Origin of the sequence: Massilia sp. (assembly GCF_032106685.1) — a bacterium.
Lineage (GTDB): Bacteria > Pseudomonadota > Gammaproteobacteria > Burkholderiales > Burkholderiaceae_D > Telluria.
On the sequence record NZ_DAMCPG010000008.1, the window covers coordinates 65,917 to 123,587 of the forward strand.

A 57,671-nucleotide genomic window follows, 5' to 3' on the forward strand; every position below is an offset into this window, starting at 1 on the left:
ACGCGCGAATTCGGCGCACTGGCCGGCGGGCCGATCGGGTTCGCGACCGGGCTCGAATGGCGGCGCGAGGAAACCGAGCTGGAGCCGACCACCGGCACCGAGCGCGGCAACGTCATCGGCCTGGGCTACTCGGCCTACCGCGGCGCGCGCAACGTGTTCGGGATCTACGCCGAGGCGCTGGCGCCGGTGCTGCCCGAGCTCGAGCTGACCGCCGCATTGCGTTACGACGACTATACCGACGTGGGCGACAACTGGGCGCCGAAAGCCGGGATCAAATGGACGCCCTCGAAGCAGTTCGCCCTGCGCGGCACCTTCGCGCGCGGCTTCCGGGCCCCGAGCGCGGCCGAGAACGGCGTCGGCGGGCTGGCCGCCTTCTCCACCGCCGCCGACCCGCTGCGCTGCGGCCTGGGCGTCGATGCCGCCTGCAGCCCGGCGGCGATCGCCGTGATCACCTCGCCCAACCCCGACCTCCAGCCCGAGCGCTCGAAAAGCTACAACATCGGCCTGATCTGGGACCCGGTGCCGCGCGCCAGCGTCTCGATCGACTTCTGGAAGATCAAGCGCAAGAACGAGATCAACCAGGAGCTGACCGACGTCGCGATCGCAACCGGAAGCGTCGCACGCGATCCGTCCACCGCCGAGCCCGGCATTCCCGGCGACCCGGGCGCGATCACCGCGGTGCTGGCCAGCTACGTCAACTCGGCCCAGACCGACGTGCGCGGCATCGACCTCGACGCCCGATACACCTTGCGCCTGCCCAGCGGCTGGGGCAACCTGCTCTTCGACGGCAAGCTGACCTACATCGACGAATGGGTGCGCCGGGAGCAGGACGGCAGCGAGCGCGACTTCGCAGGCACCCACGGCAACTGCGACGTCACAAACTGCGTCGGCACCCCGGACTACCGGGCCAACCTGCGCGCGGGCTGGGACCGCGGCGACTGGCGCGTGTCGCTCAACGCCAACTACCGCGGACCGATCGACAACGTCCTGTTCAAAGACGATCCGGACGGCTGCGCCAGCCAGTACGCCGACGGCCGCCCGGCGCCGCGCGACTGCAAGCTGGCCTCGTTCACCACCTTCGACCTGGTGGTGCGCTGGAAGCCGCAGCCGGCCTGGGAAGTGTTCGGCACGATCGAGAACCTGTTCGACAAGATCGCCCCGCTCGACCCGCTGACCTACGGCGCCCAGGCCTATAACCCGCTCGACTACACGGGCGCAGTGGGACGCACCCTGTCGCTGGGCGCGCGCTACACGTTCTGAGCAGGCCGAACCTGGCGCCGCAGGAACGGGGACCACGACGTCCGGCCACGGCGTCCCGGCGCCCGCGGTGGGCGGCAGCACCGCGTGTGCCGCCCATCGTGGGCGCCGCAGGCCCGTGCATGGCAACGAGCTGTGGCGAGCAGACCACGCGCTACAGCTCGTTTGATTGAAATCACCCCTAGCCGGCAGACCGATGCAAGACTTGATCCCAGCAATTCCCGAACATTTGTTCATTCAAACAAACAATTGTTTTCCAGATAAGCAAGCGGTACAGCGGGGAACAAACCACCCATCCGGGAGCCGAACCATGCACGAAACGATCCTGACCCGCTCGCTGCGCCAACTGTTCGGCGCCGCCGGCCTGAGTTTATTCGCCAGCTTGAGCGCCACCGCGCAGGAGGCCCAGCGCCCCCTCGCATCCTCCGCACAGGAAACGCAGGCGGCGCAGCAAGCACCCGCGCCGCCGATCCAGCGCGTGGAAGTCACCGGTTCCTCGATCAGGCGGATCGCGACCGAAACCTCGCTGCCGATCACCACGATCCGCGCCGCCGATTTCGCCAAGCAGGGCCTGACCACGGTGCAGGAAGTGCTCAACACGATCCCGATGAACCAGACCTCGACGGTCGGCTCCTCGGCGGTCGGCTCGGGCACCGGCGGGCGCGCCGTGGCCGATTTGCGCGGCCTGGGGGGCGACAAGACCCTGGTGCTGCTCAACGGCCGGCGCCTGGCGAACCATCCGTATTTCGCCGACACGGTCGACCTGAACATCATCCCGGTGGCCGCGCTCGAACGGGTCGAGGTGCTGCGCGACGGCGCCTCCGCCGTCTACGGCAGCGACGCCATCGGCGGCGTGATCAACTTCATCACGAAGCGCTCGGTCCAGGGCGGCGAGCTGACCGTCGAAGGCTACGAGCCCTGGCGCAGGGGGAGCGGCAGCGAGCAGCGCATCAACCTGCTGGGCGGCTGGGGCGACCTCGCACGCGACGGGATCAGCATGTTCGGCGTGCTCGACTACCACCAGCAAAGCGCCCTGCGCGCCATCGACCGCGAGTTCTCGCGCACCGGCGTGCAGCCCGGGCGCGGCATGAACGAAGTGAGCCGCACCACCTTCCCGGCCAACTTCTTCTCCGACCTCGGGATCGCCGGCAATCCCTATTACGCGACCGGCTGCCGGCCGCCCGACACGGCGCCCGCGGTCGACGATCCGGTCTGCGAGTTCGACTATACCCAGTATGTCGACAACATCCCGAAGACGCGCCAGTACAGCGCGATGGGCAAGATCAATCGCCAGTTCACCCCCGACCACCTGGGCAGCCTGGAAGTCGTCTGGGGCCGCAGCACCAACGAATCGCGGGTGGCGCCGCCGCCGATGTCGAACATCGGCATCGTCATGACCGCCGCCAGCCCGTATTACCCCGGTAACGGCACGGTCCCCGCCTTCCCCGGCCTCACCGGAGCAAACCTCGACATCAGCTGGCGTCCGGCCGAGAGCGGCGGGCGCGACAACTACGACAGCAGCACCACCGTGCGCGTGCTGGCCAGCCTCGAGGGCACCATCGCGGGCTGGGACTACAATGCGGCGATCTCGCATGCGCAAGGGCGCGCGCGCAGCACCTTCCGCGGCGGCTACCTGGTCGACCAGCGCATCATCGACGGCGTGGGCGCCGGCATCCTGAACCCCTTCGGTCCGCAAAGCCCGGCCGGCGCCGACTTCCTGGCCAACTCGCTGCTGCTGGGCGAATACGTCCATGCCCGCATCCTCAGCTCCGCCATCGACGCGCGCGCCAGCCGCGAGCTGATGACCCTGCCCGGCGGCCCGCTCGGCTTCGCGATCGGCGCCGAGTTCCGGCACGACAATGCCAAGTATTTCGTCAACCGCGACCTGGCCGGCCAGGCCTCCAGCTCGGGCTATGCCGACGCCCAGGACGCCAGGGGATCGCGCAGCATCTCCGCCCTGTTCGCCGAGCTGAACGTCCCCGTGATCAAGAACCTCGAACTGAACCTCGCCAGCCGCTACGACCACTACACCGACGTCGGCAACAGCTTCACCCCGAAGGTCTCGCTGCGTTACGAGCCGAGCCGCGAGCTGCTGCTGCGCGCTTCCTACAACCGGGGCTTCCGCGCGCCGACCCTGTACGACCTGTACGGGCCGCAGTCGACCACCAACACCTCCGACACCCACGACGATCCGCTGCTGTGCCCGGGCGGCGTGCCGGTGCCGGGCGCGAACCCGAACATCGTCTGCGGCCAGCAGCAGAACATCCGCCAGGGCGGCAATCCCGACCTCAGCCCGGAACGCTCGCGCACCTGGAGCGCCGGCATCGTGTTCGAGCCCCTGCCCCGCCTGACGGTGTCGGCCGACTACTGGGACATCCGCCTGAAGGACCAGATCAACGCGCTGGCCGAGCAGACCATCTTCGGCAACTTCCCGAAATACCAGAACCTGTTCGTCTACGACCCGAGCGGCACGCGCCTGGACTACGTGCTCGACATCACCAGCAACCTGGGCCAGGTGAAGACGCGCGGCGTCGACCTGGCGCTGCTCTACCGGCTGCCGCGCAGCCCGATCGGCAACTTCAGCATCAGCCTCGACGGCACCTACGTCAACAAATACGATTACCAGAACGAACGCGGCGGCCCCTACACCGCGAATGCCGGACGCTATGCCGACGCCACGCCGGTGTTCCGCTGGCGCCACAACCTCCTGATGACCCTGGTACGCGGCGACTACACCTTCAACCTGTCGAATCGCTATTCGTCGCACTACGAGGACCAGAACACCTCGGTGGCGCCGGAGTTCTTCAACAACGTCGGCCATTACTCGACCTGGTCGATCTCGGCCACCTATACCGGCGACAAGCACTTCGAGCTGACGGCCGGGATCAAGAACCTGTTCGACGAGGAGCCGCCGTTCACCAACCAGGTCACCAACTTCCAGCTGGGCTACGATCCACGCTACACCGATCCGCTGGGGATCACGCCCTACATGCGGCTGACGTACAGGTTCTGAGCGTAGGGTGGGCGGATTCCCTGCCCACGCGGTGATAGTTAGCGGCAAATTCGTCCAGCGCGATATCGGAGCCGATAACGATCGACGCGTGGGCGGCGAAGCCGCCCACCCTACGGGTGCCCAGACCGTAGGTGCGGTCACCGCGTAGACAGGATAGATCGGCGTCCGACAATAAAAAATGCCCGGCACGAGCCGGGCATTTCTTCGTCAAGCGAGGAGCAGGACGATCAGCCCGTCCCGCCCACCGTCACGCCGTCGATGCGCAGCGTCGGCTGGCCGACGCCCACCGGCACGCTCTGGCCTTCCTTGCCGCAGACGCCCACGCCCGAGTCCAGGCTCATGTCGTTGCCGATCATCGAGATGCGGTTCATCACGTCCGGGCCGTTGCCGATCAGGGTCGCGCCCTTCACCGGGTAGGTGATCTTGCCGTCCTCGATCATGTAGGCTTCGCTGGCCGAGAACACGAACTTGCCGTTGGTGATGTCGACCTGGCCGCCGCCGAAGTTGGCCGCGTACAGGCCGTTCTTGACCGACGCCAGGATCTCGGCCGGATCCTTGTCGCCGGCCAGCATGTAGGTGTTGGTCATGCGCGGCATCGGCAGGTGGGCGAAGGACTCGCGGCGCGCGTTGCCGGTGACCGGCATCTTCATCAGGCGCGCGTTCATGGTGTCCTGGATGTAGCCCTTCAGGATGCCGTCCTCGATCAGCGTGGTGCACTGGGTCGGGTTGCCCTCGTCGTCCATGTTGAGCGAGCCGCGGCGGTCCTTCAGGGTGCCGTCGTCGACCACGGTCACGCCCTTGGCGGCGACGCGTTCGCCGATGCGGCCGGCGTAGGCCGAGGAGCCCTTGCGGTTGAAGTCGCCTTCCAGGCCATGGCCGACCGCCTCGTGCAGCAGGACGCCGGGCCAGCCCGGGCCCAGCACGATGGTCATCGGGCCGGCCGGCGCCGGACGCGCCTCCAGGTTGACCAGCGCCGCCTTGACCGCGTCGTCGGCGTAGCGCTCGAGGATGGCGTCGTCGAAATAGCCGTAGTCGAAGCGGCCGCCGCCGCCCGAGGAACCGATCTCGCGCCGGCCGTTCTGCTCGGCGATGACGGTGACCGACACGCGCACCAGCGGACGGATGTCGGCCGCCAGCACGCCATCGCTGCGCACCACCAGCACCACGTCGTATTCGCCGGCCAGGCCCGCCATCACCTGCACCACGCGCGGGTCCTTGGCGCGCGCCATCTTCTCGACGCGCTCGAGCAGGCGCACCTTGGCGGTGGCGTCGAGCGAGGCCAGCGGGTCGTTCGGCAGGTAGAGCGAGCGGCCGCCGGTCGGCTGGGCGCTGGTCGCCACCTTCACGCGGCCGGCCCCGGCGCGCGCGATGGTGCGCGTGGCCGCCGCCGCATCCAGCAGCGCGCTTTCGGAAATCTCGTCGGAATAAGCGAAGGCCGTCTTCTCGCCGGAAATGGCGCGCACGCCCACGCCCTGGTCGATCGAGAAGCTGCCGGTCTTGACGATGCCCTCTTCCAGGCTCCAGCCTTCGCTCTTGGTGAACTGGAAATACAGGTCGGCATAGTCGACCTTGTGGGTGAACATCGTTCCCAGTGTGCGCAGCAGCTTGCCTTCGTCCAGGCCGAAAGGCGTCAGCAGCACGTCGCGCGCGACGGCCAGGGAGGAAAGGTTCGGTTCGAATGGAGTCATTTTGCGTCTGTTTCTCGTATGGATTGGGGCATTGTGCCATATCCGCCCACATCGCATCGGCACCTAAACCACAGGGCACTACCCACGGCGGAAAGCGGCGCCGGCGGCGGTCGTACTGCCAGGAAAGCCTGTTACAGCTTGCGGTGGCGCAATGCCGGCAGGCTCTCGCGCACCCCGGCCAGGAAAGCCGGGTCGAGTTCGCCCGTGACCACGCCTTCTCCTTCGCGCAGCACCGCCTTGACCTCGCCCCAGGGGTCGACCAGCATGCTGTGGCCGAAGGTGCGGCGCCCGTTCTGGTGGGTGCCGCCCTGGGCCGAGGCCAGCACGTAGCACTGGTTCTCGATGGCGCGGGCGCGCAGCAGCACTTCCCAGTGCGCGCTGCCGGTGGTGTGGGTGAAGGCGGCCGGCACCACGATCAGCGCGCACTCGCCCATCGCCCGGTACAGCTCGGGGAAACGCAGGTCGTAGCAGACCGACAGGCCGACGCGCCCGAACGGCGCCTCGAAGCTGCCCACCGCCTGTCCCGGCACGATGGTGCGCGCCTCGTCGTAGGATTCGCTGCCCTTGGTAAAACCGAACAGGTGGATCTTGTCGTAGCGGCTCACGTTGCGCCCTTGCGGGTCGTACACCAGCGTGGTGTTCAGGACCTTGCCGGCGTCCGGCGACACGAGCGGCAGCGTGCCGCCGACCAGCCAGATGCCGTGCTCGCGCGCCAGCGCGGCCATGGCGTCCTGGATAGTCCCGCTGCCGGGCTGCTCGGCGTGCGCCACTTTATCGGCGTCGCTCATGCCCATGATCGGCCAGTACTCGGGCAGGGTCACGAGGGTGGCGCCGGCGGCGGCGGCTTCGCCGACCAGGCGGCGGGCGGTGGCAATGTTGTGCGCCACGTCGGGCGTGGACACCATCTGGACTGCGGCGACGCTGGTCATGTCATTCCTTTTTCGCTTTGGCTGCCGGCGGCGTGTCCGGCGGGTTGTCGAGCTTGGTGATGGTCGGCGACTTCCAGGGGCCCGTGATCTGCATCTGGTAGGTCAGCGCCTTCATCACCGGCGCGCGCAGGAACAGCTGCGCCAGATAGGAACCGATGCCGATCACCGGGTTGACCGCCAGGCCATACACCAGCGGCCCGGTGCCGAGGTTGAATTCCGGGATCACCACCACGTGCAGGTTGGTTGATTCGTTGGCGATGTCGGCCGTGCCGTCCATCAGCACCGTCGCCGCCACCCCGTGCATCTTGAGGTTGTCGGTCTTGACCACGCCGCGCGAGATCATCGCATTGGCCGTGATGCCGTCGAACGCCAGGCCCTCGGAGAACACGTCGTGGAAGTCGAGCTTCAGCAGGCGCGGCAGGGCCTGCAGGCTCAGCACGCCGAGCAGCTTGGCCGCGCCCGGGTCCTGCTTCAGGAACTGGCCGCCGCCCACGTTCAATTCGATCTGGCCCGACAGCGAAGGAATGTCGAGCGCGTACGGCAGCCCGCTCCAGGACAGGTCGCCCGACAGCTTGCCCTTGCCGCGGCGCAGGGTCTCGGGGAAGCCGAGGCGGTCGAGCAGGCGCCCGGCATCGAGGATGTCGAGGTTGAAGTTCATGCTGGTGTTGCTCTTGCCGTCTTTCGTGAGCCAGCGCCCGGTGGCGCGCAGCTGGCCGTCGGGATTCGACAGGCTCAGGCGGTCGATGCGCCACTCCTTGCCGGCCAGCGCCTGCACATTGCTGGCCTGCAGGTCGAGGCGGCCGAACTGCTTGTTGAACAGCTCGAAGCGCTCGGCCACGATGTCGAGCGCCGGAATGCTGGCCGCGCCGCGGTTCGATTCGAGCAGGTCCTTGACCTCGGCCGCCGACGACTCCGGGATGACGAGCGAGGCCAGGCGCGCCGTGACCTTGCCCACGCCCTGCCCCGGCTGCTCGCTCCAGCCGACGTGGCCGGAAGCCTGGCGCGACTGCAGGTTGGCCTGCCAGCTGCTGCCGCGGTGGGTCGCGCCGACCACGACGTCGACCATGCGCCGGTCGGCGACGAACAGCTCGCCGGCGCGCGCGGCGATCGTGGTGGGCACCACGTACTGCGAAAAATCCGGCCCGGCAGGGACTGCCGCCCCGCGGCTGGCCCTGCCGGGCTCCCCTTTGTCATCGTTCTCGTCGTCGCCGGCGATGGTGTGCGCCGCCGCCAGCCAGGCGTCGACGTTCAGCGACTTCATGTCGACGTTGATCATCATGCCGTCGTCCGGCTCGGGCGCCGGCAGGTTCACGCCGATGCCGCCGCGCTCGACCACCCAGTGCCCCTGCGGCTGGCGGCTGCGCACGTAGCGCGCGGCGACCGCATTGCCCAGGTTCAGGCGCAGCTCGTCGCGGCCGACGCCGTCCACCGTCGGGGCGCCGGTCAGCACGAAACGCAGCGGCAGCGCCGCGTCCTGGGCCTTGTTCAGCGGCGCCGGCAACTCCAGGCCGAGGCCGGCCAGGCTCGAGTCGAGCGTGACGGTCAGCGCGTGGTCGCGCACCGCCACCACGCCACCGTAGCGGGTGCTGCCGGACATGCGCGTGGCCAGGCGCGCCATCGCCGGGGCCGGCGCGCTGCGGCGCATGCCCTCGGCCGACAGCGTGCCGGCCAGGCGGATCGCGATCGCACCGTCGCGCTGTGTACCGCCCGACAGCGCCAGCGGCCCGCCGAGGAAGCTGGCGCCGACGCCGTTCAGGTTGACGCCATGCTCGGTGAATTCGATCCTGCCGAGCGCCGCCTGCAGCGGCGGCAGGTCGGGGAACAGCGACACGTCGTTGTTCTGCAGCTGCAGGGCGCCCTGGACCTTGGTCTGGGTCAGGTCCGCCAGCGGCATGCGCAGTTTCAGGCCGAGGCGCGCGTTGCCGCTGCCGCGCGTCTCGTCGGTGAAGTGGCCGATCCAGCCCGGCACCGGACTGGCCGACACGTAACGCAGGAATTCCTGCAGCGGCCCGGCGGCGGTGCCGTCGATGTCGAGCTGGGCCTCGTGCGAGCCGAGGTTCGGGATGACGGCGCGCACGTTCGACAGGGCCAGGCCCATGCTGCGCAGGGTCTCGCCGTGGATCTCCATGCGCGCGCGGTCGAACACGATGCTGCCATTGATGGCCTCGGCCAGCGGCCACTGCGGCTTGTTCTCAGGCGTGCGGTGGCCGGGCGCGTATTCGAGCACGGCGCCGTTCAGGCGTCCGGCGACGCGGAATTCGCCGCGCGCGCGCTGGCTTGCATTGTCGGCCCGGAACGGGAACTCGGCCAGGTCGCCGCGCAGGCGCAGCTGCACGTCGTCCAGGGTGCCGCCCTGCAGCGCCGCGGCCAGCCAGTCGCGCAGGTGTTCCGGGGTCACGTTCGGCAGGAAGCGCCCGACCTCGGCGATCCGGAAGCCGTCCAGGCTGCCGCGGACGTCGGCCACGCCCGGGCCGTGGCCCTCCGCCAGCGGCAGCAGGTGGCTGCCGGAGAGCTCGCCCTGCAGGCTGCCCTGCGCGAACGCGAGCCGGTCCACCTCGACCAGCAATTGTTCCCGCGGCTGGTAGCGCCAGCGCGCCTGCAGCGCCAGGCGGTCGAGCGGCATCGCGTCTTCGGCGAACCAGGCCGGCATGCGCAGCGCCAGCTTGTCCGAGTCGACGCTGACGCTGCCGCCGTCCTCGGTGGCGTCGATGCTGCCGGACAGGTTGTCGACGCCCGGCAGGGCCGGCCGCGCCGCTTGCGCGGCCACGCCCGGGGCGGCGGCGATGGCGGGACGCGCCGGCTGCGGCTGCAGGCTCAGGCCGGCGACGCGGCCCTTGATGCGGTAGCCGGCCAGTTGCGGCACCTTGCCGTCCCAGGACGCGGAAAAATCGAGCAGTTGCCCGCGCGGCGCGAAGTCGGCCAACAGCTGGCGCTGCAGCGGCGAGAGCGGCAGTTGCGCCGCCAGCTCGGCCAGCGCCGCCAAATCGACCTGGCGCGCCTCGACCGCGACCCGCTGCGGCTTGCCGCCCCGCGCCGGGGTGAAGGTTTCGCTGACGGTGGCCGGCGGCAGCGCGCGGCCGTCGCTGGTGACCACCCTGAAGTCGCTGACGCCGACCGTGTGGCCGTTGGCGCCGAAGGTCGGCTTGCCGTCCTCGACGCCGGGAGCGAGTTCCTCGCGCGCGGAGAAGCGTCCCGACACCCGCGCCAGCGCCAGCGGCGGCAGGTTCGGCTGCATGCGCGCATGGACGCCGGCCAGCGCCAGGTCGGCGGTGAAGCCGGCCAGGCGCGCATGGTCGAGCGTGATCCAGGCGCGCAGCGAGCCCTTGCCCTGGTTCAGTTCGAAAGGATAGTCGAGGTACTGCTTCCAGGCCGCCAGGTCGGCGTCGCGCAGGTCGGCGTAGAGTTCGCCGCGCCACTGCGAGATGTCGGAAGCGCGTCCGCCGAAGCGCGGATGGGTGAAGCGCGCGCGCACGTCCAGCGGCTGGGCCAGATTGGCCGGCGGCGTTGCCTTGAGCGCGAAGCGGTGCGTGGTCCAGCGGTTCTGCAGCACCAGCGAAACGTCGCGCAGCGCCAGCGGCGCCGCGCCGCGCAAGGCGTCGGTCCAGTCGATGCGTCCTTCGCGGATCAGGATCTGGCGCTGGCGAAACACCCAGTCGCCGCCGGCGCCGCCCTCCTCCTGCTTCGGGTCGATGCGCACGCCGGCCACCTGGAACACGCCGTCCGGCCCGCGCCGCACGTCCAGCTGGGGGCGGATCAGCTCCAGGGTCTCGAAGCGCGGCTCGGCCGCGAACACGCTCCACCAGGAAAAGGTTGCCGATACCGAGGGCAGCGCCAGCACCTGGCGTCCCTGCGCGTCCTTCAGGGTGACGTCGCCCAGGAACAGCGAAGGATGCAGGCCGCTCCAGGAGGCGTAGATGCGGGCAATGGCGACCTCGTTGCCGAGCGCGCGGCTGGCCAGGCGCTCGATGTCGCCCTTGTACATATCTATATTAGGAAGGATCGCGTAGCGCAGCGCCAGGAACAGCAGCCCGAGCCCGAAGTAGACCAGCAGGACCAGCTTGATGGTGAACCCGAGCACATGATGCGAAGCCAGGTTCAGATAGCGATAGGCGGCACGCACCCGCCGCCAGCGTTCGGCCAGCGGAACGTGCGCCTGGGGCGCTTCAGGCTCCGGGTTGTGCATCAAAGTGCTAATAAAAGGCTCGCCGTAAATTGTTTCTTTAATAAGAGAGCGCTTGCTACGATCGCGGCGTCTACCTTACCATCATGCTGACCCAGGCAGCACGGCGGGCAATTCTACCGCAAGCACGCCTTCCGGAACGCTTTTACTCTTGTGCAGGACGACCCGATGACACCTGTTTCCGCCGCCAACGCTTCGCGCTGGTATCAACGCTGGGTCGACGCAGTTCCCGGCCGCCACGAACGTGTCGCCGGGTTGACCCGATTATCGCTGGCCCGGCCGGATTTCGGCGCGTTATTGGAGACCGAGCTGGCCGCCGGCATCCCCTTGCCGCGCGCCATGCGGCGCCTGCGCAACCTGCTGCTGGCCGGCCTGATCCGGCGCGACCTCGAGGGCCTGGCCGATCTCGACGAAGTCGTCACCGCCATGACCGGCCTGGCCGATTTCGCGATCCGCACCCACCTGGACGACCTGATGGCCGAGATGGTCGCCGCCCACGGCGTGCCGGTCGGCGCCGAGTCCGGACGGCCCCAGGAAATGATGGTGCTGGCCATGGGCAAGCAGGGTGGCGGCGAGCTGAACGTCTCGTCCGACATCGACCTGATCTTCGTCTATCCCGAGGACGGCGAAACCGCGGCGGGGCCGCAGCAGCGCGGCCTGTCGAACCACGAATTCTTCGTGCGCCTGGGGCGGCGCCTGATCGGCGCGCTGTCCGAAGTCATCGAGGACGGCTTTACTTTCCGGGTCGACATGGCCCTGCGTCCGAACGGCAAGTCCGGACCGCTGGCGGCCAGCCTCAACATGGTCGAGGAATACCTGATCGTCCAGGGCCGCGAATGGGAGCGCTATGCCTGGGTCAAGGCGCGCGCCGTCACCGGCCTCGACGAAGACATCGCCGCCCTGGACGCCATCGTGCGTCCCTTCGTGTTCCGGCGCTACCTCGACTTCGGCGTGATCGATGCGATCCGCAACATGCACGCCCAGATCCGCGCCGAGGTCAACCGCCAGGAGCGCCTGCATCCGGACCGCAGCGACAACGTCAAGCTGGGGCGCGGCGGCATCCGCGAGATCGAATTCCTGGCCCAGGTGTTCCAGCTGATCCGCGGCGGGCGCGACCCGGCCCTGCGCGAACGCTCCACGCGCCAGACCCTGCGCCTGCTCGGCGAGCGCGAGCTGATGGCGCCCGCCACCGTGGAGCGCCTGCTGGGCGCCTACACTTTCCTGCGCAACCTGGAGCACCGCCTGCAATACCTGGACGACGCCCAGACCCATACCCTGCCTCCCAACCAGGCCGACCGCGAGATCATTGCCCGGATGATGGGCTTGCCGGACGTCCCCGCCCTGCTCGCCCGGCTCGAGGAACAGCGCGCCTTCGTGGCCGCCGAATTCGACGACATGTTCGCCGACAAGAGCGCCGCGCCAGACGAGGAGCGCGCCGAACTGGAAGCGATCGCGGCCGATCCGGAGAACCTGGCCGCCATCGAGGACCACCTGCGCTCGCTCGGCTACGAGGATCCGCTGGACGGCGCGCGCCGCCTGGTGGCGACCTGGCAGGCGCCGCGCCTGCAGAGCCTGCCCGATGCGAGCCGGGCGCGCCTGCTGGCCCTGGTCAACCTGGCCCTGCCCCAGGTCGCCGCGACCGTGAAGGAAGCCGGGGTCGGCAGCCACGGCGCCACGCTGGGCCGCCTGCTCGACTTCCTGGAAGCGGTGGCGCGCCGCTCGGCCTACCTGTCGCTCCTGACCGAGTACCCGCACACGCTCGAACGCGTGATCCGCATGATGCACGCCAGCGGCTGGGCCGCCACCTTCCTGACCCAGCACCCGATCCTGCTCGACGAGTTGCTCGACGACCGCGGCGGCATCGACGAGCCGGCGCAGCTGGCGGCCAGCCTCGACACGAGATTGCACGAGGCCGAGGGCGACACCGAGCGCCAGCTCGACATCCTGCGCGAGACCCACCACGCCCAGCAATTCCGCCTGCTGGCGCTGGACCTGGCCGGCGAACTGTCGGTCGAGCGCCTGGCCGACCACCTGTCGGCGCTGGCCGACGTGATGGTGGCGGCGACGGTGCGCTGGGCCTGGAAGACGGTGGCCACGCGCCACGTCGAGGAACCGCGCTTCGCCGTGATCGCCTACGGCAAGCTGGGCGGCAAGGAGCTGGGCTACGTGTCCGACCTCGACGTGATCTTCCTGTTCGACGACGAGGACGACATGGCGCCCTCGAACTACGCCAAGCTGGCCCAGCGCTTCATCACCTGGATGACGGCGCACACGCCGGCCGGCATCCTGTTCGACATCGACACCGCCCTGCGCCCGGACGGCGCCAGCGGCATGCTGGTGGGCTCGCTCGCCGCCTTCGAACGCTACCAGCGGCAGTCGGCCTGGGTCTGGGAGCACCAGGCGCTGACGCGCGCGCGCTTCTGCGCCGGCGACGCCGCCATCGGCGCGCGCTTCGAGGCGATCCGCGACACCGTGCTGCGCCAGGACCGCAGCTTGCGCGAAGCGGAGCTGAAGGAAGAAGTGCGCAAGATGCGCCGGCGCATGCACGAGGCCTACCCGAACCGCACGATGCTCTTCGACCTGAAGCAGGACGCGGGCGGCATGATCGACATCGAGTTCATCGTCCAGTACTTGGTGCTGCGCCATGCGGCGGCGTATCCGCAGCTCACGGCGAATCTCGGCAACATCGCGCTGCTGCGCATCGCCGGGGAACTGGGGTTGATCGACCCGGCGCTGGCGGCGGACGTGGGCGGCGCCTACCGCACGATGCGCAAGCTCCAGCACCAGCTGCGCCTGCAGGGACAAGAGGCGGCGCGCGTCGCGCCGGCCCAGGTCGCGCTTGCCAGCGCAAAAGTTATCGAGCTGTGGCAACAACTTCTGGTTTAAAAAAAATGCGGCGCTGCAACAAGCATCCGCATTCTCCACTTCCCCTACGTATGTACTAAAAAATAGCATTCATGCACCAGTTTGGAGCATGTATGTATCGTTGCAGTGCAACAAAAAACCCGATAAAACAACTACTTATCGATATTGATCGATTGTGTTGTTTTTGCCACGAAATTATTCCTTCAGTCATTGACACCCAAAGAACAAAAGTGTCTGATGTACAAGTCTTGCTAATCATCAAGCGGAGAAATTTAGAAATCTGGTTGTTGCCCACCAGGCACGTAAACCAGTACCCGGCTTGAGTTGCTTGATCCATGCAGTTGTAGCAGACGAAATACTGAAAATAATTTTTTGGAGAGTCCATGCATCAACGTAAACAAATCGCCGTCGCCGTTACTCTGGCTGTCAGCGCGATGTCCGCCTTTGCGCAAACCACCCCTACCACCACTGAGTCCCCCACCCTGCAGCGCGTGGAAGTGACTGGCTCGCGTATCCGCGCAGTCGACCTGGCAACGGCCCAGCCGGTCCAGGTGATGAGCCAGGAACAGATCCAGAAAAGCGGCCTGGTCACCGTCGGCGACATCCTGAACAACCTGTCGTCGGCCGGTAGCCCGGCATTCTCGAAGGGTGCGGTGCTGACCTCCAACCGCGAAATGGGCGGCCAGTTCCTCGACATGCGCAACCTGGGCGCCCAGCGCCTGCTGGTGCTGGTCGACGGCAAGCGCTGGAGCCAGTCGGTCGACGGCTTCACCGACATGTCGACCATCCCGTCGTCGATGATCGATCGCATCGACATCCTGAAGGATGGCGCCTCGGCGATCTACGGCTCGGACGCGATTGCCGGCGTGGTCAACATCATCCTGAAAAAGAACATGGAAGGCGGCGAGTTCAGCGGCTACGTCGGCCAGAACAAGGAAGGCGACGGCAAGACCCAGGACTGGAGCCTGTCGTACGGCGTCGCCAGCGACAAGGGTTCGTTGATGTTCGGCCTGTCGCACAGCAAGCAAGGCGAAGTCTGGGCAAAAGACCGCGCCATCACCGCCTACACCTACGGCCCGAACCACATCGAAGACGGCCTGGGCGCCGGCCCATGGGGCCGTATCACCCCGATCACGGCTGCCGGCACCTCGAACACCAGCGCCGCAGCCGGTGGCTTCAACCGCGTGATCAACCACACCGGCACCTATGACGGCGTGGGCGTCAGCGCGGACGTTCGCAACCCGAACAACTACCACGCCTACGACAACAACTCGCCGCTCGACAAGTACAATTCGACCCAGGACATGATGTTCCAGGCGCCGAACGAGCTGACCTCGATCTTCACCAAGGGCACCATCAACCTGCCTGCGGACATGCGCTTCACCACCACCGCGATGTACGCCCAGCGTAACTCGTCGACCCAGGTGGCCGGCTATCCGCTGCAAAGCACCTCGCAGGTCGCCAACAAGGTGTACATCAGCAAGGACAGCTACTACAACCCGTACGGCAACTCGGTCAACCCGGGCCAGGGCATCGACCTGTTCTTCGCGCGCCGTACCATCGAACTGCCGCGTATCACCGACAACAAGAACAAGACCCTGCACATCGACGCCGCCCTGGAAGGCAGCCTGAACCTGGGTTCGTCGGCATGGGACTGGAGCGTCGGCTACAACCACAGCTCGGTGACCGGTATCACCAACAGCAGCGGTAACATCAACCTGTTCCGCCTGGCCAAGGCCCTGGGCCCGTCGTTCATGGGCGCCGACGGCGTCGTGCGCTGCGGCACCAGCATGAACAACCTGGTCGATGGTTGCGTGCCGTTCAACATCATCGGCGGCCCATCGGCGTCGACCCCGGAAGCGCTGGCGTACATCAACCACCGCGGCGGCGGCACCTACGGCAGCACCGTCAACAGCGCAACCGCCGACATCAGCGGCGAGATCTTCCAGCTGCCGGCAGGCGGCCTGGGCTTCGCAGCCGGCCTCGAACACCGTGATGTGCGCGGTTACGACCGCCGCGACGCGCTCGAGCAGCAGGTCCTGACCACCAACCTGGCCGGCTTCGACACCGTCGGCGACTACAAGGTCAAGGAAGCCTATGCCGAGTTGAACGTCCCGGTCCTGAAGGACATGCCGTTCGCTAAACTGCTGAGCCTGAACCTGGCAACCCGCTACTCGGACTACAGCAACTTCGGCGACACCACGAACAGCAAAGTCAGCGTGATGTGGAAACCGATCGACGACCTGCTGGTGCGCGGCACCTGGGCCGAGGGCTTCCGTGCTCCGGCACTGGGCGACACCTTCGGCGGCGGCTCGCAGTCGTTCGACACCTACCTGGACCTGTGCGACAGCCAGTACGGCCGCGCAGCGCGTGACCCGGCCGTCGCGGCGGCCTGCGCAGCCGACGGCGTGCCTGCCGGCTTCCGCCAGAAGAACCAGGCTGGCGGCAACGTCACCGGTGGCGGCGCGCAGACCACGGTGGCATTCAACACCGGCGTCGGCAACCAGACCCTGACCCCGGAAACGGCGACCACCAAGACCGCCGGTTTCGTGTACAACCCGTCGTACGTGAATGGCCTGTCGGTCGCGGTCGACTACTTCGACATCGAAGTCAAGAACCGCGTCTCGGACATCAGCGTGAACTACACGCTGACCCAGTGCTATGTGTACAGCGTGCAAGAGTTCTGCGACAACTTCTCGCGTGATGTCACCGGCCAGATCACCCAGCTGAACCGTGGCAACAAGAACATGGGTTCGATGTCGACCAAGGGCTGGGACCTGGAGCTGAACTATCGCTTCCCGCGTACTCAGTACGGTCAGTTCGCCTTCCGTAGCCAGAGCACCTACACCGACGAGTACAACCTGCAGAGCACGAACGAGTCGGAAATCCTCAACTACGCCAGCGAGTTCCCGATCTACCGCGTGAAGTCGAACATGACGCTGGACTGGAACCTGGGCAACTGGAGCGCCACCCTGGGTGCGCGTTACTACAGCCCGGTCAAGACCACCTGTAACTTCGAAGAGGAGTGCTCGGATCCGGAAGGCCAGAGCGCTGGCTTCGACGGCTACAACAAGCTGGGTTCGCAAGTCTTCACCGACCTGAGCGTCGGCTACAAGACCGCCTGGAACGGCAAGATCATGGTCGGTGTGAACAACATCCTCGGCCGTGGTCCGCGCAGCAACGCCGACGCGGGTGCTTCGGCAGCCAAGGTGGATGCGGACGTCCCGCTGGACCGCTTCATCTGGGTCCGCTACAACCAGTCGTTCTAATCGACTGTGCCTGGCCCGCGGGAGCGGGCCAGCTCCGGAATGCCCGCTTCGGCGGGCATTTTTCGTTAACGCCTGCGGGTAGCCGCGTCAAGGTGAACATACGACCATATACATATGTAGTTACGCAACTTTGCAACATACTGAAGTTAATAACTTCACACTGTTGACAGAGGGGCTTCCGAGGTGATTCCATTGTCGCGCTGCAACAGAGCTCATGCGTACCGCATGGAGTTTTGCAACAAAGCAAGGAGTGGCCATGTCTCGACGTGGACATACCGATTTCACTGAGGAGTGTTACAAACATGATGGAAACAATCTTGTCCCGGTCGATTCGCGCAATCTGCCTGAGCGGACTGGCTGTGGGCATGCACGCTGCGTACGCACAAGAGGCGACGCAGTCGATGCAACGCGTCGAAGTTACCGGTTCGCGTATTCGCCAGGTCGATCTGGAAACGTCCCAGCCGATCCAGGTCATGAACCAGGAACAAATCCAGAAGTCCGGCCTGATCACCGTCGGCGACGTCCTGAACAACCTGTCGTCGGCCGGTTCGCCGGACTTCAGCAAGGGCGGCTCGCTGACCTCCAACCGTGAAAACGGCGGCCAGTACATCAACCTGCGCAACCTCGGCTCGAACCGCCTGCTGGTGCTGGTCGACGGCAAGCGCTGGACCCAGACCGTCGACGGCTACACCGACATGTCGACCATTCCCGCCTCGATGATCGAACGCATCGAAGTGCTGAAGGACGGCGCCTCGTCGATCTACGGCTCGGACGCGATCGCCGGCGTGGTCAACATCATCCTGAAGAAGTCGATGGAAGGCGGCCAGCTGAGCCTGTACACCGGCCGGAACCAGGAAGGCGACGGCAAGAACAAGGACTTCTCCCTGACTTACGGCGCCGTCGGCGAAAAGTCGTCGGTGATGTTCGGCCTGTCGCACACCGAACAGGGCGTCGTGTGGCCAGCGGCCCGCGGCATCACCTCGACGTCCTACGGCCCGGGGCACCCAACCGCCGGCCTCGGCGGCGGTCCATGGGGCCGTATCGCGCCGATCAATCCGCTGAACGGCGAAGCCGATACCGAACTGCGCGAGGACGAAAACGGCAACCCGCTGAACGCGGGCCGTTTCTTCAACCGCGTCATCAACCACACCGGCACCTATGACGGCGTCGGCACCAGCGCAAGCTCGCGCGACCCGAACAGCTACCACGACTATGTCGGCGCGAACGACGACAAGTACAACTCGACGCAAGACATGATGCTGGTCATGCCGAACAAGCTCGATACCCTGTTCGTCAAGGGCGAAATCTCGCTGCCGCTGGACATGACCTTCCGCAGCACGGCCATGTACTCGCAGCGCAGCTCGACCGCCCAGATCGCCGGCTACCCGCTGCAGTCGACCACCCAGAGCACCTTCCCGGTCTACATCGACAAGGACAGCTACTACAACCCGTACGGCAACCAGGTTGCCGGCGCCGGCCTCGGCCAGGACCTGTTCTTCGCCCGCCGCACCATCGAAGTGCCGCGCGTGACCGAAAACGAAAACCGCACCCTGCACGTCGACGGCACCCTGTCGGGCGACTTCGAACTGCGCGGCCTGCCGTGGAACTGGAGCGCCGGCTGGAATCACAGCAAGGTCAGCGGCACGACCGTCGGCACCGGCAACGTGAACCTGCCTAACCTGAAGCGCGCCCTCGGCCCGTCGTTCATGAACGCCTCCGGCGTGGTCCAGTGCGGCACCCCGGATGCACCGCTCGGCCTGACCGAGTGCGTTCCGTTCGACATCGTGGGCGGTCCGTCGGCGTCGACGCCGGAAGCGCTGGCCTACATCATGTCGACCGGCCAGGCGTCCTACGGCAGCACCATCACCAGCATGACCGCCGACGTCGGCGGCGAAGTCTTCACCCTGCCGGCAGGCGCCGTCGGCTTCGCGGCCGGCGTCGAGCACCGCGAAGTGAAGGGCTACGACCGTCCGGGCCAGTTCGAGCAGTCGGGCTATTCGACCGACCTCGCGGGCAACCCGACCTACGGCCGCTACACCGTCAAGGAAGCCTACGCCGAACTGAACGTGCCGGTGCTGAAGGGCCAGCCGTTCGCAGAACTGCTGACCTTCAACCTGGCCTCGCGCTACTCGGACTACAGCAACTTCGGCAACACCACCAACAGCAAGATCAGCTTCATGTACAAGCCGGTCAAGGACCTGCTGACCCGTGGTACCTGGGCTGAAGGCTTCCGCGCACCGACCCTGGGCGACACCTTCGGCGGCGGCCAGCAGTCGTTCGACGAGTTCCTGGATCCTTGCGACACCCGCTTCGGCGAAGCCGCACGCGACCCGGCCGTCCAGGCACGCTGCGTTGCCATGGGCACCAACGCGACCTACCGCCAGAAGGACCAGGCGGGCCAGCCGATCACGAACACCGGCGGCACCCAAGGCCTGACCGCCTTCATGTCGGGCGCCGGCAACACGTTCCTGGAACCGGAAACCGCGGTCACCAAGACCCTGGGCTTCGTGTACAGCCCGTCGTTCCTGCCAGGCTTCTCCGGCTCGCTCGACTGGTACAACATTCGCGTCAAGAACCGTATCACCGGCATCAGCGCCGAATACGTGGCCAACGAGTGCTACATCAACGGCTCGGCCGACTTCTGCAGCGTGATCAAGCGTGACCCGGTCACCGGCCAGATCAGCGCCCTGTCGCGCGGCAACGCCAACCTGGGCGAGATGGAAGCCGAAGGCTTCGACATCGCACTGTCTTACCGCCTGCCGCGTACGCAGTACGGCCAGTTCACCATCCGTAACGAGACCTCGTACGTCGACACCCTGCGCACCCGCAGCAGCGCCGACAGCGAGTGGAACAACTACGCTGGCGAATACCTGACCAACCGCGTGAAGTCGAACACCAACCTCGACTGGAGCCTGGGCAACTGGAGCGCGACCTGGGGCATGCGTTACTACAGCCCGGTCAAGGACCAGTGCTGGGATGCCGAAGAAGGCATCGAGTGCAACATGCCTAACGCCAAGACCACCTGGGGTACCGGTGCCAACAAGCTGGGTTCGCTGGTTTACCACGACCTGAGCGTCGGCTACAAGACCGCGTGGGATGGCCGCGTCCTGGTCGGCGTGAACAACTTCCTGAACAAGAAGCCACGCATCGTGTACAACACCCAGGCATCGGCTGCCTCGGTGGATGCGGACATGCCGCTCGATCGCTTCTTCTACGTGCGCTACAGCCAGTCGTTCTGATGGCGCGGGTCCGCCAGGACCCCGCTTGATGAGCTGATGCGTTGAAGCGTCGGACCATGCCCGCCAGCTTATCCTGGCGGGCATTTTTTATGCACTGCGGTATCATGACGGATTGCGCGGCGCGGCCGCGGCTATCCAACAAGCAAACATGGCAATCAAACTCAAGAACGACAAGGACATCGCGAAGATGCGCGTCGCCGGCCGCCTCGCGGCCGAAGTGCTGGAAATGATCGGCGAGTACGTCGTTCCCGGCGTCTCCACCGAGGAACTCGACCGGCGCTGCAACGAATACATCCGCAAGGTGCAGAAGGCAACGCCGGCCAACGTCGGCTACCACGGCTTCCCGAAGACCCTGTGCACCTCGGTCAACGGCGTGGTCTGCCACGGCATCCCGAGCGAGAACGAGATCCTGAAGGACGGCGACATCATCAACATCGACGTCACCGTCATCAAGGACGGCTGGCACGGCGACACCAGCCGCATGTACTATGCCGGCACCCCGAGTCCCGAGGCGAAGCGCCTGGTCGATACCACCTTCGAGTGCATGATGGCGGGCATCCGCACCGTGCGTCCGGGTTCGCGCCTGGGCGACGTCGGCCATGCGATCCAGAAGCTGGCGGAAAGCGCCGGCTACTCGGTGGTGCGCGACTACTGCGGCCACGGCATCGGCCGCGTCTACCACGAGGACCCGCAGGTGCTGCACTACGGCCGTCCGAACACCGGCCTGCTGCTGAAGGAAGGCATGACCTTCACGGTCGAGCCGATGATCAACATCGGCGCCGAGGAAACCAACCAGCTCGACGACGGCTGGACCGTGGTCACGGCCGACGGCTCGCTGTCGGCCCAGTGGGAACACATGATCGCCGTGACCGCCAACGGCTTCGAGATCCTGACGCCCTGGCCGAAGGGCTGACCGCGCCCGGATTTCCTGAACTTCCCGGAAACGAAAAAGCCCGCCGTTTCGCAACGGCGGGCTTTTTTACTGCCGACTGCCCTTTACATGCACGGGATGTACGCGCCAGTCGTATTCGTCGCCCTGAAATCGACGTCGGCATTCGCCCGGGTGACCATCCCCTGGGCATCGGTGACCGTCACGGTCAGCGTGCCGGTTTGCCTGGCAAGCGTGGTCCGGCCACACACCTCGAGGAAGGCCGAAATCTGCACCGTCGGGCTGCTTGCATTCGTCAACGCGAACCCATCCATCGTCGACCACGCATACGTGAACGGCGCCGCGCCGATCGGCTCGACCGTCGCGCTGGCACTGACCGTGCCGGTGCCGCTGCGGGTCTTGTAGATACTGCTGGGAACGATGGTTGTTGCCCAGTTGATCGCTTTCGTGACCGCGGCCTGGGCATCGAGGATGCCGGAACCGCATGAGGAACATCCATATGGGAAGGGTTTTGCCGTGCTTTTCAGTACCGTTTCAACCCCCGCCCCCGTCATTGTCGGCTTGGCCTGCAGCATCAACGCAGCGACCGCGGCGACGTGGGGCGCCGCCATCGAGGTACCTTGGAGCGTCTCGTACAAATCCGCGCCGGGCCCGGAAGTCCCTGCGTTATAAGTTGACACGATGTCGGTTCCCGGCGCCGAAAGACTGACGCTGGCGCCAAAGTTCGAAAACGCGGCCTTTTTACCCTCGGCATCTGTTGCCGCTACCGCGACAACGCCTGGACAGTTTGCCGGGGTGAACTGACTGGCGTCTTTTCCATTATTTCCGGCTGCCACCACGACCACCGTTCCCCGGCTTCTGGCGGCATTGATGGCCGCGCTATAGGTATAGCCGCAGGCGCCCGTCCCGCTCAGCGACAGGTTCAGCACGCGTGCCGGCGTCGGATTGGCAGGAATTCCTGCGACCGGATTGCCCGATCCCCACAGGATCGCATCGGCGATATCGGATTCATGGCCGCCCTGGCATCCCAGGACACGCAGCGGGAGAATCTTTGCCCCGTAGGCGATGCCCGCCACGCCCTGGCCGTTATTGGTGACGGCGGCAATGGTTCCCGCGACGTGGGTGCCGTGCCAGTTGCTCTGGCAATAGAGTCCACCCGGTTCCTGTGCATCGGAATCGCGCCCATTGCCGTCCATCGCGTTATTGACGTCGGAGACAAAATCGTAACCCGGCAAAATGTTGGCAGCCAGGTCGGCATGCGGACGATAACCCGTGTCGATCACGCCTACCACCACCCCGGCGCCCGTCATTCCATATGCCCACGCGCCGGGGGCGTTAATGCCTGCCGCGGTATTCTGCAGGTCCCACTGATACCCGAACAGCGCATCGTTCGGGATCATTGCCGCCTGCATCCTGCGGTCGGGTTCCGCATATTCCACATCCGGATCGGCCGCGGCGATTGCGCGCGCGATTGCCTGGACATCCGCGTTTTTCAGAGGCTTGTCCAGGGCCCAGATTTGCGCGCCCAGGCCGTTCGTGCGCAGTTGCCTGGCAACGAGTCCGCGGGCCTTTGCCACTTCCTGTACGCGGCCTTTCGCCATGTTTGCCGCCGCGGCGCTTTTGCGTGAGGTGGCATTGTCGCGATAGCGCACGATGAGACGGTCAGTCTCCTGCAGGAGCTGGCCGATATCGGCGGCAGCTGGTCCGCGCGTGCTGGAAGGCGCTACCGCAAGTGCCACATTGGCGTGTAACGAAAATAGTGTGGCGGCTGCAGCGATCGAGCTTTTAAGCATGAAAACCTGTGATTTTTTCATTATTTCTCTCGGTAGCATTGGGATTGTTATGGGATAAAAAAAAGAAACATCCCCGGCCTGGCGGATTGCTTCACCAAAAACAATACCATAAAGAAATAATTATCAAAACCAACTAGTTTTATTTCAAAGGAAATTCTATGCAAAGTGATTATCAATATGCATGAGGAATGAATCCCTACACAAATATGAATTAATTTCTCAAATGAAATGCATTATTGAACAATATAATTGTGCGTATTGTCAATATATTGGATTAATATTGTTTTTTTATAAAAATCCGCGCTGTACGGATCACTAAAACAAAATGCCCCTGACGGGGCATTTTCAACGGCGGCACTGACAGGCTGTTTCACGCCCATCGGCACGTTGAGGATGGCAGGCGTGCCAGCAGCGGCGTCGGAACCTGCATGCACCCACGGATCGGCATCGCTACCCGCACGATGGGCAGGATTTCATTGTATGCCGGGCTACAACAAGCATTTGTTGTTTTTTGGATACTTTTGTTCACGAAATTGCATATGTATCCAAAGCAAATTGACGTCTTTACAATTCCCGTGTTTCATTGCTGATAGCCTCGCGCTCAAGGTGCGGGTATCTCATTTCTGTTACGGGGAGTTTGTTGATGATCAAAGAAAGAGTGTTATCGCAGTCCGTACGTCTGATCTGTTCCGCCGGCGCCCTCGGCGCTACCCTGCTGGTCAACCCAGCCGCGGCCCAGGACACCACCGGACAAGCGATGCAGCGCGTTGTCGTGACCGGTTCGGCCATCAAGCGCATCGACGCCGAGACCGCCGTGCCGGTGACGGTGGTGCGCGTGGAAGAGCTGAAGAAACAGGGCCTCACCACCGTCGAGCAGGTGCTGTCGAACCTGGCCCCGGTCCAGGCCTCGCAGGGCACTAGCCAGGTGGTGGGCCTGAGCACGGGCGGCGCCTCCTTCGCCGACATGCGCGGCATCGGCGCCAACAAGACCCTGGTGCTGCTCAACGGCCGGCGCCTGGCCAACAACGCCTTCGACAGCTCCGCGCCCGACCTGAACATGATCCCGTTCGCCGCGCTCGAGCGCGTCGAAGTGCTGCGCGACGGCGCTTCGTCGCTGTACGGCTCGGACGCGGTCGGCGGCGTCATCAACTTCATCACCCGCAAGGATTTCACCGGCGGCACCGCCACCCTCGGCTACGACAAGCCGGAACACCCGGGCGGCATCTCGAAGAACGCCAGCCTCGGCTTCGGCTACGGCGAGCTCGAATCGGACGGCTTCAACTTCTTCGCCGTCGGCGGCTTCCAGAAGCAGAACAGCGTGGGCGGCCTGCAGCGCCCGTTCAACACGCGCTATCCGGGCGGCCTGTCGCCGACCACTGCTCCGGCTAACTATTTCCAGGACGGCGACGTCGGCAACCCGGCCGCGCCGGACTGCACCAGCGCGCCGAACCTGATCCCGGCCGGCGACGGCCTGTCGTGCTACATGACGACCTCGAGCTTCGTCGACTACATCCCGAAGAGCGAACGCGCCACCGGCCTGTTCAAGGGCACGCTGAAGCTGCCCCAGAACCATGAACTGGGCCTGGAATACCTGGTCAGCCGCAGCCGCGTCGAAAACCAGATCGCGCCGGTGCCGTACGGCGGCCTGTACATGAACCGCCTGCGCCCGAACGGCACGCTGAATCCTTTCTTCCCGGGCAACCCGGGCGCCATTGCGCCGACCATCCCGATCGATCCGACCTTCGTCGCCGAGACCGGCCTGCCGCCGGGCGTCCAGCCGGGCTACCTGAACGTCAAGTGGCGCGACCTGCCGAACGGCGTGCGCGCGGGCGACGACATCAACCGCCAGCAGCGCTTCGTCGCATCGCTGTCGGGCGCGATGGCGGGTTGGGACTACACGGCCGCACTGAGCTACAACGAGAACAAGGTCACCTCGAACCTGAAGGGCTACAGCGACGGCAACATCATCTCGGCCGGCGTCCTGAACGGCATCATCAACCCCTTCGGCGAGCAGAACGCCGAGGGCATGGCGCTGATCGAAAGCGCCGCCCTCGACGGCACGATCCAGACCGCCAAGGGCACGACCAAGACCTTCGACTTCAGCGCCAGCCGCGAGCTGGGCGACTGGGTCGGCGCCGGCAAGAACGTCGCACTGGCGTTCGGCGGCCAGGCCAGCCGCGAGAACTTCAGCAACCGCGCCAACAGCGAGTACGCGGAAAAGGTCGTGGCCAGCACCGGTATCGACCCCAACCTGTTCAACGCCGGCTCGCGCACCGTGTACGCCGCGTTCGCCGAGCTGAACGTGCCGGTGCTCGCCGACCTGGACGTGACCGCAGCGGTCCGCTACGACAAGTACAGCGATTTCGGCAGCACCACGAATCCGAAGTTCGGCTTCCGCTACCAGCCGTCGAGCACGCTGCTGGTGCGCGGCTCCTACTCGACCGGTTTCCGCGCGCCTTCGCTGTACGAGATCAACGCTGCCCAGACCTACACCAACACCTCGCAGCAGGATGACCCGATCAACTGCCCGGGCGGCACGGCGATTCCGGGCAAGAGCCCGGCCACCAACTGCGCCCAGCAGTTCCAGGCGCTGTTCGGCGGCAACCAGAACCTCGATCCGGAAGAGTCGAAGAACCTCACGCTCGGCGTGGTGTTCGAGCCGATCGCCAACCTGACCCTGGGCGCGGACCTGTACCGCATCGAGCTCGAGAAGCAGATCGGTTCGCTCAGCGAGAACGACGTGTTCGCCGATCCGGCGAAATACGCCAGCCTGTACCACCGCAACGGCGCCGGCAACCTGTCGACCGACGGCTCGCAGTGCCCGAACCCGGCCACCTGCGGCTACGTCGACCTGCGCACCCAGAACCTGGGCGGCCTGAAGACCGACGGCATCGACCTGACCGCCGCCTACCGCCTGCGCGCCGGCGACTGGGGCAACTTCAACCTCGGGCTGAACAGCACCTGGGTGCACAGGTACGAGTACCAGAACGAAGAAGGCGGCGAGTGGAACCAGAACGTCGGCATCTTCTCGGGCGTGGGTCCGGTGTTCCGCTGGCAGCACTCGGCAAGCGTGAACTGGAGCCGCGGCGAGTTCGGCGGCGGCCTGACGGCGCGTCACAAGACCGGCTACGTCGACCAGGATCCGGAATTCCGCGTGGCGTCCTACACCACCGTCGACGGCTACCTGTCCTGGACCCAGCCGAAAGGCTTTGGCGTGACGGTCGGCGTGCGTAACCTGTTCGACCGCGAACCGCCGCTGAGCTACCAGGACCAGACCTTCCAGGCCGGTTACGATCCGCGTTACACCGACGCGATCGGCCGTACCTTCTACGTGCGCGGCACCTACACGTTCTAAGCAAGGTACAGGCAACAAAAAACCCGTGCGGCTCGCGCCGCACGGGTTTTTTTCATTCTTCTGAAAGAGCGATTACTTCGCGTTCATCAGCGCGACGGTGGTGTCGAGCATGCGGTTCGAGAAGCCCCACTCGTTGTCGTACCACGACGACACTTTCACCAGGCGGCCCGAGACTTTCGTCAGGGTGGCGTCGAAGTTCGACGATGCCGGGTTGTGGTTGAAGTCGACCGAGACCAGCGGATCGGTGTTGTAGGTCAGGATGCCTTTCAGGGCGCCTTCCGAGGCCGACTTCATGATCTGGTTGACTTCGTCGACGGTGGTGTCGCGCTTGGCGATGAAGGACAGGTCGACGATCGAGACGTTGATGGTCGGTACGCGGATCGCGAAGCCGTCCAGCTTGCCGTTCAGCTCAGGCAGCACCAGGCCGACCGCGGCGGCGGCGCCGGTCTTGGTCGGGATCATCGACTGGGTGGCCGAACGGGCGCGGCGCAGGTCTTCGTGCATCACGTCGGTCAGCACCTGGTCGTTGGTGTAGGCGTGGACGGTGGTCATCAGGCCGGTTTCCAGGCCGATGGCGTCGTGCAGCGGCTTGACCAGCGGGGCCAGGCAGTTGGTGGTGCACGAAGCATTCGAGATGACGGTGTCGGTCGACTTCAGCACGTCCTGGTTGACGCCGTAGACGATGGTCGCGTCGACATCCTTGCCGCCCGGGGCCGAGATGATGACTTTCTTGGCGCCGCCTTTCAGGTGGGCCGACGCCTTTTCCTTGGTGGTGAAGAAGCCGGTGCACTCGAGGACGACGTCCACGCCCAGCTCGCCCCATGGGATCTCGGCCGGGTTACGCTGGGCGAACACGCGGATCTTGTCGCCGTTGACGACCATGTTGTCGCCCTCGACCGTGACGGTGCCCGGGAACTTGCCGTGGGCGGTGTCGTAGCGGGTCAGGTGGGCGTTCGATTCGGCGTTGCCGAGGTCGTTGATCGCCACGATCTGGATGTCTTGTTTCTTGCCGCCTTCGTAGAATGCGCGCAGGATGTTGCGGCCGATGCGGCCATAACCGTTGATTGCAACTTTGATCGTCATTGCTTTGCTCCTGATTAGAAAAAAACTTTTTTCGGACCGAATACGAAACGGGCCGCCCCGAAGGACAGCCCGCTGAAAATCTTACGCTGCGATCACGCCCTTGGCCTTCGCCACCACGTTCTCGACGGTGAAGCCGAAGTGCTTGAACAGCACCGGCGCCGGCGCCGATTCGCCGAAGGTGTCGATGCCGACCACGGCGCCTTCCAGGCCCACGTACTTGTACCAGAAGTCGGTCACGCCGGCCTCGATCGCCACACGAGGCACGCCGCGCGGCAGCACACTCGCTTTATAGCTTGCATCCTGGCGCTCGAACACGTCGGTCGACGGCATCGAGACCACGCGCGCGGCAATGCCCTCGCCTGCCAGCGCATCGGCCGCTTTCACTGCCAGCTCGACTTCCGAACCGGTCGCGATCAGGATCACTTTGGCATCGGCGGCGTCGCGCAGCACGTAGCCGCCCTTGGCGACGTTGGCCACGGCGGCGGCATCGCGCTCCATGAACGGCAGGTTCTGGCGCGAGAAGATCAGGGTCGACGGGCCGTCCTTGCGCTGCACTGCCGCGCCCCAGGCCACCTGCGATTCGACGGTGTCGCATGGACGCCAGTTGTCCAGGTTCGGGATCAGGCGCAGCGAGGAGACGTGCTCGATCGACTGGTGGGTCGGACCGTCTTCGCCCAGGCCGATCGAGTCGTGGGTGAACACGAACAGCGAGCGGATCTTCATCAGGGCGGCCATGCGCAGGGCATTGCGGCTGTAGTCCGAGAAGGTCAGGAAGGTCGCGCCGAACGGGATGAAGCCGCCGTGCAGGGCGACGCCGTTCTGGATCGCGGCCATGCCGAATTCGCGCACGCCGTAGTTGATGTGGTTGCCCGGGATGCCCGAGCGCACGGCGACCGATTCCTTCCAGTTGGTCAGGTTCGAGCCGGTCAGGTCGGCCGAGCCGCCCAGGAATTCCGGCAGGATCGGGGCCAGCGCCTGGATCGCGTTCTGCGAGGCCTTGCGGGTGGCGATGGTTTCCTTCTTGTCGATGCAGGTGGCGATCGCCGCGTCCAGCACCTCGTTGAAGTTACCCGGCAGCTCGCCCTTCATGCGGCGCTCGAATTCGGCGGCCAGTTGCGGGTGGGCGGCGCGGTATTCGGCGAACTTGGCGTTCCATTCGGCCTCGAACTGCGCGCCGCGCTCTTTCGCGTCCCAGGCTGCGTAGATGTCGGCCGGGATGTCGAACGGGATCGGGTCCCACAGCAGGTGCTGGCGCACGGCCGCGATTTCCTTGTCGCCCAGCGGGGCGCCGTGGACCTTGTCGCCGCCTTCCAGGTTCGGGGCGCCCTTGCCGATGATGGTCTTGCACATGATCAGGGTCGGACGGTCCGACTGCTTTGCCTGTTCGATGGCGTCGGACACGGCGCTCACGCTGTGGCCGTCGATCTGGCCGATCACGTTCCAGCCGTAGGCTTCGAAGCGCTTGCGGGTGTCGTCGGTGAACCAGCCTTCGACGCGGCCGTCGATCGAGATGCCGTTGTCGTCGTACAGCCAGATCAGCTTGTTCAGGCGCAGGGTGCCGGCCAGCGACGCCACCTCGTGCGAGATGCCTTCCATCAGGCAGCCGTCGCCCAGGAAGGCGTAGGTGTAGTGATCCACCACGTCGTAGCCCGGACGGTTGAATTCATAGCCCAGCAGCCATTCGGCCAGCGCCATGCCGACCGAGTTGGCGATGCCCTGGCCCAGCGGGCCGGTGGTCGTTTCCACGCCCGGGGTGATGCCGACTTCCGGGTGGCCCGCGGTCTTCGAATGGAGCTGGCGGAAGTCGCGCAGGTCGTCCATCGACAGGTCGTAGCCGGCCAGGTGCAGCATCGCATAGTGCAGCATCGAGCCGTGGCCGTTCGACAGCAGGAAGCGGTCGCGGTTGAACCAGCCCGGATTGGCCGGGTTGTGGCGGTAGTGCTTGTCCCACAGCGCGACGCCGATCTCGGCCATGCCCATCGGCATGCCCGGGTGGCCGGAGTTGGCTTTTTGAACAGCGTCCATCGCCAGCGCGCGGATCGCGTTGGCCATCAAGGTGGTGGTTTGCGTAGATTTCATCGGATGCAGGGGTCTGGATTGGAAAGCGGAGGCCTGCGGCGGGCCGTAGCCCGTTATTTTACCAGAGCCCCACCCTGCCGAATTAAAATGCAGGTTTTTGCCTGTCTCTATATAGGAAACGCATGCCCCGCTTCTACTGTCCGCAGCCGCTACGCCCCGGCGCCACCGTCGACCTGCCCGAATCCGTCGCCCACCATTTGCACGTGGTGCGGCTGCAGCCGGGCGCCGCGCTGACGCTGTTCGACGGCAGCGGCGGCCAGTACGGCGCCACCCTGGCCGACATCGGGAAGAAACGGGCCAGCGCCCTGGTCGGCGCGCACGAAGCGGTCGAGGTCGAGCTGCCCTATGCCGTGACCCTGGCCCAGGGCCTGCCGGAGGGGTCGAAGATGGACTGGATCGTCGAGAAGGCGGTCGAGCTGGGTGTGGCGGCGGTACAACCGCTGGCGGCCCAGCGCAGCGTGGTGCGCCTGTCGGGCGAACGCGCGGAAAAGCGCCACGCCCACTGGGAGGGCGTGATCGTCGCGGCGTCCGAGCAGTGCGGGCGCAACCGCCTGGCGCAGCTGGCGCCGGTGGCCGAGCTCAACCGCTGGCTGGCTGCGCCGCAGGAAGCGCAGGGCCAACGCATCCTGCTCAGCCCGCGCGCCACCCAGTCGCTGGCCGGCTGGGCCCAGGCCAATCCCGCGCAGGCGCTGACCCTGCTGGTCGGCCCCGAGGGCGGTTTCACGCGCGAGGAGGAAGACGCGGCGCTGGCCGCGGGCGCCCTGCCCCTGTCCATCGGTCCGCGCGTGCTGCGCACCGAGACCGCCGCGCTGGCGGCCATGGCGATGCTGGCGGGGATCTGGGGCGGGATGTAGGCCTTGCCTTGAGCGGCATTGAAGAAATTGAAAAGCCCCGCGGCAGGGATCCTGGCGCGGGGCTTTTTGCGATGCTTCGTGGGCTTAGAACGTGTAGTTCACACCCAGGCTGTAGAAGCGGCCGATGGCGCCGGCCTGGTGCAGCGACGCGTTGTACGAGGTCTGGGCGTTGGCGTTGCCGTAGGTGGCGACGTCATACGGCGGCTCCTTGTCGAACAGGTTCAGGATCGCCGCACGCAGGGTCAGGTTCTCGTTGATCTTGTACTGCAGGTTCAGGTTGGTCGTCGTGAACGAGGACACGTTGCAGTAGTAGTCCGGCTGCACCAGGCGGCGGAAGTAGGTGCGGCCGCCGACGTCCAGCGCGGTCGAGGCGCAATCGGTCGCGCCCAGCGCCGGGTCGATGGTCGAGAAGCCGCTGGTGTAGTTCACCGTCGCCATCACGTCCAAGGGACCGCGGGTGTAGCCGAGGGTGAACTGGGCGCGGTTCTTCGGGTTGCCGGTGGCGCCGCCGACCGACGAAGGACCCTGGGTGCCGGCCAGCTGGTAGGACACGCCCGCCACCTCGGTTTCATAGCCGAAGGTATGCGCCGCGCTCAGGTTGGCCGACACCGAGCCCATGTCGCTCGGCAGGCGCCAGCGGTAACGCACGTCCGCCTCGATGCCGTGGGTCTTGGTGCTGCCCGCGTTGATGTAGGGCGACTCCGCGTACAGGATCGGACCGACCGGCGGCACGCCCAGCACGGTTTCGTCCCCATTGCCGGTCGCGATCTGGACCGGCACCGGCGCACCGCGCACCCAGGTCGGCACGAAACTCGGGTCGTTGCCGGCGCGGGTCACGATCAGGTTGCTGATCTTGATATTGTAGTAATCCAGCGACATGTTCAGGCCACGGATCGGCTCGAGAATCACGCCCAGGGTGTAGGACTTCGATTTCTCCGGCGACAGGCTCGGGCTGGTGGTCTGGACGTAGGGCGGGTTGATGCCGCACGATGTCGGCACGGTGCCGGCCGGGATCGTGGTCTCGGTACCGCCGCCCTGTGCGCAGCGGATCGGGTCGTCAATCGCGTTAAAGGTGAAGAAGGAACCCGCATTGCCGACCTCGGCAGGATTCGGCGCGCGGAAGCCGCGTGCGAAGGTGCCGCGCACGCCGACCTGCTGGATCGGCGTCCACTTGAAGTTGGCCGAGGGCGTGAACGAGTTGCCGTAGGTGTCGTAGTGGTCGTAACGGCCGGCCACCCCGACTTCGAGGTCCTTGATCGGATTCGCGCGCAGTTCGGCAAAGACGGCCGAGTTGGTCTCGTCGCCGATAGTGAAGGGCGAGGTGCTGGCGACCAGGCCGTTCAGGGTCAGGCTCGACGGCGGCGCGTTCTGCTCGCGCTCGTGCCAGTGTACCCCCGCCGCGACCGACAGCGGGCCTGCGCCCAGCTGCATCAGCTCGCGCGAACCGACCAGGTCGGCGTAGTTCAGCGTCGATGTCAGCTTGTTGCTGAAGTAGGGGGCGACCTGGGCGACCAGGTCCGGCGAGTTGCCGCCGACGACATTCCAGGTGCCGGCGTTGATCGCGTTGTACAGGGCTACCCGGTTGATGTAGCCGCTGTACTCGATATTGGTCCTGACCCGGGTCGCGCCGGCGGAAGCGCTGACGTCCCAGCCATAGGCGCTGCCCGTCAGGTCCACCGAGAAGCGGGAAGCGACGGTATCGTTGTCCGAGGTGCGCTCGGTGTTTGCGCCCGGGATGTAACCATACAGGGAGGCGTTGCCGCCCAGGTTATTGGTGACGCCGGCGCCGACCCGGGCGCCCGGTGCGAAGCGGGTATTCGGGATAGCGTTCACGCCGCCGGTCAGCACGCCGTTGATCAGGGTGGTGTTGCCGGCATAGGAGTCCGGCGAATAGGTGTAGGGCACGCCGCGGTTGTTGTAGCTCTCGCGCTTGAACATCGAGCCCTTGAAGGCCACTTCCCAATCCTCGTTCAGCTTTTTCGTCATGCCGATCAGGACGTTCAGGTTCTTGGTCGGCGGCTGGATGAAGGTGACGGTATCGCGCACCGAGCAGCCGCCCGCGCGGTACAGGGTGTAGTTGCAGCTGGGGTCGAGGAACTGGAAATTGGCGGGATTGTTGGCGCCGCCGGCGCCGTCGGTGTTGAACAGGAAGGGAACACTGGCAGCGGTCAGGAAGTTATTCAGGCTGGTCGGCACGCCTAGCGTCAGGTTGTTGCCGCCGCGCGAAGTCCAGTCGCGGTTGGCCCAACCGTATTGATCGCGGTCGGCCACCATGATCGGTTCCTGCCTGCGCCACTCGGCGGTGATGAAGGCGTTGTAGCCGTCCGCGTCCAGGTCGCCGATGCCGGTGCTGATCGAGCCGCGCCGGGTCTTGCCGCCGCCGTGCTCGGTGTCGCCGTAGTCGGCGCTCAGGCGCGTGCCCTTGAGATTTTTCTTGAGCTTGATGTTGATCACGCCGGCAATCGCGTCGGAGCCATAGGTCGCCGAAGCGCCGCCCTTCAGGACTTCGATGCTTTCGATGGCGTCGAACGGAATCGAGGAAACGTCGACGAAGGAGCGCTGCGAGTCGTCCGACAGCGGATACGAAGCCATGCGGTGGCCATCGATCAGCACCAGGGTGGCGCCGACCGTCAGGCCGCGCAGCGAGATGCCCGATGCGCCGTTGGCGAATGCGCCGGAGAAGCCGGTGCCCAGGGTGCCGGCGCCATTCGCGGCCAGGTCGGTCAGCAGTTCCGCGACCGAGGTCTTGCCGCTCTTCTGGATGTCCGCAGCGGTCAGGACCTGCACCGGGGTCGGCGTCTCGGTGTCGGCGCGGCTGATCAGCGAACCGGTCACGACCACGCGCTGAATGGCCTGGCCCTGGGCAGGCTCCTGCTGCGCCAGCGCCGGGTTCATGCCGACCAGGGCGCCCGAGGCGACCAGGCAAGAAATTGCGTACGGCATCGACTTCAACTTAAACGTCATGAATGCTTCTCCTTCTGGGCTTTTCTCAAGATGTTTTTTATGGACATGCGCACGGACGTGCGGCATGTGTTTATCTCTTTCGAACCAACGCGTTTGAAACGCGTCCCAGTCCTGCACGAAAACCGTGTGGACGTCTTTCAGGATGCTTCGGTATTACGTTCAAAGATTAATGCGACTGCGATAGACCGCTTTTCTTGGCTTCTATTTTTATATGCGCGCTGGGTTAGGACGAGCGCTCTCCATTCACGCTTAACATAAGTTAAACGTTATCTGAGTGAATACATAAAACCATACGAAAAGTCCGGGTGTCAATAAAACACGACGGGCCAAATGTGGAGAAAACAACACCTTGGAAATGTCTAGATAACTAGTGCAATGCGCCAAAACCGCCGAGCTTTCATGGCCTTCATTATTTAAGCTTTGAAACTGTATGCTTCGCGTATGTATCGCGCGCGAACGCCGTGCTTCTCTCCACGGTGCGCTGCCACATCGCCAGGACCGGGCAGGCGCGCGGCGGCGGCGTGGACGAACCAACGATGACGGAAAACCACACTGGCGCCGCCGCCATGCTTCCTGCGCGTCACGGCGCCTGCCTCCGGCTGATCGGCAGGGCCGGCCTGAAGTAAAATAGCCGATTGATTTGACCGCCCCCGCTGGCGCCCTACGCGAAACCTATGCTCCGAATTAACGAACTCAAGCTCCCCCTCGACCATCCCGACCACGCCCTGCGCGACGCCATCGTCGCCCGCCTGGGCATCGACGTCGCCGACCTGGTCGACTTCACCGTCTTCAAGCGCAGCTACGACGCGCGCAAGAAGGCGGCGATCGTGCTCATCTACGCAATCGACGTCGAAGTGAAGAACGAGGCGGCGGTGCTGGCGCGCCTGAAGAACGACCAGTACATCGTTCCCTCGCCCGACACCGGCTACAAATTCGTGGACGCGCCGCGCCCGCCCGCGGGCACGCCGCGCCCGGTCGTGGTCGGCACCGGTCCCTGCGGCCTGTTCGTGGCCCTGATCCTGGCCCAGATGGGCCTGAACCCGCTGGTGCTCGAGCGCGGCAAGATCGTGCGCGAACGGACCGTCGACACCTTCGGCTTCTGGCGCAAGCGCAAGCTCAACACCGAGTCGAACGTGCAGTTCGGCGAAGGCGGCGCCGGCACCTTCTCGGACGGCAAGCTGTACAGCCAGATCAAGGATCCGAAGCACTACGGCCGCAAGGTCCTGACCGAGTTCGTCAAGTCGGGCGCGCCGGAAGAGATCATGTACGTCAGCAAGCCGCACATCGGCACCTTCCGCCTGGTCAAGATGGTCGAGCAGATGCGCGCCGAGATCCTGTCGCTGGGCGGCGAAATCCGCTTCCAGACCAGGGTCGAGGATGTCTTGATCAGCGAGACCAACGGCGTGCGCCAGGTGCGCGGCGTCGTGCTCGCCTCGGGCGAGGAGATCGCGACCAACCACCTGGTGATGGCGATCGGCCACAGCGCGCGCGACACCTTCCAGATGCTCTACGACCGCGGCGTCTACATCGAGGCGAAACCGTTCTCGATCGGCTTTCGCGTCGAGCACCCGCAGTCGCTGATCGACGTCTGCCGCTTCGGTCCGAACGCGGGCAACAAGATCCTCGGCGCGGCCGACTACAAGATCGTGCATCACGCCTCGAACGGGCGCTCGGTGTACAGCTTCTGCATGTGCCCGGGCGGCACCGTGGTCGCCGCCTCCTCGGAAGAAGGCCGCGTCGTCACCAACGGCATGAGCCAGTACTCGCGCGCCGAGCGCAACGCCAACAGCGCCATCGTGGTCGGCATCACGCCGGAAGATTATCCCGGCCACCCGCTGGCCGGCATCGCCTTCCAGCGCGAACTCGAGTCGCGCGCCTTCGTCCTGGGCGGCAGCAACTACGACGCGCCGGGCCAGCTGATGGGCGACTTCGTGAAGGGCGTCGCGTCGAAAGAATTCGGTTCGGTGACCCCGTCCTTCAAGCCGGCCGTGCACCTGACCGACCTGGCCCCCTCGCTGCCGGAATACGCGATCACGGCGCTGCGCGAAGCCTTCGTCGCCTTCGACAAGCAGATCAAGGGCTACTACAAGCACGACGCGGTGCTGACCGGCGTCGAGACCCGCACCTCCTCGCCGATCCGCATCAAGCGCCGCGACGACGATCTGCAAAGCCTGAATACGCGCGGCCTGTTCCCGGCCGGCGAAGGCGCGGGCTACGCCGGCGGCATCATGTCGGCGGCCGTGGACGGCATCCGCGTCGCCGAGGCGGTCGCGCTGGCGATGGGCGTCCCCGTGCCCGCACTGCAGGACTGATCCCTTGAAGGGCGCCGCCTCCACAGCTTCCGGAACGCCCGCGGGCACACTCGCGCCCTTGCTGGGCGTGGTCGGCTCGCTGGTCTCGGTGAACGTCGGCGCGGCCTATGCCAAGGGCCTGTTCCCGCTGGTCGGCAGCGCCGGCATCACCGCCGTGCGCGTCGGCCTGGCCGCCATCCTGCTGCTGGCCTTCTGGCGCCCGTGGCGCGCACCGCTGGCGCGGGTGGATGCGATCAACGTCGCCATCTACGGCCTCATGCTCGGGATGATGAACCTGCTGATCTATGCGGCGTTTGCTCGCATCCCGATCGGCGTGGCGATCGCGATCGAAGTCATCGGTCCATTGGCCGTGGTGGTGCTGTCCTCGCGCCACCTGCGCGACTTCGCCTGGGTCGCCTGCGCGGCCGGCGGCCTGTGGCTGCTCGCGCCCACCACGGAGAACGCGGTCGCGCTCGACCCGGTCGGCGTCGCCGCGGCGCTGGCGGCCGCCTTCTGCTGGGCCATGTATATCGTGTTCGGCAAGCGCGTCTCCACGCTCAAGGGGGGCCACGTCGTGTCCTGGGGCATGCTGGTGGCGGCGCTGTGCACGGTGCCGGTCGGGCTGGCGCAGGCCGGACCGGCGCTGTTCTCGGCACCGGTCCTGCTCGGCGGCCTGCTGGTGGCGGTGCTGTCGAGCATCCTGCCCTACTCGCTCGAGATGATGGCCTTGTCGCGCCTGCCGCGCCGGGTGTTCGGCATCCTGGTCAGCGCCGGCCCGGCAGTGGGAGCCTTGGCCGGCTTCTTCGTGCTGGGCGAAGTGCTGACCACCGTGCAGTGGCTGGCGATCGGGCTGATCGTGCTGGCCACCGGCGGCAGCGCGGCGACCGCGGGGCGCAGCTAAGCGCTACAGCCAGCCGGCCTTCCTGAAGCGGCGATACATGTAGTAGCTGACGGCGACCATGACCGCGAGCGCCATCGGATAACCGTATTTCCACTTCAGCTCGGGCATGAACTCGAAGTTCATGCCCCAGATGCCGGCAAAGGCGGTGAACACCGCGAAAATGGCGGCGTAGGCGGCCAGCTGCTTGTTGATCTCGTTCTCGTCGATCGCGACCATCGACAACGTGACCTGGATCGCCGTGGCGATGGTGTCGCGGATGGTGTCCAGGCGGCCGGCGATGCGCAGCAGGTGGTCGTGGATGTCGCGGAAATAATCCTGGGTTTCGAAGGCCAGCGCCGGCACCCGGCCGCCGTGCAGGCGCCCCATCGCGTCCATCAGGGGAATCACGGCATGGCGCAGCACCAGGGTGTCGCGCTTGAGGTCATACAGGCGCTCGATGTTGTCGCGCTGGGCGCCATGGCCGCCGAAGATGCGGTCCTCGATCGATTCGAGGTCCGATTCGAGCTTGTCGATGAGCGGGAAATAGCGGTCGACGACGGCATCCATCAGCGCGTACAGCACGAAGCCCGAGCCTTTCTTGAGCAGGTGCGGCTCGCGCTCGGCGCGGGCGCGCACGCCGAGGAAGCCCTGGGCCGAGTCGCGCCGCACCGACAGCACGTAGTTGGGGCCGGCGAAGATCGCCACCTCGCCCGAGCACAGCTCCTCCTTGTCGAGGTAGACGGTGCGCACGACGGCGAACAGCGAGTCGCCGTATTCCTCGAGCTTCGGGCGCTGGTGGCCGCGCGAGGCGTCTTCCACCGCCAGCTCGTGCAGGCTGAACTCCTCCTGCATGACGGCGAGTTCCTCGGGACTGGGGTCGCGCAGGGCGACCCAGACGAAGCAGCCGGGCTGTTTCAGGTATTCGCTGATATCCTCGACCGGGATATCGGATAGTTTCTTGCCTTCCTGGTAGGCGACGCAGTTGATCAGCATGGAACGGAATGGATGGGACAGCGATGCGTGAGCTTACACCATCGTAGGGTGGACGGCTTCACCCCGGATGTGCGCACGCCGGCGACGCGTGCGCCGCCCACGCGTTCAACATGCGGCGAAAACACCGCACGGGTCGGCATGCACCGTTTGAACGCGTGGGCGGCGTTTCCGCCGCGTTCATGCGAACACCAGGGTACAGCCACCCACCCTACTCTTCGCGCGCCCCGTCGATGCCGAGTTCGACGATCTTGCGCGTGATCGTGTTGCGCCCGATCCCCAGCCGCATCGCGGCGTCGTTCTTGCGCCCGTGCGTGTGCTTCAGGGCGGTCTTGATCAGGGCCGACTCGAACTGCTTGCCGAGCGTGTCCATGACCTCGAACTGGCCGGCGCTGAGCATGCTGGCGGCCTGCAGTTCCAGCAGGCCGATCCAGCCGTCGGGCGACGGCGGGGCCGATGGCGAGGACGGCGCCATTGCGCCAGTCTCGACCGTCACGGGACCTGCGGCCGGCGCGGCGCCGGAGGGCTGCCCCTGGGTCAGGTCGCGCGGCAGGTCCTTGATCTCGACCGTCTGGCCCGGCGCCATCACGGTGATCCAGTTGCACAGGTTTTCCAGCTGGCGCACGTTGCCCGGCAACTCCAGGCCGCTGAGGAAACGCATCGCGCTCTCGCTCATGCGCTTCGGCTCGACGCCCAATTGGTGTGCGCTCTGCACCAGGAAGTGGCGCGCCAATAGCGGAATGTCCTCGCGCCGCTCGCGCAGGCTGGGCAGGCGCAGGCGGATCACGTTCAGGCGGTGGAACAGGTCTTCGCGGAACAGGCCGTCGCGCACGCGCTGCTCCAGGTTCTGGTGGGTGGCCGCGATCACGCGCACGTTGGCCTTCACCGGCTGGTGGCCGCCGACGCGGTAGAAGTGGCCGTCCGAGAGCACGCGCAGAAGACGCGTCTGCAAATCGAAGGGCATGTCGCCGATCTCGTCGAGGAACAGGGTGCCGTTCTCGGCCTGCTCGAAGCGGCCGCGCCGCATCGCCTGGGCGCCGGTGAAGGCGCCGCGCTCGTGGCCGAACAGTTCGGATTCGAGCAGGTCCTTCGGGATCGCCGCCGTGTTCAGGGCGATGAAGGGCTCGTTCGAACGCGGGCTGTGCTTGTGCAGGGCGCGCGCGACGAGCTCCTTGCCGGTGCCCGATTCGCCCGTGATCAGGACCGTCACGTTCGACTGCGACAGGCGGCCGATCGCCCGGAACACTTCCTGCATCGCCGGCGCCACGCCCAGGATCTCGGGCGTCTCGGCGGGCGCCGCTTCCACGCTCGCCTCGCGCAGGCTTTCCTCCAGCGCGCGCCGGATCAGGGCGACGGCCTTGTCGATGTCGAACGGCTTGGCCAGGTAGTCGAAGGCGCCGCCCTGGAACGAGGCGACCGCCGAATCGAGGTCGGAAAAGGCGGTAATGATGATGACCGGCAGGCCCGGGTGCTTCGCCTTGACCGCCTGCAGCAGGTCGATGCCGGATTCGCCCGGCATGCGGATGTCCGACACCAGCACCTGCGGCGTCTCGTTCTCGAAGGCGGCCATGGCGTCGCGCGCGTTGGCGAAGCTGCGCGTCTCGAGGTTCTCGCGCGCCAGGGCTTTTTCCAGCACCCAGCGGATCGATGCGTCGTCGTCGACAATCCAGATTGGTTTCATGTAGTTCGTGGCTTTCCGCAATGTGGATTCATAAGCGACCGCGGCGTCCTGCCGCGGCTCTACTTATGGCAGCGGCAGCAGGATCCTGAAATCCGTCAGTCCTGGCCGGCTTTCGCACTCGATCATGCCCTGGTGCTGCTGCACGAAGGTCTGCGCCAGCGTCAATCCCAGGCCGCTGCCGCCTTCCCGTCCCGACACCAGCGGGTAGAAGATACGGTCGCGGATATCGGGTGCGATGCCCGGTCCATTGTCGATGATATGCAAATCTAATGCCAGCCCGTAGCGGACCTTGGCCAGGGTCACCTGGCGCGCCACCCGGGTGCGCAGGACGATCTCGGCGTCGCCCTCCGCGATGCGTCCGGCGAGGGCCTGCGCGGCGTTGTGGACGATGTTCAGCACGGCCTGGATCAGCTGTTCCTTGTCGCCCCGGAACTCGGGGATCGAGGCATCGTAGTCGCGGCGGATGGCGAGGCCGTTCGGGAACTCGGCCAGCACCAGCGAACGCACGCGCTCGCAGACTTCGTGGATGTTGACGTCGCCGACGATGTGGGGCTTCCTGTGCGGCGCCAGCAGGCGGTCGACCAGGGTCTGCAGGCGGTCGGCCTCCTTGATGACCACCTGCGTATATTCCTTCAGTTCGCTCAGATGCCTTGGAGGCAATTCCAGCTCCAGCAACTGGGCCGCGCCGCGGATGCCGCCCAGCGGGTTCTTGATCTCGTGCGCCAGGTTGCGGATCAGCTCCTTGTTGGCCTGGCTCTGGTCGAGGAAGCGTTCCTCGCGGTCGAGCTTCAATTGCTGCACGTTCTCGCGCAGCTCGATCAGCACCTCGCCGTTGCCCAGGCTGCTGGCGATCGAATGCACGTGCAGGGTCTCGCGCCCCGGGCGCACCAGGGCCAGGTCCTGGCGCAGGTCGCTGTACTGGTGGGTGCGGGTCTGGTCGCACAGCGCGGCCAGCTCGTCGCCATTCGTGAACAGGGCGGTCAGGCCCTGGCGCGCGAGCCACTTGAAGGAGGCGTCGAACATGTTCTCGGCCGCCGGGTTGGCGTAGCGCACGCGGTCGCCGGCGTCGACCAGCAGCACGCTGGAGGCGAGCAGTTCCAAGCCCGCGAAACGGGCCGGCTGGGGCTGGAAGGCGCTGTCCGGGTCGTTCATCGGATGTTGGCGATCTCGCGCCGCAGTGCTTCGATGTTGCGCTCGGTGCGGTTGATGTCCTCGCGCATCTGGCCGACGCGTTCCTGGTACTTGGCGTAGTTGCGCTCGTTGCCGTTGCGCGCGGGCTCGCCGTTGTTGAATTCGCGCTTCTGCTCGGCCAGCTTCTGCTCCTCGGCGCGCAGCTCCTCGTTGAGGATCTCGCGGCGGTCGTCGTCGCGCGCGCGCTGCTGGCCCGTGTCGACGCGCGGGAAGTTGGCCGGGCTCGGGGCGGCAGCAGGCGCCGGGCTGCCCTGGCGCACGGAATTACCAGCCGGCGCCACCGGCGCGGGACGCGAGGGCGGCGCCGGGATATACCCCGGCAAATCGAGCGCCTTGCAGCCGCGTTTATTCGTGTCGGTGAATTCGACGCGGCCCTGGGCGTCGACGCACTTGTAGACGACCGTCTGGGCGCCGGCCGCGCCGGCGCACATCAATCCGGCCGCCAGCACCAGCTGGACACCATGCCGGGTCACACTGCTTGTCATTCGCATCGTTGGAAGCTGCACGCTCATGCGTGCGAGTGGAAGTCAGGGCGAATATACCGTATTAGAAAGAGAAACGCGGGGAAAGCCTTCGGCTTGCCCCGCGTTTTTGCCTGCAACTTACATTGGCTTACAGCTTTTGATGCCGTAGCGCAACGCTCCTGCCGTCCCGATTACGACGAGTAGTACATGTCGAATTCGATCGGGTGCGGCGTCATGCGCATGCGCTGCACTTCCTGCATCTTGAGGTCGATGTAGGCGTCGATCATGGCGTCGCTGAACACGCCGCCGCGGGTCAGGAACTCGCGGTCCTTGTCCAGGGCTTCCAGGGCTTCTTCCAGCGAAGCGCAGACCGTCGGGATCAGCTTGTCCTCTTCCGGCGGCAGGTGGTACAGGTCCTTGGTCGCGGCTTCGCCCGGGTGGATCTTGTTCTGGATGCCGTCCAGGCCGGCCATCAGCAGCGCGGCGAAGCACAGGTAGACGTTGGCCAGCGGGTCCGGGAAGCGCACCTCGATGCGGCGGCCCTTCGGGTTCGCCACGTGCGGGATGCGGATCGAGGCCGAACGGTTGCGGGCCGAGTAGGCCAGCTTGACCGGGGCTTCGTAGCCCGGCACCAGGCGCTTGTACGAGTTGGTGCCCGGGTTGGTGATCGCGTTCAGGGCCTTGGCGTGCTTGATGATGCCGCCGATGTAGTACAGGGCCGTTTCCGACAGGCCGGCATAGCCGTCGCCGGCGAACAGGTTCTTGCCGTCCTTCCAGATCGACTGGTGCACGTGCATGCCCGAGCCGTTGTCGCCGTTCATCGGCTTCGGCATGAAGGTCGCGGTCTTGCCGTAGCTGTGAGCGACGTTCCAGATCACGTATTTCATGTTCTGGGTCCAGTCGGCGCGCTCGACCAGGGTCGAGAAGCGGGTGCCGATTTCGTTCTGGCCGGCGCCGGCCACTTCATGGTGGTGCACTTCGACCGGGATGCCCAGCGATTCGAGGATCAGGCACATTTCCGAGCGCATGTCCTGGAAGCTGTCGACCGGCGGGACCGGGAAGTAGCCGCCCTTGACGGTCGGACGGTGGCCGCTGTTGCCGCCTTCGATTTCCTTGTCGGTCGACCAGGCGGCCTCTTCCGATTCGATCTTCACGAAGCAGCCCGACATGTCGCTCTTCCAGCGGATCGAGTCGAAAATGAAGAATTCCGGTTCCGGGCCGAAGAAGGCGGTATCGCCCACGCCCGAGGACTTCAGGTAGGCTTCGGCGCGCTTGGCGATCGAGCGCGGGTCGCGGTCGTAGCCCTTGCCGTCCGACGGTTCGATCACGTCGCACTGCATGAACAGGGTGGTCTCTTCCATGAACGGGTCGATGTTGGCCGTGTTCGGGTCCGGCATCAGGAGCATGTCCGATGCTTCGATGCCCTTCCAGCCGGCGATCGACGAACCGTCGAACGCGTGGCCCGACTCGAACTTGTCCAGGTCGAAGTGCGACACAGGGACGGTGACGTGCTGCTCCTTGCCACGGGTATCCGCGAAGCGGAAATCAACGAACTTGACTTCGTTGTCCTTCACCATCTGCATCACATCTGCGGCGGTCTTTGCCATGCGTTTCTCCTAAATGAAAAGGTGGTGCCGTCAGGCGGCGGGGTCTGTGGGACCGGTCCAGCCAACGTGCGACATACTCAAGCGAAACATATGCAGGAACCATGCCAGCAGTCCGTCATGAACAAATGCGCAATCGTTCTTTGGAAACCCGTGAGTTTAACCATAAAATCCTTGGCAATACGGCTTTGCGCAATGGTGCGGCCCAGCGCAAGCAATGCACCAATATGGTGCACGCACCATCAGGCGCACTATTTTGATGCGTTTCGCACTGTTTCAGCAAGTTCGCGCGATACTGGTGCGCAGCTATTTTCAAAAGGAATCTCCATGAGCACGACCGACACCATTCTCGATGCTGCCCGCAGCCGCGCGGCAGGCCAGCCCTATGCCGGCGCCGTTACCCCTCAGGAAGCATTCGCACTGGTACAAAGCGATCCGAAAGTGAAGATCGTCGACGTGCGCACCAACGCCGAGCGCGACTGGGTAGGCCGCGTCGCCGTCCCCGAAAGCCAGCACGTCGCGGTGCAATGGGTCACCTATCCCGGCGGCCAGCCGAATCCCCAGTTCGGTCCGCAACTGGAACAGGTCGCGGACAAGGACGAGGTACTGCTGTTCCTGTGCCGCTCGGGCGTGCGCTCGCGCCACGGCGCCCGCGTCGCGACCGAACTGGGTTACGCGAATTCCTTCGACATCCTGGAAGGCTTCGAGGGCGACCGCGACCAGGAGGGGCACCGCAAGACGGTCGGCGGCTGGTGCAAGGCGGGGCTGCCCTGGGTCGGGGCCTGATTCAGGCCGCACATGCTTGATCGGGTGCTGGCGAAAACGCGGCACCGCTTGATACCGTAGGGTGGGCGCCCCGTGCCCACGCGTAAAGCCGGCGTCGCGTTGGCGTCAGCAACGCGCTGCGTCTGTTCATGGTTTACGCGTGGGCACAGGAGCGCCCACCCTACCCGTCATCGCGCCACCGTGCCCGTTACGGCATCACCATCACCTGCACCCCCGAGGCCGCGTCCGGCGCGCGATACACGCGCTGGGTCGCCTTCACGAAGTCTTCCGGCTTCGCCGTCGGGATGCGCACGAACGTCTGCGGATTCAGGTCGACCAGCGGGAACCAGGAACTCTGCACCTGCACCATGATGCGGTGGCCGCGGCGGAAGGTGTGGTTCACCTGACCCAGTTCGTAGCTGATCGCTTCCATCTTGCCGGGCACGAAGGGCTCGGGCTTTTCGAAGGAGTGACGGAATTTGCCGCGCAGCGGATTGCCGCGCAGCAGCTGCTGGTAGCCGCCCAGCGCCAGCGGCGGCGCAACCACGTCGCTGCCTTTCACCTGCACCTCCGGCTGCGGATAGGCGTTCGGGTAGACGTCGATCAGCTTCACCACCCAGTCGGCGTCGGTGCCGGTGGTCGACGCGAACAGCTTCGGCACCACCGGGCCGGCAATCGTCACGTCCTCTTCCAGCACCTCGCTCTGGTAGACCAGCACGTCGGGGCGCTTGGCGGCGAAACGCTGGTCCGACACCATGTACTCGCGCGGCACGCCGGTGGCCGGATAGCCGATGAAGGGCACGGGCTTGCGCGGGTCGGCGACGTATTCATCATAAACTGCGTCGTCATGGCCGGCCCCCGCGGCCGCGGGCGCTTTCCAGTCCAGCTTGCCGTTCGCGCCGAAATAGAGCGTGCGCGCCCTGGCCTGCACCGGCGGCCAGGCGCTGTACTGGCGCCAGACGTTGGAGCCGGTCTCGAAGGCCGTCACCTCCGGTAGCGTACGCGCCGGCTTCACGCCCTTCAGGTGCTGCTCGAAAAAGGGGAATTCGATCTGCCTGCGGTAGTAGTCGGCCGTCTTGCTGTCGAAGTTCACGTGGCCCAGGCGCGCGCCGTCGCCGCGTGCCCAGCCGCCATGCACCCAGGGCCCGATCACCAGGCGGTTCTCGATGCCGGGATTCTGCTTTTCGATGGCGCGGTAGGTGGTGAAGGGGCCTTCCGGGTCTTCCGCATCGAACCAGCCGCCCACCGTCAGCACCGCCGCCTTGACGTTTTTCAGGTGCGGCGCGATTGCGCGCGACTGCCAGAACTGGTCGTAGGTGTCGTGCTCGATGTTCGGCATGAAATAACCGCGCTGCGCCGGGCTCATGGTGGCGGCGATGTTCGACAGCGTCAGGTGCTTCAGGAAGAAATCGTAACCGTCGGTCGTGCCGTAGTCGAATTCGGCCTCGCTCTTCGACGGCGGCGCCGGGTTGGCCGCTTCGGTAAAGGAAGCGTAGAAGTCGAAGTTCGCGGCCAGCATGAAGGCGCCGCCATGGTAGGAGTCGTCGCCCATGTAGAGATCGGTGACCGGCGCCTGCGGCGACGCGGCCTTGATCGCCGGGTGCGAATCGATGATGCTGGCCGCCGTGTAGAAGCCGGGGTAGCTGATGCCGTAGATACCGACCTTGCCGTTGTTGTTCGGGACGTTCTTCAGCAGCCAGGCGACGGTATCGTGCATGTCCTCGCTCTCGACGCCTTCGCCCGGCGCGCGCCGAGAAGTGTCGTTTGCACTGCGATGCGGCGTCATCTCCTGCCACTTCCCTTCCGACATGTAGCGCCCGCGCACATCCTGCTTCACGAAGATATAGCCGCTGTCCATGAATTCGCGCGAAGGGCCGATCGCTTCCGGATACCAGTCGACGCCGTAGCGCATCGCGTCCTGGGCGTAGACGCCGGCGCCGTAGGGCGTGCGCTGCATCAGGAAGGGATAGCTGCGCGAGCTGTCCTTCGGCACGTAGACCACCGTGAACAGCTTGATCCCGTCACGCATCGGGATGCGGTACTCGTACTTCGTGTAGCTGCCCTGCAGGCTGCGCTTGGCGGCAGGCGCGTCCGCATCTCCGGCTGCGTGGGATAAAGATGCGGCGAGCCCGAAGGCCAGCATCAGGCTGAGGGAAAGAACGGAAAGCGGACTGCGGATCATGGCGGCCTTTGCGGACGGTTCAAAGCCCGCAAGTGTAATCCGATTCGCGCCTGTCTTGCTACTTCGCCAAGCCGCCCTGCTTCGTGAGCTCGCTGCCGCCATCGAGCGTGGTGCGCACCCGCTCGCGCACGAAGTCGATATGGCTGCGCAGCCGGTACAGCTCGTCCGCATACGCCAACGGGATCGAGATGTGGTTCACGCGCGTCTCGATGTCGTCCAGGCGGTGCACCAGGTCGTCGCGCACGAAGCGCCGTTGGTCCTCGGGCACGTCCTCGACCGCCTGCTCGACCGCGCGCAGTTCTCCGTACCAGCGGTAGACGCGCGAGCGCACCCGCCACACGTACAGCGGCGGCACGATCTTCGACAGCGGGATCACCAGCGCGGCCAGCGCCACCACCACGACCCACAGGCGGTCGAACAAGTTGGCCAGCCAGAAGCTCATGTAGCGCTGCAGCAGCGGCGGGCCGTCGCGGTAGTACTTGGCCGCCTCGGGCGCGACCGGGATCTCGGTGTACTTCGGCGACGGGAACTGGCCCTGCTGCTGGAACCACCCTGCCCCGCCGTGGATCTTGCCGGCCGCCTTCACGAACAGGTCGACCAGGGCCGGATGCAGGTCTTCTCGCGCCACCAGCGTCGCTGTGGGCGCAATCAAGTGGTAGTCCTGGGCCGGGATGTCGCGCCCGAGGTCGACGATCCCGCGCGGCAGCACCACGTGGGTCAGGAAAGGCAGGCGCCGCGTATAGGCCTCGGCCTGGTCGAAGTTGAACAGGCGGATGCCGGGCGTTTGCAGCAGCATCTGGATCAGCGGCGCTTCCGGCGCCGAACTGAACACCAGGCCGTCGATGCGCCCGGCCAGCAGCTCGACCGTCGCCGGCGTGTTCTCGAGCGCGCCGAGCGTCAGCTGCGCCGGCTCGATGCCGTTCACGGCCAGCACCTGGCGGAACAGCTTGGGCACGCCGGTGCCCTCGGGACCGAGGTTGATGCGCAGGCCGCGCAGCCCGGTCAGGCTCTTCGCCTTCACGTTCTCGCGCAGGAACAGCCAGACCGGTTCGGTGAACAGGCTGCCGAGCGACACCAGTTCGCCCTGCGCCGCCCCCTCCTCGCTGGTCGAGCCGCTCTGCACGAAAGCGATGTCGGCTTCGCCGCGCTGCAGGCGTTCCAGGTTCTCTTGCGAACCGAGCGAGCGCTGGACGCCGACCGCGATGTCGTCGCGCTCCAGCTCTTTCGCATACTGCTGGCCGAAGCTTTCGTAGGCGCTGTTTTCCTGGCCGGTGGCCAGGCGCACCTGGCGCGGCGGCGCCGGGTCGACCACCAGGTAGGCGATGAAGCAGGCCACCGCCACCAGGACGATGGTCGGGCCGGAGGCGACCAGCAGGTCGCGCAGCGAGATCAGGGAAAAGCCGCGGATCGTGGAGACGGCGCGCCGGCTGGCCCGGCGCGCCCTTTCTCCCGCCGTTACGCCACCCTTCAACGCACGCACTGCCGCTGCGCGGCCACGCTGCCCGGCGGCGGATCGATCATCGGCATCAGGCTCGGCGCCAGCGTCACGAGCAACTGCACCGGCAGCGCGCTGGTGAAGTCGTAGTGCTCGGATTGCGGACCGTGCACGTAGGCGGTCATGGAGCCGAAGAAGCGCTCGCCGATGTTGAAGACAAACGTCGCCGAGCGGTTCACGTAGCGCGATTCGATCAGGCGGCCGCCGCGCGCATACACGTCGAAGCGCTGGTCGCCGGTGCCGGTCTTGCCGCCCAGGGCGATGACGCTGCCGTCATGGGTGGCGAAGGCCGTCTTGACACGCTTGGCGGTGCCGTTCGAGACCACGCCGCGGATCGCGTCGGCGACGGCGCGCGCCACTTCCGGCGCCAGCACCACTTCGTGCTCGACCTTCGGCGCGCGCACCACCCGCGTTTCATAAGGCGTGCCCTTGGCGAAGTGCAGCGAATCGATGCGCTCCACGGGCTTCCTCACGCCGCCGTTGATGATGATGCCCATCAGCTCGGCCAGCGCGGCCGGGCGGTCGGCCGAGGCGCCGAGCGTGGTGGCGTAGGACGGCACCAGCGAATCGAAGGGGTAGCCCATCTTCTTCCACTGGGCGTGGATCTTGAGGAAGGCCTCGACCTCGATCAGGCCGGCGATGCGCTTGTCCTGGGCGTTCTTGCGGCTGGTCTTGAACAGCCAGGCATACACTTCCTGGCGCTCCTTCGTGCTGGCGCCCACCACCTCGCTCCAGCCGGCCTTCGGATGGTTGCGCAGGTAGCCGACCAGCCACAGCTCGAGCGGGTGCACCGAAGCCACGTAGCCGCGGTCGGCCAGCGACATGTTCTGCGGCGCGTACTGCTCGTACATCTTCTCGATGCGCTCCTGGTCGACCTCGTTGCTCGGCAGCGTGTCGTTGATGAAGGCGCCGAACTGCTGCAGCGTCGCGTTCGGGGCGATGGTGCGGTGCGCGGCGGCGAGCTTGGAGGCGAGCGGACGCACGCCGGTGAACAGCAGCGCCTCGGCCTCGTCCGGCGTCTTGCCCTTGTACTTGTTCCAGAACTTGGCGAGGAAGACCTTGCCTTCGTTGTCGGCGAAGCGCGCCAGGTACTGGGCGCGGCGCGGATCGCTGGCGTCGGCCAGCAGCTGCGCCGAGGAGCCCGGCAGCTGGAACATGTAGTAGCGCACGATGTCGCGCATCATGCGCACGAACACCAGGTTGGTCGACTGCTGCAGGGCCTCCTGCACGGTCATGATCTTGCTGTTGTCGAGCTTGCTGAAGTTGCCGAAGTAATGCAGGCCGCCGCCGGTGAAGAAGCCTTCGCCGGGATTGGCCGAGTACTTGCGCTCCATCGCCGCGGCCAGCATCGGCTTCAACCCGCGGTCGCTGTTGGCCGGCAGCGCCAGGAAGTAGTCGACCGCCCACTGGCTCATGCGGTCCTTCGGGTCGATGCGCGTCTCGCGCAGCGCCTTCGGGTCCATTCCTTCGTAGCGGCGGTGCAGCTGGTCGACGATGTCGAGGTAGGTCACCAGCGTGCGCAGCTTGGCCGTGGAGCCGAGGTCGAGCTTGGCCTGCTCGTTGATGTCGAGCGGCTGGTCGTAGTTGTCGGTCTGCACGCGCAGGTAGTTGACGTTCTCGCCGCGCTCCATCAGCGTGAAGCTGTAGACCACCTGGGCCGGGTCGCCGTTGCCGAGCAGGCCCTTGCCGGTCAGGCCGGCCGCCTGCGCCGCCTCGGCGCTGGTGAGCTGGCGCAGCACCGCGGTGACGGCCTGCTGCGCCTCCGCGTCCAGGGTCGAGACCACCGACAAATCGAGGCGGTCGAGGTTGTACAGGCGCGGTTCGCCCAGCAGGTAGCCGAGGTGGTTGCGCACCGCGTTCGAGGCCTTGCGCGAGACAAAGGCGTTCGGCTCCGGCGGCGCGACGCCCGAGCCCAGCGCGGGCTTGAGCTTCGCCGCCAGCGCGGCGTCGCGCAGCTGGGGCGTGATCACGCCGGCCTGCGCCAGCACGCGCAGGTGGCTGTTGGTGAGCGTCTCCAGGTCTTCCTTGCCGGCGCCGAGGTAGTAGGCCGGGCGGCGCTGGGCGATCATCAGCGACAGCGCTTCCTTGTAGGCCAGCACCGCGTCGGGATCGGCCATGTCGCCCTTCAGGGCGGCGCTGACCTTCGCGAAGTCGCGGCCGTACCAGACCCACATGCCGTCGCCGATGCCGTTGACTTCGCCGTAGCCGACCTTCGCCGACAGCGGCACCGTGTTCAGGTAGTCGAGCACGATCTGGCGCCGCGCGCCGGTGGTGTCCTCGCCGTCGTGGTAGGCGCGCAGCGTGGCCGAGGCCATCTGGATCATCTTGTCCTGCAGCGAGGCGGTGCGCCCTTCCGGCGAATGGCGGTACTTCTCGATCTGGGTGGCGAGCGTCGAGCCGCCGGCCACGCGCGAGCCGCCGCCGATGCCGACCGAATGCAGGGTCTTGTCGAACACCGCCTTCGAGAAGCGGTCCCATTCGATGGCGGGATTGCGCTTCGGGTAGGCCGGATCGAGCAGTTCGCGGTTCTCGATGAACAGCAGGCTTTGCACCAGCAGTTGCGGTGCCTCGTCGAAGCGCTCGTACTGGCGCTCGGGGAAGCGCGAGCCGAACAGCGGCTGGCTGCGGCAGTCGAGGATCTCAAGGCCGGCGCGGTTCTTCTCGCGGTAGCTCGCGAACAGGCCGTAGTCGGCCAGCTCCAGCATCTTCGGCGACATGCGCGCCTGCGCGTCGACCACGTAGTCGCGCGTGTGCAGCTTGCCGAGGAAGGCCGGCAGGTGCGAGTAGCCCAGGCGGGCGTCGTAGGGGCTGTCGGCCGGGAAGCGGATGGCGTCGCTCGGTCCCTGCTCCATGCGGTAGCTGACGTCCTTCATCATGCCGGCGAAGATCTTCGCCTGCAGCGTGGACGTGCGCGTCTCATAGACGGCATAGGCGGAACCGGCGGCGACCATCACCAGCACCAGGCCGAACAGGATGCGCCTGGCCCGGCCGCTGCCTTTCGGCGGCTCGCCTTCGCTCTCGGGTTCGTTGGTGTCCTCGGGAAGCTCTTCCTTGCCGGTGTCGGTGACGAGCGACAGGTGCGGATAGCTCGCATACAGCGGCACGTCGGGCTCGGCCGCCGCCGCGGCGAGGGCCGGCGCGGCGTTGCCGCCATCGCTGCGCCCGCGCAGGATGCGCACGGCGCGAAATACGTTACGGGGCCGTCTGAAACGGCGGGTACTTTCCATGATGGCTCAACCGGTTTGAATCATTGTGCCCGCAATCCCTGCCAACCTGCTCGCCATCTTGCTGCCGGTTTGTTCGAGTGATCGAGGTCGTCGTTAGTTCATCGGGCGCGCGAATCTCACCCGAAATTCCAGCGCGCCACAGCCATCATTCCACCACATCAACAGGTCTTCCACGTAGCCCTGTTCAACAAATTTGACCTGCCCTGATCTTTTTCGCAAAAAAACAACGGCAGAGTTATTAAGAGTGCATTGATGCCTACAGGCATTGGTAATCGGCTCCTACACGCTCGAGTTCCGCGCGCATGGCGGCGAAGGCCGGCGCCACCTCGGCGGGCACGCCCTTGACCCCGAGTTCGATGTGGCGGCGGCTGCCGTCCTCGCCCACGCTCGGCAGGCTGAACACGCGCACGCCGGTGTAGCGCGCCTCGATCGCCTCCATCAGCGGCGTGAGCACGGCCTCGGCCTGGCCGAACACCAGCATGGCCTGTTCCGCGTGCGCCTGTCGGTGAAAGAGATCCGCGTAATGCGTGTCGAGCACCCATTCGATCATCGGCCAGGCCATCACCGGGAAGCCCGGCACGAAGTGGTGACGCGCCACCGTGAAGCCGGGGATGCCGTTGTAGGGATTCGGGATCAGCGTCGCCCCGGCCGGGAATTCGGCCATCTTCAGGCGCTGCAGGTTCTCGGGCGCGGACAAGTCGACTTCCTTGCCGGCCTCGCGCGCGGCCTGGAGGATGCGCGCTTCGACCAGGCACTTCCCTTCGGGATGCAGCGCCAGCGGCAGGCCGAGCGCGGCGGCGGCGGCCTGGCGCGTATGGTCGTCGGGCGTGGCGCCGATGCCGCCGCAGGAGAACACGATGTCCTCGCCTGCGAAGGTGCGGCGCAGGGTCGCCGCGATGCGTTCGCGCTCGTCGCCGACGAATTCGGCCCAGGCAAGCGCCAGGCCGCGCGCGGCCAGCAGTTCGACCACTTTCGAAAAATGCTTGTCCTGGCGCTTGCCGGACAGGATTTCGTCGCCGACGACGATCAGGCCGAATGCCATGGAATGCTCCTCGTTTTCAAGATGCCACCGGGGCGCTTGCGTTGGCGGCGCGCAGGTCCTGCAGCGCCTGCAGGCAGTAGTACTGGAACCACAGGCCGGTGAACAGGAAGATCATCACGTACAGCCAGGCCGACAGGATGGCCAGGAAGGGGAACAGCACCACCGACAGCACCGCGCCGCCCATCCAGGCGATGCCGGGCATGGCGCCCAGCACGCCCGATGCCATGCCGATCGCCAGCAGCCGCCAGCGCCGCGCCTTCATCAAGGCCTGGCGTTCAGCGGGGCTGGCGTGGGCCGCGAGCGCGTCGTAGCTCATCACGCGCGACGTCACCCAGCCCCACAACGCGGCCTGCACCAGCACCGCCACCGGCGGCACCGCGTACAGCGGCACCGTCATCAGCCACAGGCCGGCGAACACGATCACGCTGGTCAGGTTCATCCAGACGCTGCCGGCGAAGCTGCCGCCTTCCTTGCGTTCGAGCTGGGGAAACTGGCGCCGGCCGACGTAGGCCTCGATCGCCGGCATCGCGAAGATGCCCATGAACAGCAGCGAGGTCGCGATCATCAGCGGCAGCAGCAGGATGATGGCCATCAGCGGCACCACCATCACCTGCAGCACGCCCAGGCCCAGCGTGGACAGCATGCTGCCGCTGGCCTGGAACCAGCCGTAGTCGGCGAAGACGGCGTGCAGCCAGTCGAGGAAGGGCTGCAGCCCAAACCACAGCAGCGCGCCCCAGACCAGCAGCGACAGCAGCAGCGGCACCAGGGACAGCAGCAGCATGCGGCCTGAGAACTGCGCGCGCAGGGCGCGGCCCCAGGCGGTGGCGACGGCGCTCATCGGCAGCCCCGCCGGCAATGACGTTCGATGAGCAGGAAAAAGGTTGAAGGCGTGGTCATGCGGCTCCCCGATATGGAAGGCTTATTGTAGACAAGATCGCGGGCAAGGGCCGCGGCGGGCAAGCGGACCCTCGATGGCGCTCCCGGAGTCCATGCACTACAATCGCCGCTCAACCTGAACCTTGAAGGAAAATCATGTCCATTACCACCACCGCTTCCGGCCTGCAGTACGAAGACACCGTCGTCGGCGAAGGCGCCGAGGCGAAAGCCGGCACCTACGTCACCGTCCACTACACCGGCTGGCTGCGCAACGACGACGGCAGCACCGGCGCCAAGTTCGATTCGAGCAAGGACCGCAACGACCCGTTCCAGTTCCCGCTGGGCGCCGGCCACGTGATCCGCGGCTGGGACGAAGGCGTGCAGGGCATGAAGGTCGGCGGCGCCCGCCGCCTGATCATCCCGGCCAGCCTCGGCTACGGCGCACGCGGCGCCGGCGGCGTGATTCCGCCGAACGCGACGCTGATCTTCGACGTCGAGCTGCTGGCTGTCTAAGCCTGCCTGTCGTAGGGTGGGTTCTCGAACCCACCTTCACAGCGGCTGACCGATCGACATCTCACATGGTCGACCGCGTGGGTTCAAGAACCCACCCTACCCAAGCTCGCCCCGAGCATCCCCTCTAAAATTCCCGCCAGAAGCACGTATTTCGCCACCTGTTAGGCTAAGATGACCGCGCGCATTGCCGTTCAGTCAATGCACCATCCAGCAATCCAGCCAACAGGAGTTTTTATGAGCTTGCAAGACCAGTTCACCCAGGCCCAGGCCGATTCGAAGAACCTGCCGGAGCGTCCGGACAACATGACCTTGCTGAAGATCTACGCGCTGTTCAAGCAGGGCTCGAGCGGTGACGTGACCGGCGAGCGTCCGGGCTTCACCGACATGGTCGGCCGCGCCAAGTACGACGCCTGGGAACAGCTGAAAGGCACCTCGCAGGAAGACGCGATGCAGCAGTACATCGACTTGATCGAGGAACTGAAGGGTTAAGCACCCCAGCCGGCCGCGCGGCCGGCATCGAGGCCGCGTCCGATCACGCGGCCGCGAACACCCGGCGCATCTTGTCGGTCACCTTGGCCTCGATGGCCGGACCGAAGGCGCTCATCAGGAAACCCAGCTTGATCCGCAGCGCCGCGCGCCGCTCTTCCAGGGTCAGGGCTCCTTCCACCCCGCTGCGCTCGAAGCGCAACACGTCGCCGTCCCAGCGGCACTGCATGCCGAATTCGGCGGCAACCTTGTCCGCCACCTGCTGCGCCGCCGCGCGCGCCCGCTCCGGGCTGAGGCTGTGTTCCTGGACGATGTGTATGTCGGCCATCTGTTTCTTTCCTTCTTCAAAACGCAAGAGCCCGCCATGATGCCAGTTGCGCCGCCGGCGTGCCAGTGCGCTTTGCAATTGATTCTCGTCAAAACCGATTCCGCGCAGGGGACGACTATCTGCTGAGCTACCGCAATCACACGAGGATGCACCATGGAACGAGCACTGTTGCCGGATGACCCAGTCACTACCGAACGCGACCAGCCGCCGGTCGCCTTTGTCCCCACGCCGAGCGCGGCCTACCGCCAGCACCGCAAGGCTTCCCAGCTGCTCGACCAGCCCGGCGCGCCGCGCGGCGCCGACGAGCCGCCGTCCGCGGACGTGCCCCTGCCCTACGCCTTCGGCGCGCGGGTGCTGATGTGGAAACAGGACCCGTCGGTGACCGACATGGGAACGCGCAAGGCCTTCCTGCCCGGCATCGTCCTGGCCGGCCCGCGCGACGCCCGCATCGCATCGAGCGACCCAAGCATCAGCCCGGTCGAGCCGAATGCCTTCGGCGACTTCGTCACCATGCCCGACACCCCGCAGTTCGACGCCGTCCACACCTTCGCCGTGGTGCGCCAGACGCTCACCATGTACCAGCGCGCGCTGTCCTCGAGCGGGGCCGAGATGCCGTTGCCCTGGCAGTGGAACAGCAGCATCGACACCGCGCCGCTGCAGATCTTCCCCTACGGCCTGCCGAACGTCATGAACGCCTTCTACAGCCGCAGCCAGGGCTGCCTGAAGTTCGGCGACTTCGTCCCGAGCGGCCAGAGCGAGCGCGTGTTCACCTGCCGCTCCTTCGACATCGTCGCCCACGAGACCGGCCACGCCGTACTGGACGGGCTGAAACCGCACTGGCTGCTGGCCGATGCGCCGCCCCAGACCGGCGGCCTGCACGAAGCCTTCGGCGACCTGACCGCGATCTTCCTGGCGCTGTCCCAGCTCGACCAGTGCGAAGCCGTGGTGGCCCAGACCAAGGCGCGCCTGCACGACAAGACCTTCCTCGCCGACATCGCCGAGCAGTTCGGCCTGGCGCTCGGCAGCACCACCGGCTTGCGCAATGCCGACAACGACCTGACCCTGTCCCAGGCCGGCACCCAGGTGCATGCCATTTCCCAGGTGTTCACCGGCGCCGTCTACGACATCCTGGCCGACCTGTTCGCGATCGAACGCAACCCGGCGCTGGAGGACGATGCCGCCGTGTTGCACCGGGTCGCGGCCTGGCTGCGCGGCCTGCTGCTGCGCGCCCTGATCGCCGCGCCCGACATCGCCGCCACCTATGCCGACGTGGTCAACGAGATGCTGCGGCTGGTGCTCGAGGACGGCAAGCCCGACAGCTACACGCAATCGATCCGCCACCAGTTCACGCTGCGCGAAGTGGTCGGCGGGCCGGAGGTGGCCAACGATGCGCCGGCCCCGGCCGGCGAACCCGCGCCGCAAACGTCGGAAGGCCCCCCACCCTTCGATGCCGAGCTGCCGAGAAAAATCCTGGCCCCGCCATGCAAGGTCCACGTGCGCCTGGCGGCGGCGGTCTGCGACGCGCCCGGCGCCCAGCAGGACCGGCGCGCCTGCTGCGGCACCATGAACCTGGCCGAGTACTACAACATCGAGCGCGTGCTCGACGCCGAGGCCCAGGCGCTGGCGCGCTGGTGCGCCGAGCGTGGGCGCAACGGCCCGGCCGGCGAGGAAGCGGCCATCGATGCCGGCGGCGGCATGCCGACGCCGGCATGAAGATCACGGCGAAACAGGGTGGCGGTTTCGCCGGCGGCGAGCGCTGCGTCGAGCTCGACACCGCCTGCCGCGCCGACGGCGGCGCGCTCGAGGCGCTGGTGCGCCAGCTCGATTTCTTCGGGACGGCCCCGCCCTGCGGCGTCGGGGCCGACATCCCACGCTGGGAAATCACGGTGGAAGACGGCGCCCAGCGCAAGACGGTGACGCTGCTGGACGACGGCAGCCTGGCGGCGACGGCCTGGCCGGCGCTGCTGGAGCATTTGCGCAGCACCAGTTGAACCTGGAGCCACCGTTGCCGCTGGCCGTAGGGTGGGCACCCCGTGCCCACGCGGAAGCATGAGCGGTGCTGGCCAGTTCAGCACCGCAATATACGAAACAAGTTGGCGCCTCCGGATGATCAATCGAGATGCCTCATCAGTGCAGCGATAGCGATTCCCGCGGCGTCAACACGACGCTGCGTTTCGCGTGGGCACGGGGCGCCCACCCTACAAGAGCATGCGCCCGCTCTTTCCACGCCAAATCGTACCTCGCTCAACACATTTGCTTATGTATATTGTGTCTAAGCCTAATTTGTAGGAAAACTGGAAATCCCCTAAAATACGGTGCTTTGCCATGTTGGCGGCCCCTCCTTTGCGCTGACGCCGCGGCACCCCACCATAGATAGGACTGTTATGACCCACGTTGTCACCGAATCGTGCATCCGCTGCCGGTATACCGACTGCGTCGATGTATGCCCGGTCGATTGTTTCCGGGAAGGCCCGAATTTCCTCGCGATTGACCCCGACGAGTGCATCGACTGCGCAGTGTGCGTGGCCGAGTGCCCGGTCAATGCGATCTATGCTGAAGAAGACGTGCCGGGCGACCAGCAGCAATTCATCAAGCTCAACGCCGACCTGGCGCGTTTCTGGCCGTCGATCACCAAGACCAAGCCAGCCCTCCCCGACGCCGAAGAGTGGAAAGACGTCAAGAACAAGCTGGACCAGCTGGCCCGCTAAGCGCATTTACGTCACGTGCGCCTGCTGCCGCGGTTTTCGACCGCTGCCAGCAGGCGCACGGCATCCATGGCACACTAGCGGCCATCGCGTCCAACGCCCCCTCTTTTAAAAAATCAACAGGATTGAGTGCATGACTATCAGTGCCACCCACGATGCGGGCAGCATCGCCCCTAACAGTTCGTTCGCCGGCGCCATCGACGCGGACGCGGTCATCATCGGCGCGGGCCCGGTCGGCCTGTTCCAGGTCTTCGAACTCGGCCTGCTCGAGATCAAGGCCCACGTCATCGACTCGCTGCCGGCCGTCGGCGGCCAGTGTGTGGAACTGTATCCGGACAAGCCGATCTACGACATCCCTGCCGTGCCCGTCTGCACCGGCCAGGAACTGACCGACAACCTGCTCAAGCAGATCGAGCCCTTCGAGCCGACCTTCCACCTGGGCCAGGAAGTGACCACCGTGCAGCGCCGCGAAGACGGCCGCTTCAACGTCGAGACCTCGACCGGCACCCAGTTCATCACCAAGACCATCTTCATCGCCGCCGGCGTCGGTTCGTTCCAGGCGCGCACGATCAAGGTCGAAGGCATCGAGAAGTTCGAGAACAGCCAGCTGTTCTACCGCGTCAAGGATCCGGCGCTGTTCGAAGGCAAGAACCTGGTCATCTGCGGCGGCGGCGACTCCGCCCTGGACTGGGCCCTGAACTTCGTCGGCAAGGCCGAATCGGTCGTGCTGGTGCACCGCCGCGAGGACTTCCGCGCCGCCCCGGCCTCGGTCGCCAAGATGAAGCAGCTGTGCGAAGAGTACGAGATGCAGCTGATCACCGGCCAGGTCACCGGCTTCGACGAGAAGGACGGCAAGCTGTCCGAAGTGAAGGTCACCGGCGCCGACGGCGTGACCCGCCGCGTGCCGCTGGACATGCTGATGGTCTTCTTCGGCCTGTCGCCGAAGCTGGGCCCGATCGCCGAGTGGGGCCTGGACATCGAGCGCAAGCAGCTCAAGGTGATGGACACCGAGAAGTTCGAGACCAACGTGCCGGGCATCTTCGCCGTGGGCGACATCAACACCTACCCGGGCAAGAAGAAGCTGATCCTGTCGGGCTTCCACGAAGCCGCGCTGGCCGCCTTCGGCGCCGCGCCCTACATCTTCCCGGACAAGAAGATCCACATGCAGTACACGACGACCTCGCCGAAGCTGCACAAGATCCTCGGCGTCGAGACCCCGGTCTTCGATTAAGAACGACCGTTCAGTTAGAAAAAAACGACAGTGCCCCGGCTAGCCGGGGCATTTGTTTTTATGTGTGTCGCATCACGGACGCCCTATCAAAAACGGTGCTATAACCCTTCCAAGCGCTGATCAAACGCTGGCCGGACGGAATAGAAATTTCCATCCGTAAATCATTTAGGCCTATAATGATTTGATTAAAAATCGCGCACGAGCGCGACGCGCTTCACCACCGAAGGATTTATATGCTCTACCAACTGCACGAGATGCAACGC

General features: G+C 65.9%; 38 protein-coding genes (2 of these 38 only partly in view). 19 read left to right on the plus strand and 19 right to left on the minus strand.

Going from position 1 to position 57,671, the window contains the following annotated elements:
- A protein-coding gene (locus RT688_RS07190) for a TonB-dependent receptor (RefSeq protein WP_313704160.1) crosses the window boundary here: on the plus strand, positions 1-1,260 show its final stretch. It extends 1,608 nt beyond the left edge of the window; 1,260 of the gene's 2,868 nt are visible here — the last part of the coding sequence; the start codon falls outside the window, past its left edge; the stop codon is at positions 1,258-1,260.
- Positions 1,261-1,567: 307 nt separating this feature from the next.
- Positions 1,568-4,270 (plus strand): TonB-dependent receptor, encoded by a 2,703-nt coding sequence (locus tag RT688_RS07195; protein ID WP_313704161.1) that lies wholly within the window; start codon positions 1,568-1,570, stop codon positions 4,268-4,270.
- A gap of 227 nt (positions 4,271-4,497) precedes the next feature.
- Here RT688_RS07195 and tldD read toward each other — a convergent pair whose 3' ends face one another.
- The 3 genes from tldD to RT688_RS07210 form a co-directional block, all read right to left on the minus strand.
- A complete protein-coding gene (gene tldD, locus RT688_RS07200) occupies positions 4,498-5,958 on the minus strand; it encodes a metalloprotease TldD (RefSeq protein WP_313704162.1) in 1,461 nt (486 codons plus the stop codon).
- Between the two features lie 131 nt (positions 5,959-6,089).
- Positions 6,090-6,887 (minus strand): carbon-nitrogen hydrolase family protein, encoded by a 798-nt coding sequence (locus RT688_RS07205; RefSeq protein ID WP_313704163.1) that lies wholly within the window; start codon positions 6,885-6,887, stop codon positions 6,090-6,092.
- Between the two features lies 1 nt (position 6,888).
- On the minus strand, positions 6,889-11,070 hold the full coding sequence (locus RT688_RS07210; protein ID WP_313704164.1) for a YhdP family protein: 4,182 nt from the start codon (positions 11,068-11,070) through the stop codon (positions 6,889-6,891).
- Positions 11,071-11,235: 165 nt separating this feature from the next.
- Here RT688_RS07210 and glnE point away from each other — a divergent pair, with 165 nt between their 5' ends.
- The 4 genes from glnE to map all read left to right on the plus strand — a co-directional run bounded on the left by glnE (position 11,236) and on the right by map (position 21,353).
- Positions 11,236-13,953 carry a bifunctional [glutamate--ammonia ligase]-adenylyl-L-tyrosine phosphorylase/[glutamate--ammonia-ligase] adenylyltransferase gene (glnE, locus tag RT688_RS07215; protein ID WP_313704165.1) on the plus strand — a complete coding sequence of 906 codons (2,718 nt, stop codon included), beginning with the start codon at positions 11,236-11,238 and terminating at the stop codon, positions 13,951-13,953.
- A 362-nt stretch (positions 13,954-14,315) separates the two neighbouring features.
- Positions 14,316-17,201 carry a TonB-dependent receptor domain-containing protein gene (locus RT688_RS07220; RefSeq protein ID WP_313704166.1) on the plus strand — a complete coding sequence of 962 codons (2,886 nt, stop codon included), beginning with the start codon at positions 14,316-14,318 and terminating at the stop codon, positions 17,199-17,201.
- A 401-nt stretch (positions 17,202-17,602) separates the two neighbouring features.
- Positions 17,603-20,440, plus strand: coding sequence for a TonB-dependent receptor domain-containing protein (locus tag RT688_RS07225; RefSeq protein WP_313704167.1), 2,838 nt, complete (start codon positions 17,603-17,605; stop codon positions 20,438-20,440).
- Positions 20,441-20,588: 148 nt separating this feature from the next.
- On the plus strand, positions 20,589-21,353 hold the full coding sequence (gene map / locus RT688_RS07230; protein ID WP_313704168.1) for a type I methionyl aminopeptidase: 765 nt from the start codon (positions 20,589-20,591) through the stop codon (positions 21,351-21,353).
- 83 nt (positions 21,354-21,436) lie between these two features.
- On the opposite strand, the gene RT688_RS07235 is transcribed toward map, so the two are convergent.
- Together RT688_RS07235 and RT688_RS07240 are read right to left on the minus strand one after the other, a co-directional pair.
- Complete coding sequence (locus tag RT688_RS07235) at positions 21,437-23,143, minus strand: S8 family peptidase (protein ID WP_313704169.1); 1,707 nt, start codon at positions 23,141-23,143, stop codon at positions 21,437-21,439.
- Positions 23,144-23,355: 212 nt separating this feature from the next.
- A complete protein-coding gene (locus tag RT688_RS07240) occupies positions 23,356-23,556 on the minus strand; it encodes a hypothetical protein (RefSeq protein ID WP_313704170.1) in 201 nt (66 codons plus the stop codon).
- 209 nt (positions 23,557-23,765) lie between these two features.
- Between RT688_RS07240 and RT688_RS07245 the strand changes: the two genes are divergently transcribed.
- Complete coding sequence (locus RT688_RS07245; RefSeq protein WP_313704171.1) at positions 23,766-26,477, plus strand: TonB-dependent receptor; 2,712 nt, start codon at positions 23,766-23,768, stop codon at positions 26,475-26,477.
- A 72-nt stretch (positions 26,478-26,549) separates the two neighbouring features.
- On the opposite strand, the gene gap is transcribed toward RT688_RS07245, so the two are convergent.
- Both gap and tkt read right to left on the minus strand, forming a co-directional pair.
- The gene (gene gap / locus RT688_RS07250; protein ID WP_312549145.1) at positions 26,550-27,560 is read right to left on the minus strand and encodes a type I glyceraldehyde-3-phosphate dehydrogenase; all 1,011 of its coding nucleotides are present in this window, start codon (positions 27,558-27,560) and stop codon (positions 26,550-26,552) included.
- An 81-nt stretch (positions 27,561-27,641) separates the two neighbouring features.
- Complete coding sequence (tkt, locus tag RT688_RS07255; RefSeq protein ID WP_313704172.1) at positions 27,642-29,639, minus strand: transketolase; 1,998 nt, start codon at positions 29,637-29,639, stop codon at positions 27,642-27,644.
- 122 nt (positions 29,640-29,761) lie between these two features.
- Between tkt and RT688_RS07260 the strand changes: the two genes are divergently transcribed.
- Positions 29,762-30,493, plus strand: a complete 732-nt coding sequence (locus RT688_RS07260; RefSeq protein WP_313704173.1) for a 16S rRNA (uracil(1498)-N(3))-methyltransferase — start codon at positions 29,762-29,764, stop codon at positions 30,491-30,493.
- 84 nt (positions 30,494-30,577) lie between these two features.
- Here RT688_RS07260 and RT688_RS07265 read toward each other — a convergent pair whose 3' ends face one another.
- Complete coding sequence (locus RT688_RS07265; protein ID WP_313704174.1) at positions 30,578-33,457, minus strand: TonB-dependent receptor; 2,880 nt, start codon at positions 33,455-33,457, stop codon at positions 30,578-30,580.
- A 674-nt stretch (positions 33,458-34,131) separates the two neighbouring features.
- Here RT688_RS07265 and RT688_RS07270 point away from each other — a divergent pair.
- Both RT688_RS07270 and RT688_RS07275 read left to right on the plus strand, forming a co-directional pair.
- On the plus strand, positions 34,132-35,769 hold the full coding sequence (locus RT688_RS07270) for an NAD(P)/FAD-dependent oxidoreductase (protein WP_313704175.1): 1,638 nt from the start codon (positions 34,132-34,134) through the stop codon (positions 35,767-35,769).
- A 4-nt stretch (positions 35,770-35,773) separates the two neighbouring features.
- Positions 35,774-36,649, plus strand: coding sequence for an EamA family transporter (locus RT688_RS07275; protein ID WP_313704176.1), 876 nt, complete (start codon positions 35,774-35,776; stop codon positions 36,647-36,649).
- A 3-nt stretch (positions 36,650-36,652) separates the two neighbouring features.
- Here RT688_RS07275 and corA read toward each other — a convergent pair whose 3' ends face one another.
- The 5 genes from corA to glnA form a co-directional block, all read right to left on the minus strand.
- Complete coding sequence (corA, locus tag RT688_RS07280; protein ID WP_313704177.1) at positions 36,653-37,621, minus strand: magnesium/cobalt transporter CorA; 969 nt, start codon at positions 37,619-37,621, stop codon at positions 36,653-36,655.
- 208 nt (positions 37,622-37,829) lie between these two features.
- Complete coding sequence (gene ntrC / locus RT688_RS07285) at positions 37,830-39,299, minus strand: nitrogen regulation protein NR(I) (protein ID WP_313704178.1); 1,470 nt, start codon at positions 39,297-39,299, stop codon at positions 37,830-37,832.
- A 63-nt stretch (positions 39,300-39,362) separates the two neighbouring features.
- Complete coding sequence (glnL, locus tag RT688_RS07290) at positions 39,363-40,451, minus strand: nitrogen regulation protein NR(II) (protein WP_313704179.1); 1,089 nt, start codon at positions 40,449-40,451, stop codon at positions 39,363-39,365.
- The gene (locus tag RT688_RS07295; protein ID WP_313704180.1) at positions 40,448-40,975 is read right to left on the minus strand and encodes a DUF4124 domain-containing protein; all 528 of its coding nucleotides are present in this window, start codon (positions 40,973-40,975) and stop codon (positions 40,448-40,450) included. The genes glnL and RT688_RS07295 overlap by 4 nt, the downstream gene beginning before the upstream one ends.
- A 170-nt stretch (positions 40,976-41,145) precedes the next feature.
- A complete protein-coding gene (gene glnA, locus RT688_RS07300) occupies positions 41,146-42,561 on the minus strand; it encodes a type I glutamate--ammonia ligase (RefSeq protein ID WP_313704182.1) in 1,416 nt (471 codons plus the stop codon).
- Positions 42,562-42,662: 101 nt separating this feature from the next.
- On the opposite strand from glnA, the gene RT688_RS07305 reads away from it, so the two are divergent.
- Positions 42,663-42,818, plus strand: a complete 156-nt coding sequence (locus RT688_RS07305; protein WP_313704183.1) for a hypothetical protein — start codon at positions 42,663-42,665, stop codon at positions 42,816-42,818.
- A gap of 67 nt (positions 42,819-42,885) precedes the next feature.
- Positions 42,886-43,344 (plus strand): rhodanese-like domain-containing protein, encoded by a 459-nt coding sequence (locus RT688_RS07310; RefSeq protein WP_313704184.1) that lies wholly within the window; start codon positions 42,886-42,888, stop codon positions 43,342-43,344.
- Positions 43,345-43,531: 187 nt separating this feature from the next.
- Here RT688_RS07310 and RT688_RS07315 read toward each other — a convergent pair whose 3' ends face one another.
- The 5 genes from RT688_RS07315 to RT688_RS07335 all read right to left on the minus strand — a co-directional run bounded on the left by RT688_RS07315 (position 43,532) and on the right by RT688_RS07335 (position 52,107).
- Positions 43,532-45,505, minus strand: coding sequence for a CocE/NonD family hydrolase (locus RT688_RS07315; RefSeq protein WP_313704185.1), 1,974 nt, complete (start codon positions 45,503-45,505; stop codon positions 43,532-43,534).
- A 58-nt stretch (positions 45,506-45,563) separates the two neighbouring features.
- Positions 45,564-46,976, minus strand: a complete 1,413-nt coding sequence (locus tag RT688_RS07320) for a TAXI family TRAP transporter solute-binding subunit (protein ID WP_313704220.1) — start codon at positions 46,974-46,976, stop codon at positions 45,564-45,566.
- Complete coding sequence (locus tag RT688_RS07325; protein WP_313704186.1) at positions 46,973-50,227, minus strand: transglycosylase domain-containing protein; 3,255 nt, start codon at positions 50,225-50,227, stop codon at positions 46,973-46,975. Before RT688_RS07325 ends, RT688_RS07320 begins: the two co-directional genes overlap by 4 nt.
- Positions 50,228-50,483: 256 nt before the next feature.
- Positions 50,484-51,269 (minus strand): molybdopterin-binding protein, encoded by a 786-nt coding sequence (locus RT688_RS07330; RefSeq protein ID WP_313704187.1) that lies wholly within the window; start codon positions 51,267-51,269, stop codon positions 50,484-50,486.
- A 16-nt stretch (positions 51,270-51,285) separates the two neighbouring features.
- Positions 51,286-52,107, minus strand: coding sequence for an EI24 domain-containing protein (locus tag RT688_RS07335; protein WP_313704188.1), 822 nt, complete (start codon positions 52,105-52,107; stop codon positions 51,286-51,288).
- Positions 52,108-52,301: 194 nt separating this feature from the next.
- Between RT688_RS07335 and RT688_RS07340 the strand changes: the two genes are divergently transcribed.
- Both RT688_RS07340 and RT688_RS07345 read left to right on the plus strand, forming a co-directional pair.
- Positions 52,302-52,658, plus strand: coding sequence for an FKBP-type peptidyl-prolyl cis-trans isomerase (locus tag RT688_RS07340; RefSeq protein ID WP_312550114.1), 357 nt, complete (start codon positions 52,302-52,304; stop codon positions 52,656-52,658).
- A 234-nt stretch (positions 52,659-52,892) separates the two neighbouring features.
- The gene (locus RT688_RS07345; RefSeq protein WP_313704189.1) at positions 52,893-53,147 is read left to right on the plus strand and encodes an acyl-CoA-binding protein; all 255 of its coding nucleotides are present in this window, start codon (positions 52,893-52,895) and stop codon (positions 53,145-53,147) included.
- Between the two features lie 43 nt (positions 53,148-53,190).
- On the opposite strand, the gene RT688_RS07350 is transcribed toward RT688_RS07345, so the two are convergent.
- The gene (locus tag RT688_RS07350; RefSeq protein WP_313704190.1) at positions 53,191-53,472 is read right to left on the minus strand and encodes a polyhydroxyalkanoic acid system family protein; all 282 of its coding nucleotides are present in this window, start codon (positions 53,470-53,472) and stop codon (positions 53,191-53,193) included.
- 153 nt (positions 53,473-53,625) lie between these two features.
- Between RT688_RS07350 and RT688_RS07355 the strand changes: the two genes are divergently transcribed.
- The 5 genes from RT688_RS07355 to RT688_RS07375 form a co-directional block, all read left to right on the plus strand.
- The gene (locus tag RT688_RS07355) at positions 53,626-55,185 is read left to right on the plus strand and encodes a hypothetical protein (RefSeq protein ID WP_313704191.1); all 1,560 of its coding nucleotides are present in this window, start codon (positions 53,626-53,628) and stop codon (positions 55,183-55,185) included.
- Complete coding sequence (locus tag RT688_RS07360) at positions 55,182-55,463, plus strand: protealysin inhibitor emfourin (RefSeq protein ID WP_313704192.1); 282 nt, start codon at positions 55,182-55,184, stop codon at positions 55,461-55,463. Before RT688_RS07355 ends, RT688_RS07360 begins: the two co-directional genes overlap by 4 nt.
- Before the next feature lie 393 nt (positions 55,464-55,856).
- A complete protein-coding gene (gene fdxA / locus RT688_RS07365) occupies positions 55,857-56,180 on the plus strand; it encodes a ferredoxin FdxA (RefSeq protein ID WP_313704193.1) in 324 nt (107 codons plus the stop codon).
- Positions 56,181-56,310: 130 nt separating this feature from the next.
- On the plus strand, positions 56,311-57,408 hold the full coding sequence (locus RT688_RS07370; RefSeq protein WP_313704194.1) for an NAD(P)/FAD-dependent oxidoreductase: 1,098 nt from the start codon (positions 56,311-56,313) through the stop codon (positions 57,406-57,408).
- A gap of 233 nt (positions 57,409-57,641) precedes the next feature.
- On the plus strand, positions 57,642-57,671 hold the 5' portion of the coding sequence (locus RT688_RS07375) for a polyhydroxyalkanoate depolymerase (RefSeq protein ID WP_313704195.1). It continues 1,206 nt past the right edge of the window; only the first 30 of its 1,236 coding nucleotides appear in the window; its start codon is at positions 57,642-57,644; its stop codon lies off the right edge, out of view.

Coding starts and splice junctions, on each gene's coding strand:
- RT688_RS07330 (WP_313704187.1), bottom strand. CDS start 51,269: ATGGCATTCGGCCTGATCGTCGTCGGCGACGAAATCCTGTCCGGCAAG.
- RT688_RS07325 (WP_313704186.1), bottom strand. CDS start 50,227: ATGGAAAGTACCCGCCGTTTCAGACGGCCCCGTAACGTATTTCGCGCC.
- RT688_RS07210 (WP_313704164.1), bottom strand. CDS start 11,070: ATGCACAACCCGGAGCCTGAAGCGCCCCAGGCGCACGTTCCGCTGGCC.
- RT688_RS07220 (WP_313704166.1), top strand. CDS start 14,316: ATGCATCAACGTAAACAAATCGCCGTCGCCGTTACTCTGGCTGTCAGC.
- glnA (WP_313704182.1), bottom strand. CDS start 42,561: ATGGCAAAGACCGCCGCAGATGTGATGCAGATGGTGAAGGACAACGAA.
- tldD (WP_313704162.1), bottom strand. CDS start 5,958: ATGACTCCATTCGAACCGAACCTTTCCTCCCTGGCCGTCGCGCGCGAC.
- RT688_RS07360 (WP_313704192.1), top strand. CDS start 55,182: ATGAAGATCACGGCGAAACAGGGTGGCGGTTTCGCCGGCGGCGAGCGC.
- RT688_RS07310 (WP_313704184.1), top strand. CDS start 42,886: ATGAGCACGACCGACACCATTCTCGATGCTGCCCGCAGCCGCGCGGCA.
- RT688_RS07340 (WP_312550114.1), top strand. CDS start 52,302: ATGTCCATTACCACCACCGCTTCCGGCCTGCAGTACGAAGACACCGTC.
- RT688_RS07265 (WP_313704174.1), bottom strand. CDS start 33,457: ATGACGTTTAAGTTGAAGTCGATGCCGTACGCAATTTCTTGCCTGGTC.
- tkt (WP_313704172.1), bottom strand. CDS start 29,639: ATGAAATCTACGCAAACCACCACCTTGATGGCCAACGCGATCCGCGCG.
- RT688_RS07205 (WP_313704163.1), bottom strand. CDS start 6,887: ATGACCAGCGTCGCCGCAGTCCAGATGGTGTCCACGCCCGACGTGGCG.
- RT688_RS07370 (WP_313704194.1), top strand. CDS start 56,311: ATGACTATCAGTGCCACCCACGATGCGGGCAGCATCGCCCCTAACAGT.
- RT688_RS07195 (WP_313704161.1), top strand. CDS start 1,568: ATGCACGAAACGATCCTGACCCGCTCGCTGCGCCAACTGTTCGGCGCC.
- corA (WP_313704177.1), bottom strand. CDS start 37,621: ATGCTGATCAACTGCGTCGCCTACCAGGAAGGCAAGAAACTATCCGAT.
- RT688_RS07305 (WP_313704183.1), top strand. CDS start 42,663: ATGCCAGCAGTCCGTCATGAACAAATGCGCAATCGTTCTTTGGAAACC.
- RT688_RS07245 (WP_313704171.1), top strand. CDS start 23,766: ATGATCAAAGAAAGAGTGTTATCGCAGTCCGTACGTCTGATCTGTTCC.
- RT688_RS07295 (WP_313704180.1), bottom strand. CDS start 40,975: ATGACAAGCAGTGTGACCCGGCATGGTGTCCAGCTGGTGCTGGCGGCC.
- RT688_RS07350 (WP_313704190.1), bottom strand. CDS start 53,472: ATGGCCGACATACACATCGTCCAGGAACACAGCCTCAGCCCGGAGCGG.
- map (WP_313704168.1), top strand. CDS start 20,589: ATGGCAATCAAACTCAAGAACGACAAGGACATCGCGAAGATGCGCGTC.
- ntrC (WP_313704178.1), bottom strand. CDS start 39,299: ATGAAACCAATCTGGATTGTCGACGACGACGCATCGATCCGCTGGGTG.
- fdxA (WP_313704193.1), top strand. CDS start 55,857: ATGACCCACGTTGTCACCGAATCGTGCATCCGCTGCCGGTATACCGAC.
- RT688_RS07260 (WP_313704173.1), top strand. CDS start 29,762: ATGCCCCGCTTCTACTGTCCGCAGCCGCTACGCCCCGGCGCCACCGTC.
- RT688_RS07225 (WP_313704167.1), top strand. CDS start 17,603: ATGCAACGCGTCGAAGTTACCGGTTCGCGTATTCGCCAGGTCGATCTG.
- gap (WP_312549145.1), bottom strand. CDS start 27,560: ATGACGATCAAAGTTGCAATCAACGGTTATGGCCGCATCGGCCGCAAC.
- RT688_RS07355 (WP_313704191.1), top strand. CDS start 53,626: ATGGAACGAGCACTGTTGCCGGATGACCCAGTCACTACCGAACGCGAC.
- RT688_RS07270 (WP_313704175.1), top strand. CDS start 34,132: ATGCTCCGAATTAACGAACTCAAGCTCCCCCTCGACCATCCCGACCAC.
- RT688_RS07315 (WP_313704185.1), bottom strand. CDS start 45,505: ATGATCCGCAGTCCGCTTTCCGTTCTTTCCCTCAGCCTGATGCTGGCC.
- glnL (WP_313704179.1), bottom strand. CDS start 40,451: ATGAACGACCCGGACAGCGCCTTCCAGCCCCAGCCGGCCCGTTTCGCG.
- RT688_RS07345 (WP_313704189.1), top strand. CDS start 52,893: ATGAGCTTGCAAGACCAGTTCACCCAGGCCCAGGCCGATTCGAAGAAC.
- RT688_RS07235 (WP_313704169.1), bottom strand. CDS start 23,143: ATGAAAAAATCACAGGTTTTCATGCTTAAAAGCTCGATCGCTGCAGCC.
- RT688_RS07335 (WP_313704188.1), bottom strand. CDS start 52,107: ATGAGCGCCGTCGCCACCGCCTGGGGCCGCGCCCTGCGCGCGCAGTTC.
- glnE (WP_313704165.1), top strand. CDS start 11,236: ATGACACCTGTTTCCGCCGCCAACGCTTCGCGCTGGTATCAACGCTGG.